This window comes from Sphaerisporangium sp. NPDC005289, assembly GCF_040607455.1.
Lineage (GTDB): Bacteria > Actinomycetota > Actinomycetes > Streptosporangiales > Streptosporangiaceae > Sphaerisporangium > Sphaerisporangium rhizosphaerae.
Genome location: NZ_JBEXGS010000005.1, coordinates 57449 through 115119 on the forward strand (window position 1 = coordinate 57449; position 57671 = coordinate 115119).

The following is a 57671-nucleotide window of genomic DNA, read 5'->3' on the forward strand; positions in this document are numbered from 1 at the left end:
GACACCGCACGCGGCGCCGGACGGATCGGGCAGGCCCGATCAACACTGTCCGGGGCACCATGTCCTTCGACATCCTGGTACCAGGCGGGTACACGGTAGTGCTGGCCCCACCATGGCCCCACGATTGCCCCACCACGGCCCCACCACGGCCCCACCACGGCCCCACCATGGCCCCGCCACGGCCGCATCACGGGCACGCGGGCCTGCCATGGCGGCGTACCCGGCGGCCGGAGATGGACGGCGGCATTCCCTCGCGCGAAGGCGATCCAGCGGATACACCGCGAGGCGCGCGGCGGTTTTCCGGATTCGCCGCGTGTCAGGGCCCGGTTCACGGCGCGTTCGTGGCGGAGTTGACGGCCCGGCCTGGCGGGGAAGCGGGCCGAGGGCGCGCGAGGCGGCTCACGCGCACTGCCGGCCGGCAGTGCGCCCGACGGCGCGGGCGCCGCTGTGACCTGGTGCGCGAGGCGACCCGTCATGACGCGCGGGCATGTCCGGGGTTTCCCGGAAAACGGCGGCGGAATGGCGGCCGACCCGGCCCTATAAGAGAACTCTCGGGTGACATTCCGGCCAATGCGATGACGGGCTCATCGCGGGGGCCACGGGTCGAAATGCTCGCACGGGAAAGTGCGTCGCCGGCAGGATTCCGCCGGTGGAGAACGGCGCCGGACGGGGGCCCGATACGGCGGTGGAATCCGCGGTCCCCCGCGTCCGAGGCCTCCTGCCCCCGGACCCTCATGCGCGCCCCCGCCTCGGGCGCCGCGGCGAACTCCGGCCGTCCGGCGCTGCCACGGGGCACCTCCCGGCGACGGCCACCCTGGTCGGTTCTCCGCGGGGCGCGCCCGCACTCTCATGAGCACGCTCACATCACCGGTGACGCCCGCCGTCCTCCGCCGTGTCCGCATACCCCCGCCGTGGCTTCCGAGTTCGCCCTGGCAGGGGCGGTTTCCCGGTCGGTCCGCACCACGCGGCCATGCCCTTTAGTGCGTGTCCGCAAGGCCGAAAAGGGTCTTGTGTGCGCAAACATTGTCAGTTACGTTAAGCGCCGGAAACGTGATCGAAAACGTTTGCAATGGAGAGGGCCGCATGGCCGATGTCGGTGCGCCGGTGACGATGAGCGATGTCGCGCGAGTGGCGGGCGTCTCCACCGCGACGGTATCGCGGGTCGTCAACGGGCGTTACGGCGTCAGCGCCAGCACCATCGCGCAGGTGCGTTCGGCCATCGAGCAGCTCGGCTACGAGTCGAGCCTGGTGGCGACGAGCCTGCGGCGCAGTCGCACCAACGTTCTGGGCCTGGTGGCCCACAGTTTCCAGTCCTACACGGCCGAGGTGCTCAAGGGCGTGATGCAGGCACTGAGCCGGTCGGGCTTCGACCTGATCATCTACGCCAACAGTGACCTCTATGGGACGTACGCGGAGGGCTGGGAGCAGCGGCATCTGACCCGCCTGTCGGGCACGCTCACGGACGGATGCATCGTGGTCACGCCCTGGGACGAGGTCCGCAGCGGCACTCCGGTCGTGGTCATCGACCCGGTACGGGGCTCTACGGTTCCCTCGGTGACGGCGGACAACCTCGCGGGCGCGACTTCGGTGGTCGAGCATCTCCTCGGCCTCGGGCATCGGCGCATCGGATTCATCGCGGGCCGTTCCAGCCTGGAGTCCGCGTGGTCGCGTGAGGAGGGATACCGCAAGGCGCTGGCCGCGGCCGGTGTCCCGTTCGACCCGGCCCTGATCGGCAGAGGGGATTTCAACCCCGAGTCCGCGACCCCGCTGGCACACGCGCTGCTGGCCGGCGCGGACCGTCCGACGGCGATCTTCGCGGCGAGCGACGGGATGGCGTTGAAGGTTCTGGAGGTCGCGAAGGGGCGTGGGCTCAGCGTCCCCGGCGACCTGTCGGTGGTCGGATTCGACAACATCCCGGAGTCGGCGCTGGCCGAGCCGGGGCTGACCACGGTGGACCAGTCGATGTACCGGCTCGGATATGAGGCCGCGCACCTGCTGAAGTCACTGGTCACCGGCGAGTGGGAGGGCCACCGCCGCATCGAGATTCCGACCCGCCTGGTGGTGCGCGGCTCCACCGCGCCACCGAAGAGCACGCCCGGCTTATGACCGGCACACCACGCAGACCATATCGAGACGCACCGAAGGGTCAGGAGGGCATGGCCTGCCCGTGACGGAGGTGACACAGGGAGACCACGGCGCACCCACTGAAGAGCTGATCGGCTGGCGGGTCGCATCCGCCGCCGACCATTTAAGGAAGGGTGAAACCAAGTGAAAGATTACCATGGGAGCGTGCGCCACGAGGGCGTACGCCGTTTCTGGGCGATGGTCGCCGCCGGAGTGCTGGCGATCACGACGATGCTGCTCGCACCGCGACCGGCCGCGGCGGCGGACACGCCGTGGCTGAGCGTCTCGGAGGACCGCTACGCGTCGTTCAGCGTCCCGGCGGCCTACATCCAGGCGAACCTGGGCCAGGTGTCGCAGGTCATGATCGTGGGGAACTTCGGCCCCTCCGCGGCCTTGACGGAGTACGGACTGACCCGCCGGGGAGACGTCTGGTCGGGGGTTCTCGGCCCGCTCAAGCCGGGGCTGTACTACTACCAGGTCACCGCCGATGACACCAAGAGCATCAAGGACCCGACCAACAGCGCCGGCGTGGCGTCCAAGCCGCTCCTGAGCACCTTCCTCGTGCCGGGCGACTCGGCGCGGCTGCTCGCGGACGCGCCCGACGGGCAGGGCGGCAAGATCGAGACCCTGACCTACCGCACCAAGGACCAGGAGCGGTCGGCCCTGGTGTGGACGCCGCCGGGGTACGCGGCAGCCAAGGGCGGCAAGCCGTACCCGGTGCTGTACCTGCGGTCCGGCGCGGACGGCGGCGCCACCGACTGGCTCGACCTCGGCCGCGCCAAGCAGATCCTCGACAACCTGTCGGCCGGTCACGCCATGGAGCCGATGGTGGTCGTGATCTCCGACGGCGCGGACGGCGACAAGGAGCTGAACGACCTCGGCAAGGCGGTCGGGGACGCCTACCGCGTCCACCGCGACCGGGAGCACCAGGCCATCGCCGGTGTGTCCGAGGGCGGGTCGCAGGCGCTGCGCGCGGCCCTGACCGGCCCCGGCCGGTTCGCCTACGCCGGCTCGTTCTCCAGTCCGCTGACGCAGCTCCCCGCCGGAGTGCCGGGACCGGGTCCCGGACCGGGTCCCAAGCCCGGCCCCGACCACGGCGCCAAGCTGGTGCGTCTGTACACCGGCAACGTGACCGACCCCGCCTACAACGCGACCGTCGCCCTGACCAGGGCGCTGGACCGTGCCCGGGTCAAGTACGAGTTCGACGGCGTGAACCCCGACGCGGGAGGCAACTGGAACGCCTGGCAGGAGAACCTGATCGACTTCCTGCCGCGGCTGTTCCGCAAGGTGGGCGACCACGGTCCGAGCGCCGGTCACGGGCCGCTGAAGGGCGAGTTCACCCCGCCGGCGCCCGGCACCACCCCGACGCCGTTCGTGACCAAGGACGGCTTCGTCACCTTCGAGACCACGACCGACTACAAGGACGCCAAGCACGTCACGGTGTGGGCGAACATCGCTCCCGGTGGAAGCTGGCTGCGCGTGCCGATGTCGCGTGAGGGCGACCGGTGGCGGGCGACCGTGGGACCGCTGGAGCCGTGGTTCTACTACTACCGGTGGATCGTGGACACGGTGGGGGTCAAGGACGCGTCGAACCCGACGAAGATCACCTCCGAGCCGGCCTGGAGCTCCTTCTTCATCCCCGGTGAGAGGTCGCGCCTGCTGTCCGACGTTCCCGCCGGCCAGGGCGGGAAGGTCGAGAGCCTGACCTACCAGAGCACCGTGGCGAACGCCGAGCGCACCGCGCTGGTGTGGACGCCGCCGGGGTACGACCCGAACCGCGCGGAGCCCTATCCCGTCCTCTACCTCCAGCACGGCAGCGGCCAGAACTACACCGACTGGACCGAGATGGGGCGCGCCAAGCAGATCCTCGACCACGAGTTCCTGGACGGGGACATCGTGCCCATGGTGGTCGTGATGGGCAACGGCAACTCCTCCAACTTCAATAAGGAACTGCTGGAGAACATCGTCCCGGCGGCCCGCGCCGCCTACCACATCTCCGGTGACCCCTCCCAGCAGGCCCTCGCCGGCCTGTCGATGGGCGGCGGCCAGGCGATCGGCGTGCTCAAGGCCTACCCGGGCCGGTTCGCCTACGTCGCGGCGTTCTCGGCCGGGTTCGGCAGTGGCACCGGCGTCGACGTGGCGGCGATCAACAACGGGACCAAGCTGTTCCGCGTGTACGTCGGCGACGTGACCGACTTCGTGTACCCGTCCTTCATGGCCGGACTGACCACGATGAACACCCTCGGCGTCCACTACGAGTTCGACGGGGTCACCCCTGGACCGCACGGCTGGGACGTGTGGCAGAAGAACCTCATCGACCTCGCGCCGCGCCTTTTCAAGCGCTAGGCGATCCCGTCCGAGGCGGCGCCGCCGGGGCATCGGGGGCCCCGGTGGTGGTCGCCGGGCACGGGAGCGTGCCGAGCGCTCACCGGAGGATCGGCAATGGGAACCGGGCACGGGGTGTGTCACCCGTGCCCGGTTCCGCCGATCATCCGGCCTCAGCGGTGGCGCATGGACCTTGTGCGCCACGACCCCCCCAAAGGGAGAACATCCAATGAAGAGAAAGTCCCTCATAACCGCGGCGGCCCTGCTCGCCGCCGCGGGCGCGCTCGCGGCCTGCTCCCCCGACCAGGGCAAGAGCACGGCCAATCCGGGCGGAAACAACGCGAGCAGCTGCACCAACACGATCACCAAGAAGGATCTGCCGGTCGTGACGATGTGGGGCTGGTACCCCAACACGCAGCTCATCGTCGACAACTTCAACAAGCAGAACAACGAGGTGCAGGTCTGCTGGACCAACGTCGGCCAGGGCGGCGACGAGTACCAGAAGTTCCAGACGGCCATCTCCGCGGGCACCGGCGCGCCCGACGTGATCATGGTCGAGATGGACCGCATCCCGACCTTCCAAATCCAGAACGCGCTCGTCGACATCAGGAAGTACGGCTTCGACGCGGTCAAGGCCAACTACAGCGAGGGCGCCTGGAAGGACGTCTCGGTCGGTGAGGCCGTCTACGGCGTGCCGGTCGACGGCGGCCCGCTGGCGATGATCTACCGCAAGGACGTCTTCGACAAGTACAAGATCACGCCGCCGAAGACCTGGGACGAGTACGAGAAGGCCGCGCAGAAGGTGAAGGACGCGGGGGGTCCGAACTTCGGCGACCTCGGCGCCAACGTGCCGGCGCTGCTGATGGCGCTGCAGATCCAGAAGGGCGCCGCTCCGTTCACCTACGACCCGGCGCAGCCGAAGTCGATCGGGGTCAAACTCAACGACCAGGCGTCCAAGGACGTGTTCGACTACTGGGGAGGCCTGGCGAAGAAGGGCCTGGTCGGGACCCAGGACCAGTTCACTCCCGAGTACATCTCAGGTGTGATCAACGGCAAGTACGCCACCTACATCTCGGCGGCCTGGGCGCCCGGCTACCTCACCGGCGCCGGCGTCGGCAAGGGCAAGGACACCGGCAAGTTCGCGGTGGCGCCGCTCCCGCAGTGGGACCCGGCCAACCCGGTGCAGGTGAACTGGGGCGGGTCGGCCTTCTCGGTGACCAGCCAGGCGAAGAACCCCGAACTCGCGGCGAAGGTGGCCTACGGCCTGTACGCCGACGACGACTCGCTCAAGGACGGCTGGACCAACCAGGTCATCTTCCCGCTGAACCTCAAGGCGCTGAAGTCCCCCGAGTTCGTGGACGCCAAGGTGGGCTTCTTCAACGGCCAGCAGGCGAACAAGGAGGTCTACGTCCCCGCGGCGGACGCCTACAAGGGCGTCACCTACAGCCCGTTCGGCCAGTACTACTTCGACGCCATGACCAAGCAGGTCAGCGCGATGATCGAAGGCTCGGCCACCGGCGCGCAGGCCGCCGACCGGCTGCAGGAGGACGTGGCGGCGTACGCCAAGGAACAAGGATTCACCGTCCAGTGACACCACGGGCGGGCCGTGCCGTCCTCTCGGCCGGCCGGCCCGCCCACGATCTCCCAGCGTCGACATTCCCGGAGCCCAAGATGACCCTCCTGATCGAGGAGAGCGCACCGCGCACTGAAGACAAGACATCCAAGATCCACGGCAAGGTGCGCCTGCGCGAGCATCTCATGGGGTGGCTCTTCGTCGGGCCGTTCGCGATCGTCTTCCTGGCGTTGCTCATCGCGCCGCTCGCCTACGCGCTGTACCTCAGCCTGTTCCAGAAGAAGCTGATCGGCGGCACCAGCTTCGTCCTGTTCGACAACTACGCCAAGGCGTTCACCGACCCGAGTTTCCTGTCCGGGGCGTGGTTCGTCATCCGCTTCTCGCTGGTGGCCATCCCGCTGCAGATCGTCATCGCGCTCGCCATGGCGCTCATCCTTGACGCCGTGACGACGTTGTTCACCCGGTTCTCCCGGCTGATGATCTTCCTGCCGTACGCGATCCCCACGGTCATCGGCGCCGTCATGTGGGGCTTTCTGTACAGCAAGAGCTTCGGGCCGCTCACCGACATCTTCGGGTTGTTCGGCGGCACCGCGCCCGACTTCTTCAGCAAGAATCTGATCTTCTACGCCCTGATCAACGTCGTCACCTGGCAGTGGGCCGGCTACTACATGATCATCCTGTACGCGGCGCTCCAGGGCATCGACCCGACGCTCTACGAGGCCGCCCGCATGGACGGCGCCGGCAGATGGCAGACCGCGCTGCGGATCAAGATCCCGCTGATCGCCCCCGCGATCTTCCTCATCCTGGTCTTCTCGCTCATCGGCACCCTGCAGTTCTTCAACGAGCCGCAGATCCTGCGCTACCTCGCGGCCGGCACGATCACACCGGACTTCACCCCCAACATGTACGCGTACGCGCAGGCGTTCAAGCTCGCCAACTTCAACTACGGATCGGCGATCTCCTTCGCCCTCGGCGGCATCGTGTTCGTCTGCGTCTACGCCTTCCTGTTCTTCACCCGCAAGCGGAGGAGCTTCCTCTGATGACCACCCTCTCCCGCGCCGCCGGACGCCGAAGGCCGCAACGCCACCTTCCCCTGCAGGTGCTCCTCGGCTTCCTGGTCGTGTACTTCCTCGTCCCGTTCTGGTGGGTCATCGTCAACAGCTCCAAGGACGCCCCCGGCCTGTTCAGCGGCGGCAACACGCTGTGGTTCACCGACAACGTCGACTACTTCGGCAACCTCGAGCGCCTGTTCACCTACGACGGCGGCATCTACGGCAGGTGGATACTCAACTCCACGCTGTACGCGCTGGCGGGCGGGATCGGGGCCACCATCCTCGCCGTCATGGCCGGCTACGGGTTCGCCAAATACCGGTTCGCCGGCCGGCGCTTCACCTTCTCGGTGCTGCTCGGCGCGTTGATGGTGCCCGGAACGGCGCTGGTGATCCCCACCTTCATCATGTTCTCCGGGCTCGGCCTGACCAACACGATCTGGGCGGTGATCCTGCCGTCGCTTCTCAACCCGTTCGGCGTCTACCTGATGCACGTGTACGCGCGCGACGCCGTCCCCGACGAGATCCTCGACGCGGCTCGGGTCGACGGCGCGGGGGAGATGCGGACGTTCTTCCGGGTCGCCTTCCCGCTGATGCGGCCGGCGGTGGTGACCGTGCTGCTGCTGTCCGCCGTGGCGTCCTGGAACAACTACTTCCTGCCCCTCGCCATGCTCTCCGACAACCGCCTGTTCCCGGTCACCGTCGGCCTCGGCGTCTGGCAGGGGATCGCCTCGGCGAACAACTCGGGCGGCACCTCCCTGTGGAGCCTCATCATCATGGGCGCCCTGGTGTCGGTGGTCCCCCTCATCATCGCCTTCTTCACCCTCCAGCGGCACTGGCGCGGCGGCCTGTCGGTCGGCGGCCTGAGGTAGCCGCGGCTCGGAAGACCTCCGGGCGTGGTGGAGATGTCGTATCCACCACACCCGGAGGTCTTCCTGTTCTCAACGTCGATTCGCACCCCACGAGAAGAAATAGCCATAATGCGCCGCATATGTAGTGGAGATTGTCGTGAAGTGGGACGGCGGGCCGCCCGGCGCTACCGTCCGTGAGCGGTCTGCCACGGGATTGTGCCGACAATGGGCTTTGCGCAGCGTATTGGCATCGGTCGGCCGGCTTCAGGACGAGGGATACCGCTCCCACAATCGTTGCACTGAACTTGCGGACGGTTGATAATTCTGGTCGCGACGGCGTTCGACGTGACCGTGTCGGTCGTCCTCTGCCGCCCATTCACCGGAGGTTCCGTGAAGGTCAGCGTCGTCATTCCAGCCTTCAACGCGCGGAGCAAGTTGCGCCTGTTGTTATACACGCTCGCGCACAGCGTGCTCGATCCGGAGGACTCCTTCGAGCTCGTCGTCGCCGACGACGGCTCCACCGACGGCACCGGCGAGATGGTCGCCGAGCTGTCCGGCCATGACGATCTGACCTACCTCTACCTTCCGCGCACCGAACGGTCGAGCCGGGCCGCCGCCCGTAACGCGGCCATCGCCAAGGCCACCGGCGAGCTCGTCGTCATGGTCGACGCCGATACGGTGGTCGGGCCGACCTTCCTCGCCGAACACGTCCGTTACCACCGGCTCAGGAATGACCTCGTCGTGATCGGCGCTCGCCCGGACCTCGGAGACGGGGACTTCGACGAGGAGCGCCTCAGCCGCGAATTCGCCTTCGACGCCATGCCCGCCGTCGCCTGGGGTGATCCGCGCGAGAAGGTGCTGGCCGAATTCTCGGGCAACATGAACCGGCTCGCCATCTGCTGGCATCTCCTGTTCTCCTGCAACGCCTCGGTGCGCGTCGAGCACCTGCGCCGCATCGGCGGTTTCGACGAGGCATTTCTCGGCTGGGGACTCGAGGACACCGACCTTGGATATCGGCTGCGGCAGGCGGGACTGGCCTTCGCTTTCAGCGCCTCGGCCGTGGCGTACCACCAGCGGCGCCGGGGGATAGACGCCGGAATGTACGACGACTGGGTCCGCAATCTCGCCTACATGACGGCCAAGCACCAAGCGCCCGAAGTGGCGATCCAGTCGATCGTCGGCCTCGCCATGAACCCCGCCGGCGGGCGGATCGGCTGGGTGGAGGCGATGCGCTGCTTCGAGGTCGCCGCGCGGGCCCTCGATGGCCGGCCGCCGGTGCCCCGCACCTACCGGCTCATGGTGGTCGAGGAGGACACGGTCGACGCCGCGATGGCGGAGTTGGCGGCCCGCGGTGCGACGAGCGATCTTCTGATCATCGACGAGACCCGCGGCGCCGAGCTGTCCGGCCCGGTCCAGTGTATGGACACCCCGGGCGAGCTGCTCTACTTCCACCGGCCGTCGGTGACGCGGCGAGCCGAGATCCTCAGCCGCTACCCGGTGGCCGGCCGATGAGCGCCGATCCCGGGCCCGCGCGGCTCCCTCCGCGAACGACCCCCTCCTGACCACCCGTACTTCTCAGGCGAACCTCACCCCGGCCCGTCCGATGATCGCGTCGAGGTCCGCGCCGGGCGGCAGGCCGCCGTACGCGAGACTGCGATCAGGGCTCAGGCGGGAGGCGCAGAAGGCGTCGGCGACGGCCGGCGGGCTGTGCCTGACCAGCAGGGACGCCTGGAAGACCAGGGCCACGCGCTCGACGATCCGGCGGCCGCGGTGTTCGAGGGCGGCGGGGTCGGCCAGGGAGTCCTTCGCCTCGCGCACGGCCGCGTCCAGGCGGGAGTCGGCGCCCTTCGCCAGGTCGACCTCGCCGAAGAAGGCGTCCAGGTTGTCCGGATCCTTCGCCATCGACCTGAGCACGTCCAGGGCGGCCACGTTGCCCGAGCCCTCCCAGATGCCGTTGAGCGGGGACTCGCGGAACAACCGCGGCATCTGCGACTCCTCGACGTACCCGTTGCCGCCCAGGCACTCCAGCGACTCCGCCGCGTGCGCCGGAGCCCGCTTGCACACCCAGTACTTGGCCGCCGCCAGGGCCGTGCGGCGCAACGCCCCCTCGCCGGTGTCGCCGCGGATCGCCCGGTCGGTCGCACCGGCCAGGCGCAGCATGACCGCGGTCGCCGCCTCCGACTCAAGGACCAGGTCGGCCAGCACGTTGCGCATCAACGGCTGATCGGCGAGCGCCTCGCCGAACGCCCTGCGGTGGGTGGCGTGGTGGACGGCCTGCGTCACCCCGTACCGCATGCCGGCGGCCGAGCCGATGACGCAGTCCAGGCGCGTCATGTTGACCATCTCGATGATCGTGCGCACGCCGCGGCCCTCCTCGCCGACCAGGCGGGCCACCGCCCCCTCGTACTCGACCTCGGCCGAGGCGTTGGACCTGTTGCCCAGCTTGTCCTTCAGGCGCATGATCCGCATCGCGTTGCGCGAGCCGTCCGGCAGCACCCGGGGGAGCAGGAAGCACGACAGCCCGCCGGGGGCCTGCGCGAGCACCAGGAAGACGTCGCACATCGGCGCCGAGTTGAACCACTTGTGGCCGGTGATCGCGTACGTGCCGTCGCCCAGCGGCTCGGCGCGGGTGGTGTTGGCGCGCACGTCGGAGCCGCCCTGCTTCTCGGTCATCGCCATCCCGGCCAGCACCCCGCGCTTCGCGGCGGCCGGGCGCAGCCCGAAGTCGTAGCCGCGGGAGGTCAGCAGGGGCTCCCACTCCGCCGCCAGGGCCGGGGTGTGCCGAAGCGCCGCCACGCTGGCGTAGGTCATCGAGATCGGGCAGCCGTGGCCCGCCTCCACCTGCGACCACACGTAGAACTTGGCCGCGCGCGCCACGTGGGCGCCCGGCCGGGGCGAGGCCCACGGCGTGGCGTGCAGGCCGTGCTCGACGGCCACGGCCATCAGCTCGTGCCAGGCCGGATGGAACTCCACCTCGTCGACGCGGTTGCCGTACCGGTCGTGGGTGCGCAGCACCGGCGGGTACTCGTTGGCCAGCCGCCCCCATTCCTGGGCCCTGGCCGACCCGGCGAGCGTTCCCAGGGTGCGCAGCTCCCCGAGGGCCCAGTCGGCGCCCTCCCGCCGCACGCCCTCCACCATGCCGGGGTCGGCGGACACGTCGTGGCCGGTGAGCGGGGGGACCTGGTTGGTGACGTCGTGCGTCAAGAGAGCCTCCGGGCGGTGTCGGTGCGTGGCGGTGCGGTGCGGTCCGGTGCCGAACGCCTCTTGCATGCGCGCTCAGGCATCCATCTCAACATTTCCCCGGAACAGTGGGATGCTCGGGTCGCTGACCAAGGAAGGGTGGGACCGGTGGAGGCCCCTGGAACGACCGACGACCGGCTGTTGCACCAGCGCGTCGTCGGCGGGGACGAGAGCGCGCTGAGCGAGGTGCACGACCGGCTGTATCCGCTGGTGCTGGGGCTCGCGCTGCGGGTCACGCGCGACCGGGTCGTCGCCGAGGACATCGTGCAGGAGGTCTTCGTCACCTTCTGGGAGCGCCCGCTGGCGTTCGACCCCGACCGGGGGTCGCTGCGCGGGTGGCTCGCCACCATCGCCCACCGGCGGGCCGTCGACCACGTCCGCACCGAGGAACGCCACCGCGTCTCGGCGCTCGGTCCCCGCCTGACCGATCCCGAGCCGAGCCCGCTGGAAGACTGGGTCCTGGCCGCCGACGAGGCCGCCCGCGTGCGGCTGGCCGTCAGCCGGCTCCCCGGCGAGGTCCGGGAGGCGATCGAACTCGCGTACTACCGTGGCCGTACCTATCGTCAGGCGGCCGCCGAGCTGGGGCTGCCCGAGGGCACCGTCAAGTCCCGCATCCGGCTGGGCCTGCGCAGGCTCGCCGACGAGCTCGCCGAGAAGGAGGTGTGACGGTGGACCACCACTCCGGCCCGTCCGGCGACCCCTCCGGCCCCTCCACGTCCCCCACGTCCCCCACGTCCCCCACGTCCCCCTCCACGTCGTCCACGTCCGCGACCTCCTCCACCCGCCACGGCCCGCCGGTGCCCGCCTTCCACGGCGTGGCCGCCGACGGCCACGAGCCCGCGCCGGGCGGCGAGTTCGGCGCGTACGGCGTGCCCGTCGCCTCCGACCCGGTGACCCGGCTGAGCCTGGACGCGCTGGTCGAGGCCGCCGCCGATGCCCCGGGCGGCGCGCTCTCCCGGCTGATGACGGCCGCCCGGTCGGCGCGCCGCCCCGCCGCCACCACGGGGGTCGCCGCGCCGTACGCCGCGCGGGTCGCCGCCATGGACGCCCTGCTCGCCTCGGCGACGCCCGCCGACTGGTCGGCGCGCATCGTCGAAGGCTGGACGCTGCAGCAGCTCATCGCCCACCTGGCCGCCACCGACAGCCTGGTCGCCGACGCCATCGGCGCGCCGGTCGCGGGCCCGGCGGTCGCCTCCCCGGAGGTCCTGGCCCGCACGGCCGACATGATCGCGTTCGCGGCCGGGCAGGACCCTGAGCGCACCCGGGCCGACTGGCGCCTCCAGGCCGAGGCGATCTGCGCGCACGCCGCCTCGATGGACCCGGCCACGGTCATCGCGCCGGGCGGCATCGGCTTCCCCGTCTCCGACCATCTGCTCGCCCGCATGCTGGAGACCTGGATCCACACCGACGACACCGCGGCGGTGCTGGGCCGCCCTCTTCCCCTGCCGCTGGACGGGCACATCCACCCGACGGCCGACTTCTGCGCCAGGCTGGTGCCGTGGACGATGCTGCTGTCGGGCATGCAGGGCGGCGACCGCGCGATCCGCCTCACGCTGACCGGTCCGGGGGGCGGCGCGTGGCACGTTCCGCTCGACGTGGCCCGCCCGGCCGTGCCCGACGACGGCTCGCCCGTCCAGGCCGCGATCACCTGCGAGGCCATGGCCTTCTGTTTCCTGCTCGGCGGACGCGGCGCCCCGGCCGAGTTCCCCGCGCAGGTGGAGGGGGACGCAGGCCTGGTCCGCGACGTCCTGCACGCCGCCCCCGCCCTCTCCGGACCCTGACGCGCGCTCGCCTCGCGCCGGTTCCCGCCGGTCCGCCGGTCGTCCGGCGGGTGGAGGCGCGCGGCGAGATCCTCCTTACGGAGGATCGTGACATGGCGTGATGCCGCGCTAGATTCGAGCCATGAATGATCCGGGTGGTATGCGCGCCTCGGACGCCGAGCGCGAGGCCGTCGTCGAACGGCTCAGAGAGGCCTCCGTCGAAGGACGCCTGACGCTCTCCGAGCTGACCGAGCGCACCGAGGCCGCCTACCTGGCCGCCACCCACGCCGAACTGGCCCAGATCACCGCCGACCTGCCGGATGGCGTGCCGCAGGCCGCCGCCTACCCGTCGTCCCCGCCCCCGTCCCCGCGTACGGGCAGGGCCCGGCGGTGGTACGTCGCCGTCATGGGCGACACCAAGCGGCGCGGCAAGTGGCGCGTCGACCAGGAGATCGGCGCGGTCGCCGTGATGGGCGATGTGACGATCGACCTGCGCGAGGCCGAGGTGCGCTCCAACGAGGTCGACATCGTCGCCACGGCGGTGATGGGCGATATCAAGATCATCGTGCCCGACGGCGTGGACGTGGACCTCACCGGCATCGCGGTCATGCGCGACAAGCGGGTGGACGTCCTGGAGGCCCCGCCGGGGCAGCACGTCCCCGTGGTGCGCGTCCGGGCGTACGCCGTGATGGGCGACGTCAGGGTCATCGGAGACTCCCAGGCCAAGCCGATCCAGCGAGCATGGTTCGCCTGGAGCGAGTGGTGGCAGGAAAGGCGCGGCGAGATGCACGCCGGACGCCGCGACCACCTGCTCGGGATGCGCGAGCAGCGCCATGAGCTGCACCGGGCCCACGAGGAGGTGCGGCGCGCCCACCACGAGGCGATGCGCGAGGTCCGCGACGGCCTGCGCCAGGCCCGCCGCGACTCCCGCCGTGACGGCCGCCGCGGCGGCCCCTTCCCTCCGCCCCCGCCGCCGCCCCCGTACGGCTGACCACCGCTTCCGCCGGGCCGACTCGCCGGCCTCGCAGGGGCGCGCCGAGCTTGTGGTCCCGGTCCGGTCGAGCCGAGCTTCGCGCGAGAGCCCGGCCCGGTCGCCGGGGAGCGCCGGGTCAGGAACCGGCGGCCGCGGCCTGGGCGGCCTGGATGGCCTTGTGCAGGGCCCGGGGCACCGGGGCCACGACGACGCCGAGTGCCTCGCCGCGTTCGCGCACGGCCCGCCACTGCCGCCACGGCATGACGGTTCTGAGCCTGATCACCGACGCCAGGGCGGTGAGCGCGGCGTCGCGGGGCTCGACCCGTGACAGGGGTTGCCCGCCGCGCATGGCCGAAGAGACCGTCGAGGTCAGCCGCCGCACCACCCGGGTGTCGCGGACCGTCACCTTGGCCAGCGGGATGACGCCGAGCAGGCGGGTGCGCCGCACGCGGATCCAGCCGCCGGCCTCCAACTGGTCGCGCACCTGGCGGACGGCGCGGTGCGAGCCCTTGTTCACCCAGTGCTGCCAGGTGCGCCGCCGGGACGCGGTGATCTGCTGGAGGGCGGCGTCGAGCACGGCGTCGTCCGGGACGGCGGGCCGGGAGGCGACCGGGCCGCCGGTCGCGTCGTCCAGGCAGCCGCGCAGCAGCAGCTCGGCCAGGATCCCGGCGCGCATCAGGTAGCCGAGCTTCCAGCGAGCGGTCGGCCGCCCGCGCTCGATGTCGTAGGCCAGCAGGTACAGCCGTTGGGGCAGGGAGCCGGGCAGGTCCACCGGTCGCTCCTCTCGGTCGTGTCGTGCGAGGGGTCCGGCCGGCGCGGCCCCGGCGAGGGGGCCGCGCGGCCGCGTGGCGTCTCAGGTCACTCGGAGCCGGGTTCGGCGGTTCCGGCGTCCGGGGCGGTCCCGCCGGTCTGATCTGCGGCGCCGGTCGGCGTCGAGTCGACGGGGTCCTTCGGGGGTCGGCCCCGTTTGGGCATGCCGCCCACGTCGCCGGGGAGCCGCCCCGCTCCGGCGAGCGCCCGCCGCAGCAGGAACTCGATCTGGGCGTTGGTGCTGCGCAGCTCATCCCCGGCCCAGCGGGTGATGGCGTCGTGGACCGCGGGGTCGAGCCGCAGGAGGATCTTCTTGCGTTCGTTCACTGGTACAGGGAGCCGGTGTTCACGACCGGCTGCACGTCCTTGTCGCCGCACAGCACGACCAGCAGGTTGCTGACCATGGTGGCCTTGCGCTCGTCGTCCAGGTCGACGACGTCGGCGGCGTCCAGGCGGTGCAGCGCGGCCTCCACCATGCCGACCGCGCCCTCCACGATCTGCCGCCGGGCGGCGACGATCGCGCCCGCCTGCTGGCGGCGCAGCATGGCCTGGGCGATCTCGGGGGCGTAGGACAGGCGGGTGATGCGCGACTCGATGACCCTGACCCCGGCCGAGGAGACGCGGGCGGCGATCTCGGCCGAGAGCTTGCCGGTGATCTCGTCGGCGTTGTCGCGCAGCGAGAGCTGGCCGTCGTCGTGGGAGTCGTAGGGGTAGTTGCCGGCGATGTGCCGGACGGCCGTCTCGGTCTGGATGGCCACGAACTCCACGAAGTCGTCCACCTCGAACACGGCCTTGGCGGTGTCCTCCACCTGCCACACCACGACCGCGGCCATCTCGATCGGGTTGCCGTCGGCGTCGTTGACCTTGGCCACGTCGGTCTCGTGGTTGCGGATGCGCGTCGAGACCGCGCGCCGCTGGGTGAAGGGAACGACCCACCGCAGGCCGTCGGCCCGCACCGTGCCGAGGTAGCGGCCGAGAAGCTGCACCACCCTGGCCTGGCCGGGCGCGATCGCCATCAGGCCGGTGAGCAGCAGGACGGCGACCACCAGGAGGGCCACCCCCGCGCCGATCACGCCGCCCGAGCCCTGCTCGCCCTGGGTCACCAGCACCGCCACGCCCGCCGCGGCGAGCAGCAGACACAGCCCGAGCACGGGCCAGCCCGAGACCTCGAGCGGCCGCCGCTCGCTCACGTGCGCCGCCGGCATCTCCACCGCGACCTCTTCCACCGTTCCCGCCTTGACCATGGTTTCCTCCGGGGGGTCTGTGCTTATGGCACAACCATAGCAAAGTGATATCACTTTGCAAGCCCGGAGCGATCGAAGGGGAATGACGAACGGTCGGCAGAGGCGGAGGAGGCCGACGATGTCCGCGTGATATTGCCAACGTCAACCCGGCTGCCGGAGACTGCGACGGACGATGTCGGTCATCTCGGACGGGAGCCCGCGCGTGAAGATCGTGGTCAACGGAGAGCCGATCGAGGTGGACGCCGGGGGCGACGAGGCGATGGTGGACGTCCTGCGCGACGGGCTCGGCCTCACCGGCGCCAAGGCGGCCTGCCGCACCGGGGTCTGCGGCGCGTGCACGATCATGGTGGACGGCGACCCGCACGTGAGCTGCCTGCTGCCCACCTCCGCCGTGGCCGAGCGCGAGGTCACCACCGTCGAGGGCCTGGACCACCCGGTCCAGCGGGCGTTCGCCGCGCACGACGGCCTGCAGTGCGGCTACTGCACTCCCGGCCTGGTGGTCCAGGCCGCCGCCTTCGTCGACGACTGGCGGGCCCGCAACGGCGACACCGCCCCGCCTCGCGCGCGCGTCGCCGCCGCCATGGCGGGGCACCTGTGCCGGTGCGGCGCCTACGAGGGCATCCACGCGGCGATCGCGGCGGCCTGCCGGGGTGAGCACGACGGCGCCGCCACCGCCCCGCCGGCCCGGGTGGAGGCGATGGACAAGGTCACCGGCCGGGCCCGGTACACCACCGACGTGCGGCCGCCCGGCCTGCTGGAAGGCGTGATCGTCCGCTCGGCCCGGGCGCACGCCCGCGTCACCTCGGTCGATTTGCCGGCCGCCCACGTGGTGGACCTGCTGCCCGCCGACCGCACCGTCCGCTACGCGGGGCAGCCGATCGCCGCGGTCGCCGCGGCCACCCGCGCCGAGGCGCTGGCGATCGCCGCACGCGCGGCGATCGGCTACGACCTCCTCCCGGCCGCCCTGGACGACGATCCCGCCGCGCCGCCCGTCTACGAGGACCAGGCCGCGCGGAAGCGCGCTCCCAGCCACAGCGAGGGCATGTCCCCGCCCGCCGGCTGGCAGGGCAACGTGCGCGGCCCCGTCGGCCTGCTGAGCAGGCGGGGCCGCGCCGCCGCCCGGCGCGTGGAGGCCGCGCGCGCCGCCGCCGACCCCCGGCTGGTCACCGGCGGGTTCACCACGGCCGTCCAGGCGCACACCCCGCTGGAGCCGCACGCCTGCGTGGCCCGCTGGGACGACTCGGGCGACCTGCACCTGCACGTCTCCACCCAGGCCGTCGGCGTCGTCGCCGAACAGGCCGCCAAGCGGTGGGGGCTGCCCGCCGGCCGGGTCCACGTCGTCGCCGAGCACGTCGGCGGCGGGTTCGGCGCCAAGGTCGGCGTGACCGTCGAGACCGTCGCGGCCGCCGAGCTCGCGCGGGCCTGCGGCGCGCCGGTGCGCGTGGTGCTCGGCCGCGACGAGGAGCTCGCCGACGCAGGCAACCGCCCCGGCACCCGCACCGAGATCGCCCTGCTCACCGACGACGCCGGCGACCTGGCGGCCCTGACCGTGGACGTGTACGGCCGCGGCGGCGTGGCCGTCGGCTCGGCCGTGGCCCTGCAGGCCCGGCTGATGTACGGGAAGGCGCCGCGGCGGCTGCGCGACTACGACGTGGTCACCAACGAGCCGCCCGGCGCGCCGTTCCGCGGCCCCGGGGCGCCGCCCCTGCTGTGGGCGCTGGAGCAGGTGGTGGACGAGGCCGCGCACCGCCGCGGCGAGGACCCGATCGCCCTGCGCCGCCGCTGGGACGGCAACCCCAAGCGGCGGGCGCTGTACGACCGGGCGGCGGCGCTGCCCCTGTGGACCGGACGGCCGGCCACCGGCGCCGGGTCGGGGCGTTTCCGCCGCGGCGTCGGCGTGGCCGCCGCCAACTGGATCTACGTCGTGGACCCGGGAACCGAGGTGGAACTGCGGGTCGAGGACGGCCTGGTCGTGGCCCGCACCGCCACCCAGGACATCGGGACCGGCGTCCGCGGCGTCATCGCGGCCGTGGTGGCCGAGGAGCTCGGCCTGCCCGCCGGGGCGGTGCGCGTCGAGATCGGCCGGACCGGGACCGTGCACGGGCCGGGCGCCATGAGCAGCCGCGGCACGGCCTCCGTCGGACCCGCGGCGCGCGACGCCGCCCGGCGGCTCCGCGAGTTCGGCCTGACCGAGGGAGCCCGCGTGGTCGGCGGGCGCCGCGGCGACCGGCGCGGCTACCTCACCCCGTTCGCCGTCGCCGGCATGGCGCTCGGTCGCGGGCTCAGCGGCGCCGTCCACGTCACCGAGGTCGAGGTGGACACCCGCCTCGGCGTGGTCCGGCCGCTGCGGGTGTGGGCCGGCATCGCGGCCGGGCACATCTACGCCGATCGCCTGGCGCGCAGCCAGTGCGAAGGCGGCGTCGTCCAGGGCGTCGGCTACGCCCTGTACGAGGAGCGCCACGTCGACCCGGCGACCGGCGTGGTGCTCACCACCGGCCTGGACGACTACCACCTGCCGGGCATCGGCGACTGCCCCGAGATCGAGGTGCACTTCCACCAGGAGGGGTGGGACCACGTCAACGGGCGGGGCGTCGGCATCGGCGAGGTCTCCACCATCGGCGTGGCCGCCTCGGTGGGCAACGCCGTCCACAACGCCACCGGCTGGCGCCCCCGCGACCTGCCCATCCGCCCCGACCGGCTCCTCGAAGGGATCACCGCCCGATGAACACCTCGCTCACCGGCATCGGCGAGGCCGCGCGGCGCGGCGGGGAACCCCGCGCGGGCGGCACCGACCTGATGTCCCGCCCCGCCGCCGGACCGCACATCGACCTGCACGGCCGGCCGGAACTGTCCGGCGTCGTCTGGCGGGAGGACGGCACGGTGCGCGTCGGCGCGCTGACCACGATCGCCGATCTGGCCGCCGACCCGCGTCTCGCCTCCGCCCACCCCTGCCTGGCGCTGACCGCGGCGGCCGTGGCGACGCCCGAGATCCGCGCGGTGGCCACGCTCGGCGGCAACCTGCTGCAGCGCAACCGGTGCCCGTACTTCCGCAGCCCGGCGTTCTCCTGCTTCCAGGACGGCGGCCACGACTGCCCGGCCCAGGACGGGCTCACCCTGCGCGCCGCGGTCGTGCGAACCGGTCCGTGCCTCGCCCCGCATCCCTCGTCCCTGGCCGTGGCGCTGCTCGCCTGCGAGGCGTCGGTGGAGGTGCACGGCGAGGCCCCGTTCCCCGTGGGCGAGCTGTACGGGGACGGCGCCGACCCCACGCGGGACCATCTGCTCCCGCCGGGCGCCATCCTCGCCGCCGTCGTGCTGCCGCCGCCGCGCGCGGGGGAGCGCGCCGCCTACCACCGGGCGACCGCCCGCGCGCACGCCGAATGGCCGCTGGCCGAGGCCGCGGCGCGGCTCGTGGTGGACGACGGCCGGGTGAGGTTCGCCCGGGTGGCGGTGGGCGGCGTCGCGCGCGTCCCCCTGCGCCTCACCGAGGTCGAGCACGCCCTGCTGGCCGGAGAACCCCTGGAACAGGCGGCCGCCCGCGCCGCCGCCCGGTGCACCCCCACGAGCCAGAACGCCTACAAAATCGCCCTGCTCACCGGCACCGTCCTGGAAACCCTGGAACAGGCAGCAGGTATGCGATGACCAGCCGGGGTGTCGCGCTGGTGTCGTAGAACCCTTCCAGCGCAGAGGCGCCGGTGGATTCTGTACGTCCCGGCAGAAGACGCGGCGGCCAGGAAGTTCCTTCTCCGGCACGACTACTCTGCCGGAGATCGCGGCAAATCCGGATGGCCTCACTTCGAACATATGTCCGGAAAATCATGGGGCGATGCTCTGGGTGCGTGTTCCGGTTGACCGGTAGCATCGGAGACATGGTTCCGGAACAGCGTGAACGTGCCGCTCTCGTGGCGTTGTTGCGGCGGCCCGGGGCCAAGTGGCAGGACATCGCGCTTGAGGTGCTGGAGACCGGCAGCGCGGTGGCGGTGCTCGAATCCAAGCTCAGACTGCAGGACGCGCTGTTCCCCGAGACCGATCCCGTCGTGTCTTGCATCGCCGACGCGGCTGAGTTGCTGCACGCATGGGAAGCGTCCGGCATCGGGGTTCATGCCTGCTTCGATCCTGATTATCCGAGCCAGCTCCGCAGCATCCATCAGGTACCACCGTTGCTATTCTCCCGGGGCGCTCTCACCCACGATCGGCGAGCGATCGCGGTGGTGGGCACTCGCAAGGCGAGTGAGCAGGGTTTGCGGGTCGCCTCCGCGGTGGCGACTGAGTTGGCTCTGAACGATGTGACGGTCGTCAGTGGCCTTGCCAAAGGCATCGACACTGCCGCGCACACGGCCGCACTCAAGGCGCGCGGTCGTACTGTGGCCGTCATCGGAACGGGCATCAACCGTTTCTATCCGAGCGAGAATCGCCCCTTGCAGGAACAGATCACGCGTGAAGGTGCGGTGATCAGCCAGTTCTGGCCTGACTCGCCGCCGAGCAAGCAAAGTTTCCCGATGCGCAATGCCGTGATGAGCGGTTACGCGGCGGCCACAGTGGTCGTGGAAGCACCTTGGAAGAGCGGAGCACGGATCCAGGCTCGACTGGCGCTCGAGCACGGCCGGCCTGTCGTAATGCCCGATCAGCTTCTGGAGCACGATTGGGCGCGAAAGTACGCGGAAAAGCCCGGCGTGCACGTGGTGTCCAGTCTCAGCGAGCTACTCTCGATCGTGGAGCAATTGATCTCGAATCTGCATACCGGCCCTGACACGCTTCCGGAGGCCCCGCACCTTGCCTGGAGCAGTTGATCCCTGGGCAGCCGTTCGCGCTCGCGTTGCTCAGCAAGCTCACTATCTCCGCAATCCGCTCAGGCCCACGCCTCAAGTCTGCTACGTGTGCTGCGGTCCCGCCAACCCCGGCTGGAGCCGCTGCTACATGTGTGACCAGCACTTAAGGTTCGGTCAGTCGTGGGTCGCCGACATCGTGGTTCCCATCTCCTACGCCGTCAAGCGAACTCAGCACGCTTATGGCCTGGCGGCCTACAAAGCGGCTGTTCCGTCGCCGGAGATTCAGACCAATCTACTCAACCTGCTGTTGTACTTCATGGTGGATCACATGGGGTGCGTAGCGGAGGCCGCGCGCGTCACCCAGTGGAGTCATGTGGCCGTCGTGCCGAGCACAAAAGGCCGGTCGGGTGAGCATCCGCTGAGGGCGCTGCTTGGTGATCGGGTGGGGCTGCCATGGGTTGATTTGACGGTCAACCCAGGCATCTCACCTGACGTGCGGCAATTCCGTAAGGACTGGTTCAAGGTCCCGGGTGAGGACGTCAAAGGCGCTCATGTACTTCTGCTCGACGACACCTGGACCACCGGGTCCCGCGTCCAGTCGGTGTCGTATGCGTTGAAGGCGGCGGGCGCCGCAAGGGTCGCGGCCATCGTGCTGGGCCGTCACGCGAATCCTGAATGGGATGGCTGGAAGCCGATTCTCGCAGAGATCAAGGATAGGCCCTTCCGCCTGGATGACTGTCTGATCCACGAGCGGTGAAGTACGGCGGGGACGCCGTCAGATGCCTGCTGATGTGGAAGTTCTGGCCTGGAAGGTTCGCATCACAGCATGCGCGTAGCGTTCGAGGAGGATGGTGAGCAGTTCCGGGGCGGCCCCCAGCGGGTCGGCCACCGTGTGGGCACCCGCTCGCAGGGTGGTCCTGCGCACCTTGTCCGCGAAATGGCCGGGGGCGAGCAGGTAGGGGGCCACCACGACGCGGCTCGCCGCTCGACGTAAGCCGGACGGTAGCCCCTGGCCGTTCAGGAGCTCACGCACTGCGTCCTCGGGCGTGGGGGAGGAGGCTGAGGCGTAAGCGGGGGTGACCGAGTGCCAATCGCGGTAGCGGGCCCATTCACGGGCCACTTGGGCGATCACGGCGTTGGCCCGTGGGTCGCTGGAGCCCGCGGAGACCAGCACCACGGCGGTGTCCGGGGAGCCGATCTCTACCCCGACCTCGGTCAGCCGCCGCTCCAGGGCCGCGATGAGCAGCGGATGCGGGCCGAGCGCCGCTCCTTGGCCGACGCGGATCCCCGGCCGGGTCACGACGATCTCTCGGAGTGCCGCGGGGATGTCGACGCGGGTGTGGTAGGCGTCGGTGAGCAGCAGGGGGAGGACGACGGCCTCGTCCAGAGAGGCCAGCACCTCGGGCAGGGACGGCCGCGCGTGGTCCAGGTAGGCGGCGTGGACGGCCAGGCCGGGGCGGGCAAGGCGCACACGCTCCAGCAGCGCCTCCACCGTGGCGGTGGCGCGCGGGTCGCGTGACCCGTGCGCCACCGCCACCAGCGGCGGGACACGCCCTTGGAGGACGATCGGCAGCCCGTGCCGGACCTGGATCCGGAAGGGGCCGGGAACGGTGTTCAGAACCGGGCCTCGTGTGCGGTCGGTCGCGGGTCGTGGCGGGCCCGCGCGTCGGATGGGCGGTCTGTCGGAAGGTGGACGAGCGGTCGGTCAGAGGTGGACGGGCGGTCTGTCAGAGGTGGATGCCGCACTCGGTCTTGCCGAGGCCGGCCCAGCGGCCGCTGCGGGGGTCCTCGCCGGGGGCGACGCGGCGGGTGCAGGGGCCGCAGCCGATCGACGGGTAGCCGTCGTAGTGCAGCGGGTTGATCAGCACGCCGTTGTCGGACATGTAGTTGTCGACGTCGTCCTGCGTCCAGCGGGCGATCGGGTTGACCTTGACCATCTGGCGCTTGGCGTCCCACTCCACGACCTTGGTGCCCGTCCGGCTGGGCGACTCGTCGCGGCGGATGCCGGAGATCCACGCGAGGTAGGGCTCGAGCGCGCGGTTCAGCGGCTCGACCTTGCGCAGGTAGCAGCACAGGTCGGGGTTGCGGCCGTGCAGGCGCGGGCCGAGGTCGCGGTCCTGCTCCTCGACCGTGCGGGACGGCTTGACGTTGATCACGTTGACGTCGTACACCTGCTGGACGGCGTCACGGGTGCCGATGGTCTCGGCGAAGTGGTACCCGGTGTCGATGAACAGCACGTCGACCCCGGGCTTCACCCGGCTCACCAGGTCGATCAGCAGGGCGTCGCTCATGGAGGAGGTGAGGCACAGCCGGTCGCCGAAGGTGGCCGCGGCCCAGCGGATGATCTCGCGGGCGGGGGCGTCCTCGAGGAACTGGGCGGCGGACTCGACGATGCCACGCAGGTCGAGCACGCCGCGCTGTCGTTCCAGTACGGCTTCGATCTCCACCAGTGTCATGACTCGCTCACTACTCCTCGATCTTCAGTGTGTGCGGCCGCCGGGCGCGGGGGCGCCCAGGACTCACCGCCGTTCATGAACGCACGCCGATGCCGAGGAACCTCAGCTTGAAGGCGCGGGCGCACGAGCGGCAGTACCAGCCGCCGTCGCCCTCATAGGGTTCGAGGTCCTCCTCGCCGCAGTACGGGCAGTGGAAGGGGACCGCGCGCTCGCTCACGCGTGCCTCCCCTCACCCGCGGCGGGGGCGCCGGGGGCCCTCACGTGAGGTCCGCCTCCTCGGCGCGCTGGACCCAGTCGGCGAAGGTCTCCTCGTCGTCCCGCTGGCTCTGGTAGTTCTTCAGGACGCGCTCGATGTAGTCCGGCAGCTCGTCCGCGGTCGCCTTGAGTCCTCGGACCTTGCGCCCGAACCCGGGCTTGACGCCGAGCGACCCGCCGAGGTGGATCTGGAAGCCCTCCACCTGGTTGCCGCCGGCGTCGACGACGAGCTGGCCCTTCAAGCCGATGTCGGCCGTCTGGATGCGGGCGCAGGAGTTCGGGCAGCCGTTGACGTTGATCGTGAGCGGCTCCCCGAAATCGGGCAGGCGGCGCTCGAGCTCGTCGATGAGGTCCGAGGCCAGCCCCTTGGTCTCCACGATGGCCAGCTTGCAGAACTCGATGCCGGTGCAGGCCATCGTCTGGCGGCGGAAGGTGCTCGGGTTGACCTGCAGGTCCGCGGCCTCCAGGTCGGCCACGATGCCCTCGACCTTGTCCGGCGCGATGTCCAGGATGACCATCTTCTGCTCGACGGTGGTGCGGACGCGGGCCGAGCCGTACCGCTCGGCGATGTCGGCGATCAGGTGCAGCTTGTCGCCGTCCAGCCGTCCCACCTTGGGCGCGAAGCCGACGTAGAAGTTGCCGTCCTTCTGCGGGTGCACGCCCACGTGGTCGCGCCGGCCGCCGCGCGGCGTCTCGGGGGCGGGCCCGTCCGGCAGCGGGTAGCCGAGGTACTCCTTCTCCAGCACCTCGCGGAACCGCTCGACTCCCCAGTCGTTGACCAGGAACTTGATGCGGGCGCGGTGACGGAGCCGGCGGTAGCCGTAGTCGCGGAAGATGCCGATCACCCCGGCCCACACCTCGTGGACCTGCTCGGGGCGGACGAAGGTGCCAAGGCGCTTGGCGAGCATCGGGTTGGTGGACAGGCCGCCGCCCACCCACAGGTCGAAGCCCCTTTCGCCCTGCTCGTTGACGACGCCCACGAAGGCGATGTCGTTGATCTCGTGCACCGTGCAGTGGGCCGGGCAGCCGCTCATCGCCGACTTGAACTTGCGGGGCAGGTTCGAGAACGCCTTGTCGCCGATGTAGCGGGCGACGGTGTCGTCGATCTGCGGCGTCGCGTCGATCACCTCGTCGGCGTCGATGCCGGCCAGCGGGCAGCCGAGCATGACGCGCGGGGTGTCGCCGCAGGCCTCGGTGGTCGACAACCCGACGGCCTCCAGGGCCTCCCAGATCGCCGGGACCGCCTCGACCTCGATCCAGTGGAGCTGGATGTTCTGCCGGTCGGTGACGTCGGCCGTGCCCCTGGCGTAGGTGTTGGCGATGTCGGCGATCGTGCGGAGCTGCTCGAGGCTCAGCTGGCCGCCGTCGATGCGGACGCGGAGCATGAAGTAGCGGTCGTCGAGCTCCTCGGGTTCGAGGATCGCCGTCTTGCCGCCGTCGATGCCCGGCTTGCGCTGGGTGTAGAGGCCGAACCAGCGGAACCGGCCGCGCAGGTCGGCGGGGTCGATGGAGTCGAAGCCCTGCTTGGAGTAGACGTCGATGATCCGCTGACGGACGTTCAGCCCGTCGTCGTTCTTCTTGTTCTCCTCGTTCTTGTTGAGCGGCTCGCGGTAACCGAGAGCCCATTGACCTTCACCACGCGGGCGCTTGTGGTGGCGGCTGGCAGGCCGGGGCGGGCTGGTCATGGGGCGTCCTTTGCCGAGAATGGTCGTCGGATCGCACGGACGCTCGTGAGCAGGCCGCCTGACGTCTCATGATCTGAGACGTGAGCGCATGAAAAAGGACGCCTGTCACGGGCCCGAGCTGGCGAGAGTCAACAGGGGGCGACGGTCAACAAGCGTCACAACAGATGGCACTGCGGACACGCAGGAAATCGACGTGACGTCGCACGACGAGAAGCGGGTCCGCTGGCATGTCCCAAACGATACCCGGCGTGTGGGCGATGTCCAATATCGGGTCCACACTTTGGGATATGGTGCCCCTTTTGGCTGGGGTCTCCGTCCCCAGGTAGGGGTTGCCGCCCACCCCAGAAGGGGTGCCGGCCGCGGTCACGCGGGGCCCCCATCGATCCCGGTCACGCGAGGGTCCCCCTCGGCCCCGGTCATGCGAGGGTCCCCCGTCATGCGAGGTCCCCGTCGGGCGCGGTCACGCGAGGGCCCGCGCCCGGCCGGGCGGGCGGCCGTCGCCGGGCGGGCCGGCGAACGCCTGGGCGACCGCCGTCCAGGCCCCGGCCGTGTCGCCGCGCACCTCCAGTGAGGTGTCGGCCAGGTCGCAGCGCTGGGTGACCAGCAGGCAGAAGTCCAGCACCGGGCCGCGCACCAGGTCGGCCGCATCCTCGGGACCGCTGGTCCACGGCGTGCCGTCCGGCAGGGTCAGCTCCACCCGCACCGGGTCCCGCGGCGGCGCGAGGCCGCGGACGGTGAAGCCGTACGGCATCGCGCGCACGCCGAGGGCGGCCACGTGCCGCAGCCGGGCCGTCGGCACCCGCGCGATGCCGAGCGCGTCGGCCACGTCCTGGCCGTGCGCCCAGGTCTCCATCAGCCGGGCGGTGACGAAGGACGCGGCGGACATGTCGGGCCCGTACCACGGCAGCCGCTCCTTGGCGTCGAGCTTCCCGAAGGCGTCGAGGCTGCGGGCGCGCGCCGCACGGAACCAGGCGAGCACCTGGCCGGGCGACAGGCTGCGTGCCGCGACGGCGATCTCGTCCACCGCGGTGTCCCCGCGGGCCGTCAGGGCCGGCAGCGCGGCGCGGAAGCACTCGGGATCGGTGGCGGCCGTGGTCGCCGCGTCGTCGAACCACGCGAGGTGGCTGATCTGGTCGCGGACCGCCCAACCCTCGGCGGGGGTCGGCAGCTCCCAGCCCGCCGGGTCCAGTGTCCGGATCATGGCCGTGAGCTCCGCGCCCTCCGCCCGGAGATCGGCCAGCAGCTCGGGCATGGAGACGGCCACGGGCACCTCCGCTTCGCATGTGCTGGCGTCAGCGTAACCGAGTGTTGTTCTGGGAGGAACAGGAGGAGAATGGGGCAGGTGATCTGCGAAGAGTGCAAAGATCACCGGCACGACGACTGCCGGGGCGGCTCCTGGTGCGATTGTCAGCACCGGCCCGCCGACGAGCCGCGCGAGAGCGTTCTCGTCTGGTCCCACACCAGCTAGCACGCAGCCCCGGTGCGCCTCCCGCGCATTCCGACCCGCCGGCCCCACCCCGCGTGCTCTAACGCGAGGCCCTCGCGTCCGGCGCGTTCGAGCCCGCGGCCTCCGCGTCCCGCGTGCCGGCATCGGCGCCCGGCGCCCGCCCGAGGAAGACGGCCAGCCCGTCGAGCAGCATGCGCAGCCCGAGCTCGAAGATCGCGTCGAGGTCGAGGTCGTAGCCGCCCTCAGCGAAGGCGGCCATGAGCCTGGCGAAGGCCGGATGCCCCCCGCCGGCGGCGATGGACCCCATGGCGGGGCCGTGCAGATCCATCCACTCGTCCTCCGACAGCCCGGTGGCGGCCAGGGCGTGGGCCTCCCGCTCCAGGTGCACGGCCAGGCCCTGGACGTACCCGTAGAGCAGCACCTGCAGGTCCAGCATGGTGGAGGCGGTCAGGCCGTGCTCTTCGAGCGCGCCGAGCATGTGCTCGCCGTGGGTGAGCAGGTTGGGCAGCGGCAGCGGCCTGGTGAGCGGGCTGAGCTGGGCCAGCCAGGGGTGGCGGCGGTGCAGGCCCCACAGGGCGCGGCCGCTCTCCTCCAGCCGGGCCCGCCATCCCGCCGGGCGCTCGGGCGGGTAGGAGTGCTCGCCGAAGGCCGCGTCGGCCATCAGGAGCGTGAGCTCGTCCTTGCCGGGGACGTGACGGTAGATCGACATGGTGGCAACGCCGAGCCGGGCGGCGACGCCCCGCATGGACAGCGCGTCCAGCCCTTCCGCGTCGGCGATCTCGATCGCCGCCCGCACGACGCGCTCGCGCGTCAGCTCCGGCTCACGGTGCCCGGCCTGTCCGGGCGCGGGGGACGACCGCCCCCCGCGGGGGATGCGGTCATGCCCTGGACGGGCCGCGCGAAGGGTGCGGTTGCGGTCATGCTCCGGACCGGCTTCGCGAAGGGTGCGGTCATGGGCCGGACCGGCTTCGATCAGGGCGTTTTCGTGTCCCTGGTGGGCACCCTCGGCCCCGTCCCCGCCGGAGCCGCGCGCCGCGGCCGGGCCGGGCGGGGAGTCCTCGCCGGCGTGGGGGGCCACGACCGTGCCGACGCGGGGGAGGGCGCTGACCACCCCCTCCTGCCTCAGCGTGGTCAGCGCCCTGGTGGCGGTGGCGAGCGCCACGCCCCACTGCCGGGCGATCTGCCGGGTCGACGGCACGCGGTCGCCGGGCGCGAGCCGGCCCTCGGCGATCTGCCGGCGGATGTCGGCGACGATGCGCCGGTACGGCGGCTCCACGGTCACGGCCCCTCCACCTCCCCATCTGTACTAGGACAGACGTTAGCAGACCGCGACTGGCATGTCCGCTGTACTAGTACATAATCCCAGGTGACGGGCTTGTATGTTCTCATGCGTACGTTGTACATTCACCTTCGCGTACAACGTGACGACATGACGAGGAGACATCAGATGACCACCGTGCTCATCTCCGGGGCGAGCGTCGCCGGGCCGGCGCTGGCGTACTGGCTGCACCGCCACGGCCTCACCCCGACCGTGGTCGAGCGCGCGCCCGCGCCGCGTCCCGGCGGCCAGGCGATCGACGTCCGCGGCGTGGCGCTCGACGTGGCCGAGCGCATGGACATGCTGGAGCCGCTGCGCCGCGTGCGCACCCGGATGCGCGGCATGTCCGTGCTCGACGGCGACGGCGCGGAGATCATGCGCACGACCGAGCACACCTACAGCAGCGGCCCGCTGGACGGCGACGACATCGAGGTGCTCAGGGAGGACCTCACCGGGCTGCTGTACGAGCGGACCGCCGCGAGCACCGAGTACCTGTTCGGCGACTCGATCGCCGCGCTGGAGCAGGACGAGCACGGCGTCCGCGTGGAGTTCGAGCGAGCCGCGCCGCGCACCTTCGACCTGGTGATCGGCGCGGACGGGCTGCACTCCACCGTGCGGCGGCTCGCGTTCGGCCCGGAGGCGGGCTTCACCCGCCACCTCGGGATGTACGTGGCCGTCTTCACCGCCGAGAACCTGCTGGACCTCGCGGACTGGCAGGTGTGGATCCGCGACGGCGACGCCGGCGGCGGGATCTACCCGGCCCGTGGCAACACCGAGCTGCGGGTCAACCTGGGGTTCGCCTCCGAGCCGCTCGCCTTCGACCACCGCGACCTCGACGCGCAGCGCCGGATCCTCGCCGAGCGGCTCGGCGGCATGCGCTGGGAGATCCCGCGGCTGCTCTCGGCCATGTGGAAGGCGCCCGACTTCTATTTCGACGCGATGGCCCAGATCCACCTGCCGTCCTGGTCGCGCGGGCGGATCACCTTGGCCGGCGATGCCGGCTACTGCGCCTCGCCGTTGTCGGGCCAGGGCACCAGCCTCGCCCTGGTGGGCGCGTACGTCCTGGCGGCCGAGCTCGCCGCGGCCGACGGCGACCACCGGCGGGCGTTCGCCCGGTACGAGCGGCGCATGCGCCCCTTCGCCGAGCGCAACCAGGCGCTGGCCACCGAGAACCCGGGCGGCCCCGCCTCCCAGGAGTCCGTCGACCTGGCCAAGAACGCCATCGCGCTGGACGGCTGATTCTTGTTGCGACCTCGCGAGACTTGAACGGCCGTTGACCTGCGCTTTCACCACCGTTTCCGGAAATGCGCCGGATACCATTGAAGGTCGCCCATGCCGGGACAGATAGGACGGCACTTCACGGGGTAGACGCCACGCAAGGAGATCGTTACACGGTGGGGTCGTGGTAGGGCCATGTTGCGAATACCTTTGGATGCCATGACGTCCACCGGCGCTCCTGCCAGGTCGCCCGGTCCCTCCGGCCGCACGCCCCGCTGGAGGTTGGTCAGGTCCCGGGCCAAGCGGAACGCCGCCGCCGGGCTCTCCGCCGTGCGCGGGTCCAAGACCTGGGGCAGCCTGCGCGAGACGCGGCTGTGGGCGCTGGTGCGCGCGACCACCGTGGCCGGGTTCAACTTCCGCGTCACCGGCCTGGCCGGGGAGGCGGCGTTCTTCGCCCTGCTGTCGCTGCCCCCGTTCGTCCTCGGGCTCATCGGCCTGCTCGGGCACATGAGCGGCATCCTCGGCCCCGGCACCGTGGCCGAGACCCGCGGGTGGGTGCTGCGGCAGTCGCAGCTGCTGTTCACCGGCAACACCATCGAGCGCGTGGTGCGGCCGCTGCTGGACGACGTGCTGCGCGGCGGCCAGGTGTCGCTCATCTCCGTGGGCTTCCTGCTCGCGCTGTGGTCGGGCTCGCGCGCCCTGTTCGTCTACGTCGACCTGATCTCCATCGCCTACGGGCTCGGGGAGACCCGCGGCATCATCCGCACGCGCATCCTGTCCTTCGGCCTGTACCTGGCGGCGCTGCTCATCGGCCTGATCGTCATCCCCGTGCTGGTGGTCGGGCCGACGATCCTGTCCAACGCGCTGCCGCAGTACAGCGGCCTGGTGAGCGTGCTGTACTGGCCGGTGGTCACCATCGGGTCGGTGCTGGTGCTCACGCTGCTGTACCACGTGAGCGTGCCGGTGCGCACCCGCTGGTGGCGCGAGGTGCCCGGGGCGGTGCTGGCGCTGGTGATCTGGATCGCCTGCGCGGCGGTCCTGCGCGAGGTGCTGGCCGCGTGGTTCACGCCGCTGTCGATCTACGGTTCGCTGGCCGCGCCCATCGCCGTGCTGCTGTGGCTCTACATCACGGCGCTGGCGGTGCTCATCGGGGCCACGCTCAACGCCGAGGTCGACCGGTCGTGGCCGGGTGGCGGGCTCGGCAGAAACGGCGAGTCCGCTATCGTCTAACCGTCGGAACGCGACGTGACCGGCGCGTCTGGGTGGGGGCTACCACCAGGGAGCGAAGAGGTCGGAGGCCGGGCGCCTGGGTCTCCGCCGGAGCCAACGAAGGGTAGGGCCATGAGTTCTCTTGCGGACGTCGACCCGGAGATCGCCGAGTTGATCAGAGCGGAGGAACGCCGTCAGGCCGACACCGTCAAGCTGATCCCCTCGGAGAACTACGTCTCCCGGGCCGTTCTCGAGGCCACCGGCACCGTTCTCACCAACAAGTACTCCGAGGGCTACGCCGGTAAGCGCTACTACGAGGGCCAGCAGGTGATCGACCAGATCGAGACCCTGGCCATCGAGCGCGCCAAGTCGTTGTTCGGCGTGAACCACGCCAATGTGCAGCCGTACTCCGGCTCCCCGGCGAACCTCGCCATCTACATGGCCTTCCTGAACCCGGGCGACACCGTCATGGGCATGGGCCTGCCCTTCGGCGGCCACCTCACCCACGGCTGGTCGGTCTCGGCCACCGGCAAGTGGTTCACCCCGGTCAGGTACGGCGTGCGGCAGGACACCGGCCGCATCGACATGGACGAGGTGCGCGCGCTCGCCCTCGAGCACCGTCCCAAGCTCATCTTCTGCGGCGGCACCGCCATCCCGCGCACCATCGACTTCCCGGCCTTCGCCGAGGTCGCCCGGGAGGTCGGCGCCGTCCTGGCCGCCGACATCGCCCACATCGCGGGCCTGGTCGCCGGCGGCGCCCACCCCTCGCCGGTGGGGCACGCCGACGTCATCTCCACCACCACGCACAAGACGCTGCGCGGCCCGCGCGGCGCCATGCTGATGGCCACCGACGACGAGCACGCCAAGGCGCTGAACAAGGCCGTGTTCCCGGGCCTGCAGGGCGGCCCGCACAACCACACCACCGCCGCCATCGCCGTCGCGCTGCGCGAGGCGTCGGGCGAGGACTTCAAGACCTACGCCCACCAGGTCGTCCGCAACGCCAAGGCGCTGGCGGAGGAGCTGGCGGGCCGCGGCTTCGAGCTGGTCTCGGGCGGCACCGACAACCACCTCATCCTGATCGACCTGACCTCCAAGGGCGTCGCGGGCAAGCCGGCCGCGCAGGCCCTCGACCGGGCCGGGCTGGAGACCAACTACAACACCGTGCCGTTCGACCCGCGCAAGCCCTTCGACCCCTCCGGCCTGCGCATCGGCACCCCGTCGATCACCAGCCGCGGCATGGGCGAGAGCGAGATGCGGCAGATCGGCGCGTGGATGGACGAGGTCGTCACCGCTCTGGCCAAGGGCGACGCCGAGGAGGTCATCGCCCGCGTCCACGGCGAGGTCAGCGAGCTCACCGCCAAGTTCCCGGCCCCCGGGCTGAGCTGAGCCGCCCTCCGGCGCCGCGCGGCGCCGGAGGTTAAATGTGTTGCCCTGGTGAGCCGGGCCCGCGATATGGTGGGCCCGGCTTCGCCGTTGTGGGACGGCGGCATCATTCGGCGGGAGGTGAGGATCATGCGGGTCTTTCTAGGCATGCCCGTGTCCGATTCCCTCCGGGTGGCCGTCGCGCGCTGAAGCCGCGAGGCGCCCGGTCTTCGAAAGGTGCCTCAGTTGACCGCCTCAGGTCATGATCTTTCCTCTCTGGGCTGGGACGAGTCCCTGGCCGCAGATCTTCCGGGCGGCGCCGTCCCCGCCCGCGTGGCCCGCGTCGACCGCGGGGCCGCCGACGTCATCACCGCCGACGGCCACCACCACGCCCAGTACGCCGCCCCGCTGCGCCGCGCGGCGGCGGCCGACCCCGTCGCCCTTCCCTGCGTGGGCGACTGGGCCGCGCTCACCCGGCTGCCCGAGGGCCGCCACGAGCTGCAGGCGGTCCTGCCCCGCAGGACCAGCCTGGTCCGCGGCGGGGTGGGCCGCGACTCGCGGGGCGGGCTGTCCGGCGACTCCCAGGGGCAGGTGCTGGCCGCCAACGTCGATGTGGTGTTCGTCGCCGAGCCGGCCCTGCACGCCACCGACTTCGCCGACCTCGGCCGGGTCGAGCGCCTGCTCGCGCTGGCCTGGGAGAGCGGGGCGCGGCCCGTCGTCCTGATCACCAAGGCCGACCTGGTCGGCGAGCACCTGGCCGGTCTGCTGGACGACGTGGCCGCCGCGGCGCCCGGGGTGGACCTGCACGCCGTCTGCTCGATCACCGGCGAGGGGGTGGAGGTCGTACGCGACCACCTCGCCGGTTCCCGCACCTCGGTGATCCTCGGGGCGTCGGGCGCGGGAAAGTCCACGCTGGTCAACGCGCTGGCGGGCGAGCAGGTCATGGAGACCCAGCAGGTCCGCGCGGGCGACGGCCGGGGCCGGCACACCACGGTGCACCGTGAGCTGATCCCGCTCGCCGGCGGCGGCCTGATCATCGACACGCCCGGCATCCGCCGGGTGGGTCTGTACGAGATGAGCCAGGGCGTCGACCTGGTGTTCTCCGACATCGAAGAACTGGCGGAGAGCTGCCGCTTCGGTGACTGCGGGCACCAGAGCGAGCCCGGCTGCGCGGTCCTGTCGGCGCTGGAGTCGGGCGAGCTGCCCGAGCGCCGCCTGGAGAGCTGGCGCAAGCTCCAGCGCGAGGCCGCGTGGATGGCCAGGCGCGGCGACGCCCGGCTCCGCGCGGAGGAGACGCGCAAGTGGAAGATCATCCACAAGTCGGTGCGCGGCCGGGGACGCCCCTGATCCCTGTGGCCGCCCTCGGCCCACGGCGGTCCGCCCCGCAGGACGGGGGCGGGCCGCCCTCCGCTGGGGTGGGCCCCTCGCATCCGGACCACTAACCCCGACGGGCCGCCCCTGGCCGGGGAGGGCCTCTCCTCGGGACGGCGGTCAGGCGTAGGTCGGTCCAGGCGTAGGTTGGAGGTATGGGCGCTGGCAGGGGGGTCTTCCTGCCCTTCGCCGACAGGGCGGAGGCGGGGGTCCTGCTCGCGGACGCGCTGGCCGAGGCCGGTCTGTCCGATCCGGTCGTGCTCGCCCTGCCGCGCGGAGGCGTGGCGGTGGCGGCGCCGGTCGCCGAACGCCTCGGTGTGCCGCTGGAGGTCCTGGTGACCCGCAAGATCGGCCACCCCTGGCAGCCGGAGCTGGGCATGGGGGCGATCGCCGAGGGCGGCGAGCCGGTGTTCGACGCCGATCTGCTGTCCCAGCTCACGACCACCGTCGAGGAGCTGGAGCCCATCGTCGCGCGCGAGCGGGCCGAGCTGGCCAGGAGGGTCAGGGCCTATCGCGGTGATCGGCCGCCGCCCGTCACCGCGGGGAGGGACGTCGTGGTCGTGGACGACGGGCTTGCCACGGGGGGAACCGCGCGGGCGGCTCTGCGCGCCGTGCGGGCGAGCGGGCCGCGCCGGCTGGTGCTCGCCGTGCCGGTGGGATCGTCGCGGACGGTGAAGGCGCTCGGCGAGGAGGCCGACCAGGTCGTCGCCCTCGCCACACCGGCGGGCTTCTACGCTGTCGGACAGTGGTACCAGCGCTTCGACCAGCTCACCGACGCCGACGTCCTGGCCCTGCTGAGACGTGAGCGGTGACGATCCGGGACTGGAGCGGGAGGCTCGTCGAGCGGTGTCGAGCGGTGAGGTCTGGACGCTCGTGGAAGTGCTCGCGTCGAGCGGTGGCGTCACGCTGGAGCGCAGGGAGCGAGGCTCGGCGGGGGCGGCGGCGCGGCGCCCCCGCCAGAGCGATGCTTCGCGAGGGGGTGCCCTTGTCAGGGGGCTGTGGAGCGGGAAATGCCTTCCGGGGGAAGGGCATCCGCACGATCATGCGGCAATTGCGGCCCTGGAGGCGTACAGGAGCGGAAAAGCCGCATGATCATGCTGGAGGGATCATGCCGGTGGAGGGTCAGGCAGCACTGATGCCCGCGCTGGCGGCACGCCGCATGCGCCGACGGCGCTCGGACGCCCGCTCGTCCTCGTTGAGCCCACCCCACGTGCCGTACTTCTCGGGACGTGAAAGGGCGTAGTCGAGGCACTCCGCACGGACGGGGCACTGGGCGCAGATGGCCTTGGCCTTGCGCTCACGGATGTCGCGCTCCGGCTGACGCTCGCCGTCAGGGCCGAAGAACAGCACAAGGTCCTCTCCCCGGCACGCGGCGTCATCCTGCCAACCCCAGCTGGGGCGCGGGCGGGCGATCTGCCGACGTACCTGAGACATGAGAAACCACCTTAGGTGAGTAGGTGAGAGGTATTTCGTGTTTGTGCCGCATTGGACGCATATGGCGTCCCTCGTTCCAACGCCGTGATAGGCCGCGGTGTTCCCGGCTCCGTCGGAGCCTCAGGTCAGAACGGGCGTGCCGCACCGGAAAAGCTCCAGCGCCGCCAGCCTGTAGGTCGCGATCGTGTCGGCGCACGCCGTACCGCACGGCGTGAACGCCGCGCGCTCGACCACAACCCGGAACCGGACGTCCCCGTGGCGCACAATCGCCTCGGTGACGTCACCGTCCGACCTGGTGGATTCCACGGCCACTCCGCCTACCGAGAGCTCGCCCGTTTGTACCCGGACGAAATGCTCGGCGGCCTGCGATGGCTCAGGGATGCCCGCGCGTCCCCGGAAACGGTCGAGAACGATCTCGCCGTGCCGGTACGCGTTTGCCGCCGCGATCGCGGCAGCCTGAGACATGCTGCCGTAGTAAAGCCCGTGTGGCAAGCACACGAGGTTGGCGGCGTAGCGATCGCCGCCCACATGAGTGGTTTCCCACACTCTTCCCGGCTGGCTCTCACCCAAAACCCGCGCGATGGGAAGGCCAATGCGGGCACAACACGCGTTGCGCCTGGCATGCGTGCAGACCAGGAACACCGGCTCCTTCACCAGTATGCAGGACTCCGGAACCACTCCGCGCACAAGAGATCCCAGGTCAAGATCGCTCGGGTCGTCGAAGTGGCCCTCGGCCAGCCACGGGACCTCGGCCGTGCTGTCGGCGACCATGACGTGGACCGGGCCCGGAGCGGCGCGGCGGTGCAGCGGACGGCGGATGAGCTGGGCGCGCACGCCCAGATCGGCCGCGCGCCGGATGAGCGCGTGGACCGCCTCGGGCAGCTCGCAGTCGGGAAGATGGGAGGCCCAAGGACCGGAATGCTCGACGAGCAGCCAGAACCGCGCGCCGGTGGTGGCGCTGGCGAGCACCGGCACCCCGCCCGTATGGCAGCCCGCGGGGTGGTCACACCCCCGTGCCCGCTCTGTCGTCACGCTTCCTCCCCGATCACTTAGGTAAGACTAACCTAACGGCGTTGAACCCTTCATGCGAGGGGTCAGGTACGCCCGGTGTCCGATTCGGGAGGACATATACGGCTTTGTCGGTGTGAGATTCATCACGGACCGATTTCTTCGGTCCGCTTGCGTCGTCGGACCGTGACGCGTTAACCGCCACCTCCGCGCGGCAACCTCGCCTGACACCCCGAGCCGGCATCCCGACAGGCCGCTCGGCCGGGACGCTCGGCTCGGCCGGGGGTCCGCCCCGGGGGCTCGCCGGTGGCCTCAGCCGGAGGCGGTCCGCTCCGCGTGGTCGCGCAGGACGCGTTCGGCGGCGGGGAGGGCGGCGGCGCGGTCGTCCGCCACCAGCCCGATGCGGGTGCGCCGGTCGAGCAGGTCGCCGGCGTCGAGCGCCCCCTCGTGCCGCACCGCCCACACCAGCTCGGCGACGGTCACGCCGAGCGGCAGCGTCTCGGCCCACGCCGGGTCCCGCCCGGCCAGGGCGTGCACCGCCTCCGCCTCCGCCCCGTAGCGCTCCACCAGCCGCCGCGGCGGCCCGCCCGCGGCGTCGAAGCCGGGCGTGCCGCCGCCCGGCAAGGGCGCACCGACGAGGGGCAGCCGCGCCGTGGGGCTCGGCGGGGCGTCGGGGAACGCGGCGTCGACGGCGTCCTGCGCCATGCGCCGGTAGGTGGTCAGCTTGCCTCCGACGACGGTCAGAACGCCGTCAGGAGCCGCGACGACCGCGTGCCTTCGAGAGAGGTCGGCCGTGCGCCCATCGCCGCCCAGCAGCGGCCTCAGGCCCGCGTAGGCGCCCGCCACGTCCCCGCGGGACACGGGCGTCGCCAGGACGGAGTTCAGCACGTCCAGCAGGAAGGCGATGTCGGCCTCGGGCGCCTCGGCGACGTCCGGGACCGGCCCGTCCAGCGGCTCGTCGGTCAGCCCCACGTACACCCGGCCGTCGGCCTGGGGCAGCACGAGCGCGAACCGCGCGCCCCGTCCCGGGATCGGCACGTGCAGGCTCGCCCGCGGCGCGCCGAGGACGCCCGGGCGCAGCACCAGGTGCGTCCCCCGGGAGGGCCGCAACCGCACCGACGGGGAAAGCTCTCCGGCCCACACGCCCGCCGCGTTGACGACCTTTCGCGCGCGGATCGCGAAGACCTCGCCGGACAGCTCGTCGCGCACCTCGGCGCCGTCGCCGCGCAGCGACAGGGCGCGGCACCGGGTGAGCACGAGCGCGCCGTGGGCGGCGGCCGTGCGCGCGATGGCGACCACCAGCCGGGCGTCATCGATCACCCGGCCGTCGAACGAGGCGAGCCCGCCGCGCAGGCCCCCGGGGCGCAGCGCCGGGAACAGGGCGCGGGCGCGGGCCGGGGTCACCGTGGAGGGGCCGGGCAGCAGCGCGCGCGGGGTTCCGGCCGAGGCCCGCAGCAGGTCGCCGAGACGGTACCCGGTCATCAGGGTCGCGGCCTGGGCGGGGGAGACCTCCGGCGTCAGCGGCAGCAGGTACGGCTGGGCGCGCACCAGGTGCGGGGCCGTGCGCGCGAGCAGCGCCCCCCGTTCGACCGCGCTCTCCCACGCCACGCCCACCTGCCCCTTGGCCAGGTAGCGGAGCCCTCCGTGGATCATCTTGGAGCTCCACCGGGAGGTGCCGAACGCCAGATCATGGGCGTCGATGGCCACGACCGACAGCCCCCGGGACGCCGCGTCGAGAGCCACCCCGGCGCCGGTCGCGCCGAGCCCCACGACCAGCAGGTCGACGACCCTCTCGCGCGCCTCCGCCAGCTCGCGCGCCCGCCGCGCCGCGTTCAGCGACGAACCGGGCACCACACCCGCGGACGGAGACCAGGGCCGGGAGCCCCGAGAGCCGGAGGAGCCGGAGCCGGAGCGGGGGGAGCCGGAGCCGGGGGAGCCGGGGGAGCCGGAGCCGGAGCGGGGGGAGCCGGAGCCGGGGGAGCCGGGGGAGCCGGGGGAGATCGTCACGGTGCGGCACCTCCGAGAGGGGCGCCCGCCGGGATGCCACGGCCGGGCGTGTCACAGTGTAGGGCGTGGAAACTCCCAAGACCGCAGCCGAACCGATGCTCTGGTCCGGCTGGGGCGACCCCGCCAAGGCCGCCGAGCTGCCGCAGTCCGTCCGCAAGCTCCTGCGCGAGCTGCTCGGCGTCCGCGAGCCCGTCGCGCCCCCGGCGAGCTTCGGCGAGGTCAGGCTGGGGCCGGTGGCCCTGTCGCCGCTGGTGCTGGCCGACCTGCGCAAGGCCGTCGGGGCCGACCACGTGCGCTTCGACGACGACACGCGCATCCGCCACACGCGGGGCAAGTCCACCCCCGACCTGCTGCGCATGCGCGCCGGCGACGGGTCGCAGGCCCCGGACGCCGTGCTGCTGCCCGGCTCGCACGAGGAGGTGCTGGAGGTGCTGCGCGTCTGCGAGCGCCACCAGGTCGCCGTGGTGCCGTTCGGCGGGGGAACCTCGGTCGTCGGCGGGCTCGCCGCCGACCGCCGGGGCTTCGCCGGCGTGGTGGCCCTGGACCTCGCCCGGCTCGACCGCCTGGTGTCGGTGGACACCGAGTCCATGATCGCCGAGCTGGAGCCGGGCCTGCGCGCCCCGCAGGCCGAGCAGCTCCTGGCCGGTCACGGGCTCACCCTCGGGCACTTCCCGCAGTCCTACGAGTACGCCACCCTCGGCGGCTTCGCGGCGGCCAGGTCCAGCGGCCAGGCCTCCGCCGGGTACGGCCGGTTCGACGACATGGTGGTCGGCGTGACCGTCGCCACCCCGCGCGGCACGCTGGAGTTCGGCCGCGCCCCGAAGTCGGCCGCCGGGCCCGACCTGCGCCAGCTCGTCCTCGGCTCCGAGGGCGCCTTCGGGGTCATCACCTCGCTGCGGCTGCGGGTGCGGCGGGCGCCGGTCGCGAAGGTGTACGAGGGCTGGCGGTTCGCCTCGTTCAAGGCCGGCACGGCGGCGCTGCGGCGCCTGGCGCAGGACGGGCCGACGCCGACCGTGCTGCGCCTGTCGGACGAGACCGAGACCATGGTGGGCCTGGCCAAGCCCGGCGAGATCGGCGGGGTCCAGGCCGACGCCGGCTGCCTGGCCATCCTGGGGTACGAGGGGGAGGACGACGACGTCGCCCACCGCCGCGAGCGCACTGCCGGCACGCTGTCGTCGCTCGGCGGCGTCTACCTCGGTCCCGAGCCGGGCGAGGCGTGGGCGCACGGCCGTTTCGCCGCCCCGTACCTGCGCGACGCCTTGCTGTCGGCCGGTGCGACGGTGGAGACGCTGGAGACGGCGTGCTTCTGGTCGGGCATCCCGCGGCTGTACGACGCCGTGCGGCTGGTGCTCAGCGTGGCCCTCGGCCCGGCCGACCCCGTCGGCGAGGCCGCCGCCCCGCTGGTGATGTGCCACCTGTCCCACGTGTACGCGACCGGCGCCTCGCTGTACTTCACCGTGGTCGCCGCGCAGAGCGACGACCCGGTGGGGCAGTGGGCCACCGCCAAGCGGGCGGTCAACGAGGCCATCGTGCTGGCCGGCGGCACCATCTCCCACCACCACGGGGTCGGCACCGACCACCGCGCCGCCTACGCGGAGGAGATCGGCGAGCTCGGGGTGGAGATCCTGCGCGCCGTCAAGCAACGCCTGGACCCGGCCGGCATCCTCAACCCCGGCATCCTCATCCCCTGACCCCGCCACCCCTCCTCCCGGGTCCTGGGTCCTGATCCGGGGAAGCCGCTCGGGTCCTGGGTCCCGCTCGGTCCGGGGGTGCCGCTCGGTTCGCGGGTCCCGCTCGGTCCGGGGGTGCCGCTCGGTTCGCGGGTCCCGGCCGGTCCCCGGGTTCCGTGCGGTACGAGGTCCTGCCCGATCCCGATTCCTGCACGATCCCGGCATCCCGTCCGGTCCCGGGGACCGCTGGGTCCCGCGTCGCACTCGGTCCCGCGTCGTGCTCGGTCCCGGGTCGCCGCGGTCCGGGGCGGCCCGGCCTCCGGTTCGCCGGGGGCGGATCGGTCCGGTCGTGGGCGCCTCTCGTTTTGCGGCGGCCCGTTGTGTCCCGGTCCATTCCGGTCGGCGATTCCGCCGCGCCGTCCAGCATGATCCGGAAAGATGGGGGACATGGTGGATGTCGATCGGGCGGCCGAGCGCGGCAGGCGGGCGTCGTCCCGGGTCTCCGAAGAGGGCGCCGGATGGTCCTGCCAGGAGGTCGGCACGTTCCAGGAGTTGCGTCCCGACACCAGGTCGTTCTCGTGGCTCAAGATCGCGACGCTGATCCGCTCGCGCAACGAGGTCCTGGCCCAGCTGTTCGGCGACCCGTCCAACGAGGTGCGCCGGCGGTGGATGGCCTCCCGCGCCGGCCAGGGCGCCGACCCTGACCGCCGCATCGCGATCGACCCCGGGCCCGACTACAGCTTCCTGCTGCTCGGCGACACCGGCGAGGGCGACGCCTCGCAGTACGCCGTCGTCCCCGGCATGCTCAACGTCGGCGCGGGCACGTCGTTCGCCGTCATCGCCAGCGACGTGATCTACCCCACCGGATCGGGCAACGAGTACGACGACAAGTTCTTCCGCGCGTACAAGGACTATCCCGGCCCCATCTACGCGATTCCCGGCAACCACGACTGGTACGACGGGCTGGGCGGGTTCATGCGGGTGTTCTGCGACGCCCCGGCGCTCCAGGCCGAGCGCCGCGGGTTCTCCTTCTCACCCTCCGGCCTGCGCGGACTGCTGTGGAAGCGGCCGCAGGCCATCGACGAGCCGCGTCTGGCCGAAGCGCGCCGCCGTCGCTCCCTGCCCGGCCAGCGGGCGACGCAGCCCGGTCCGTACTGGGTGATCGACCTGCCGGGCCTGCTGCTGGTGGGCATCGACACCGGCATCCGCGGCACCATCGACCGCGACCAGGGCGCCTGGCTGCGGCGGGTCTCCGCCGACCCCCGCCCCAAGGTGCTGATCACCGGCAAGCCGATCTACGACCGCAACGACCACCACCCCTGCCCGATCGAGGGCGGCGGCACGGTGGACGAGATCGTCCGCGACCCGGCCTTCAACTACGTGGCCGCGATCGGCGGGGACACCCACAACTACCAGCGCTACCCGGTGCGCGTCGGTGACCGTGTCATCCAGTACATCGTGGCCGGCGGCGGAGGGGCGTTCATGCACGCCACCCACACCATCCCGCGCGTCGACGTCGGCGGTGTGCACGAGGACGACTTCAAGTGCTACCCGCTGCGCGGTGATTCGCTGTCGTTCTACAGCAAGCTCTACAGCGAGCGGTACGGCATGCGCTGGCTGTACCTCACGCCCGACGAGGGCCTGGTGCTGATGTCCGACCAGATCGGCAACCTGCCCCCGCGCCCGGTCGGCACCGGCGACGGCACGGCCGGCGACCCCGTCCCCCCGGCGACCGGCGCGAGCACGGTCGTGGACGCGGGAATGGCGAGCGGCGCGGGCATGACCGGCGGCGCGGTCACGGCGGCTGACGGCGGCACGGCGGGGCGCGCGGCGGACGCCGCGAGCACGGCCGGCGGGGCCGGCGGGGCGGGCGGTGGCGTGGGTGTGGCCGAACCCGTGCCGCCCATCACGGCGCGGATGAAGTGGGCCGCAAGGCTGCTCGGCGGCCGTTCGATGCCGTTCCGCCTGCCGGTGGGACGCACCTTCCACCGGTGGTTCTCCGAGCTGTCCGACTGGGACACCCCGCCGTTCTTCAAGAGCTTCCTGCACGTGTCCGTCGAGGCCGGCGTGCTGAAGATCCGCTGCTTCGCGGCGACCGGCTGCCGCCCTCAGGAGATCCAGCCGCCGCTGGAGGACGAGATCACCATCCCGCTCACCCCGCTCCCGCCGGCCGGTGGCGCCTGACCGTCCGCCCCGTCGGCAGGGTCACGGGTCGTGCGGGCGGTGCTTGACGTGGGGCCGCCGTTGGTGGGCTCCCGGGTCGTGCCGCCGGGAGCCCGGGAGTCCCGGGTCAGCCGGCCGGCTTGAAGCTGCTCCACAGGACGGACATGGCCTGCCTGTTGTCCGGTTCGTCCCACTCGGCGTCCGGGGCGGTGAAGGTCACCTCGTAGGCCGACTTGTCGTCCAGCGCCACGTACCGCGTCACCGCGTGCGTGGTGACGTTGGTGAGCGCCGTGTAGGTGTACTCCCAGACGCTGCCCTGCCACTTGCCGTCGCCGAGCGCGGAGGACTCCAGCCGGGTCTGGGCGTAGTCGGTGAGCGTGGCCTCGTCCTTGGCCTTGGTGAGCAGGTCCAGGCCGTCGTCGCCGGTCGGGGCGACCCGCTTGATCTGGATGCGCCGCCCGGTGTTCTTCGGCCCGGTGTAGGTCACCGCCGCGTCGGAGGCGGACGTCGTCCAGTCCTTGGGGATCGACACCGACACCCCGGCGGCGGTCTGCGTGCGGTACCCGTCGGGGATCGCCGGGGCGTCGAGGGTGTCGGCGCTCTCGACGGGCGCCGGCGAGGCCGCGGCGGTGTCGCCGCCTGAAGTCACCAGCGGGGCCGCGACGTTGTCATCGGAGGGGGACCCGGCGGGCCACAGCACGAACAGCAGCGCCGCCACCACGCCGATGACCCCGATGCCCGCGAGCACGAGCAGCACGGGGGAGCGGCCCTCGCGGGCGTCGTCGTCCTGGTCGTTCTCGGGCCTGCTCCGGCGACCGCGCCCGTACGAGCCGCCCTCCGGTCGCTCGTCCGAGGGCCTGCCGCCGGGACCGGGGAACGGGTCGCCGCCGGCGAGGTCCTTGGCCAGCTCGGCGGCGAGGTTCGGCGAGGCGCTGGGCGGCCAGACCCGCGACCCCGGCGTCCCCGCGACCAGGGACTCCTTGCCCGGGTCGGCGCCGGACAGCTCGCTCAGCGCGGCGTAGGGCCCCGACGGGTGATCGGGGGGACGCAGCGCGTCGTACCCGTCGCCCGTCTGCGGCCCCGAAGGGCCTCTCAGCGCGTCGTAGGGGTCGGGCCTGGGGCCGCCGGGACGCGCCCCCGTCTGGGGGCCGGACGGGCTGCGCAGCGCGTCGTACGAGCCGCCGGGCTGCGCGCCCGACGGGCTCCTGAGCGCGTCGTAGGGGTCGGCCGGCTGCGGCCCCGAGGCGCCGCGCAGGACGTCGTACCGATCGGCGGGCTGCGCCCCCGAGCCACTCTCGAGTGCGTCGTAGGGCCCCGCCGGTTGCGACCCGGAGCCGCTCCTGAGCGCGTCGTACGGGCCGGCGGGCTGTGGCCCGGAGCCGCTTCTCAGCGCGTCGTAGGGCCCCGCCGGTTGCGACCCGGAGCCGCTTCTCAAGGCGTCGTACGGGCCCGCGGGCTGCGCGCCCGAGCCGCTTCTGAGCGCGTCGTACGGGCCCGCCGGCTGCGCGCCCGAGCCGCTTCTCAGGGCGTCATAAGGGTCGGGCTGCGGGCCCGAAGGGCTGCGCAGCGCGTCGTACGGGTTGGGCCGGGGGCCGGTCGCGTCCCTGCCCGGGTCGAACGGGTGCGCGCCGGAGGGGCTGCGCAGCGCGTCGTAGGGGTTGGGCCGCCCGCCCGACGGGCTCGCGAACGCGTCGTACCCGGGCCGGGCGGGAGAGGGCGCGCTGTGCGGGCCGGTGCCGCCGGGCTGGATCAGGTCGGGACGGTCGCCCGCCTGGGCCGCGGCGTTGCGGTCGACGGGCACGCGCACCGGGCCTGACGGAGTCTCGATGATGCGCGAGGGCATCGGCCCGGAGGGGGTGTCCAGCGGGGGCAACATGTGCACCGGCGTGGTCTCGTTCTGCGCCGGCAGGACGGCGCTCGGCCGCTCGCCGCCCCGCAGCGGCAGCCCGGAGCCGTGGGTGCGCAGCACCCTTTCGAGCAGGTCGGCGGCCTGCGCGGCGGGCATGCGGTCGGCGGGGTTCTTGCGCAGCAACCCCTCGATGACCGGCAGCAGCGCGCCGGCGCGCTGCGGGCGGTTGGGCTCCTGGGTCAGCACGGCGCCGAGCACCGCCACCGCGTCGGGCCCCTCGTACGGCGGGCGGCCCTCCACGGCGGCGTACAGCGTGGCGCCGAACGACCACAGGTCGGCCGCGTGGGTGATCGGGCGGCCCTGAAGCCGCTCCGGCGGGATGTAGGCGGGCGAGCCCATGAGCAGGCCGGTCTGCGTGATCGTGACGTCGCCCTCGATGGCGGCGATGCCGAAGTCGGTCAGCACGACGCGGTCGGCGGTCAGCAGCACGTTGCCCGGCTTGACGTCACGGTGCAGGATGCCGGCGGCGTGCGCGTGGCGCAGCGCGTCGAGCACACGGATGCCGATCTCGGCGGCCTGGACGACCGGCAGCGGCCCGCTCTGGCGCACGGCCTGCTCCAGCGACCAGGCGCGCACCAGCTCCATGACGATCCAGGGACGGCCGTCCTCCTCGACGACGTCGTGGACGGTGACGATGCCGGGATGGCTCAGCCGGGCGGCCGAGCGCGCCTCGCGCAGCATGCGCCGGTGGGCGACCTGCTTGCCCGCGCTGTCCAGCCCGAAGGGCAGGATCAGCTCCTTCACCGCGACGTCGCGGTCGAGCAGCACGTCATGGGCATGCCACACCATGCCCATGCCGCCGCGGCCGACCGGCGAGAGCAGGCGGTATCGCCGGCCCACCAGTCGCCCCTGCCCCTCCGGCGCGACGCCGGCATCCCCCAGGGGGCTCCTACCCTCGGCCATGGAGGGCGCCCTCCCGACCGCGCCATCGGTCGTCATACCGCGGTCCCCAATTCACGCTCGTCCGCGTCATATCCCCAGTTATGGATCATGTAAAGATCATCGGCATCATCTGGACTGTGAGACTGGCCACTGATATTAGGGTCAAAGAAGGGTCAATGGGAATTCGGTCTTCCTTTAAAGTTCAACAAGGGCCGCCAGCGCCTTGGTGAACGCCTCGGCCGGCGGAGTGACCAGACCCGCTCCGACCTGCCCCGTCCCCGCCACCCGGCCCGCGATGCCGGTGTTGACCACAGGAAGCCGCCCGGTGCGGGCCACCAGAGCCACGTCGATGCCCGTGGGCGTGCCCCGGAAGCCGAGCCCGGGAATCTGGTAGGCGGGATGCTCGGCCAGCGTGATCTCGTACATCGAGCGGGTCGCCGCGACGGCGTCCGACACGTCCCCGCCGACGAAGCGGACGATCGCCGGAGCGGCGGCCATCGCGAACCCGCCGAGGCCCGAGGTCTCGGTGATCGTGGAGTCGCCGATGTCGGGGTTGGCGTCATCGGGCCCGTAGGCGCCCAGGTAGAGGCCGTCCGGCACCCCCGCGGGGCCGGTGAACCACCGGTCGCCCAGCCCGGACACCTGGATGCCGAAGTCGGTGCCGTTGCGCGCCATGGCCACCACCAGCGACGACCCCGGGACGCCGCGCGCCGCGTCCGCGCTGACCTTGCCGGCGGCCATGCCGGCGTTGAGGAAGAAGTGGTCGTTGCCGTTGATGAAGCGCAGCACCGAGGCGGCGTGCGCGGGTGAGGCGTCCACGACCGACGGCGCGAGCTCGCGGGCGAACAGGGAGGTGGCGGCGCGGTTGCGGTTGTGCAGTTCGTCGCCCATCTGCAGCGCCTGGGCGATGAGCGAGCGCAGGTCGACCGGGCCGGTGAGCGCCAGGGCCGCCGCGAGCACCGGGCCGAGGACCTCGCCCATCCAGCGCAGCCGCTCGACCACCTCGGGCCCGTAGGCGCCGTAGCGCAGCACCTTGCCCAGGCCCTCGTTCAGCGAGCAGTAGGCCGTGCCGCCGTGCTCCTCGTCGACGACCTCGAACATCCACATCGACGGGCTCACCACGCCCGCCATGGGGCCCACGGTGCGGTGGTGGTGACAGGGGTCGAGCCGGACGCCGCCCGAGACCAGCAGGCGCTCGGCCTCCTCGGCGTCCGCGGCCAGGCCCTCGAAGACGGCGGCCCCGATGAGCGCGCCGCGCATCGGCCCCGAGGCACGTTCCCACTCGATGGGCGGCCCGGCGTGCAGGAACGTGCGGGGCGGCAGGTCGAGCACCTCGCGGGCCGGGCGCACCCCGACCAGCCGGGGCCGGGCCGACAGCAGCCGGCCGACGGCGACCTCGTTCGCCCGCTCGCGGCGGGGGTCGGCCAGGACCTTCGCCAGGGCCTGCGACGTGCCCGGCAGCGGCGGCCGCCAGTCGACGCCGAGGCGCGGGACGGCCTGCTGGTCGAGCGACTCGGCCAGCACCGCGGCGCCCACGGTGATCACCCGGGGCTCGCCGTCGAGCATGGACAGCCTCACAGTGCCCTCCTGACCAGGCTCGCGGCGTGCCGGGCGGCCGCCGCGTTGGAGGTGAAGACCGACGCCCCGGCCTCGACCAGGGCGCCGGCCTGCCGGTGCAGCCCCTGCGGGTCGGAGCCGGTGCCGACCAGGGCCACGACCACGGCAGCGCCCCGCCCGGCCGCCCGGGCGATCGCGGGGGCCAGCCGGGCCGAGGGGTCGGGGTCGGCGGCGTGGCCGAGGACCACGTCGAGCAGAACGACGCCGGAGGCCCGTTCGAGCGCCTCCAGGCGCACCGTGGGGTCGATCATCGGGTGCGGGCGGCCCAGGGTGTACTCGTCGTCGCCGAAGTCGGTGAACGCCCCGTCGCCCGCGATGATGCCCGCCTCGGCGCACAGGGTGCCGCCGGAGTACAGCCCGCGCAGCCCGGCGTCGCGGGCCTGCTGCGGCGTGGTCCAGCAGGGCCATTCGGGGACCGGCACGCCGAGGGCGCGCAGGGCCTTCTCGGTGGCGGCGGTCAGATCGTCCTGGCCGGGGCCGAGCAGGGCGGTGACGACCGGGGTGGACAGCCCGTCGACGGCCCGGCGCACGACCTCGGCCACCTCGGGGGCCGGGGGCTTGGAGATCAGCACGATGAGCTCGGTGGCAGGGTCGGCGTCCAGGGCGGACAGCGCCGCCAGGGTGGAGGCCCCGGCGACCGCCGAGGACAGGTCTCTGCCGCCGACCCCCAGGACGTGGCTCACGCCCGTGCCCGCGTGGTCGAGCAGGCACGTCACCTGCTGGGCGCCGGTGCCGGACGCGGCCACCACGCCGACCGGCCCGGGACGCAGCACGTTGGCGAAGCCGAGCCCGGCGCCGCCGACGACGGCGGTGCCGCAGTCGGGGCCCATGACCAGCACGCCGCGCTCCCGCGCCCGGCGTTTGAGCAGGACCTCCTGCTCCACGGGCACGTTGTCGCTGAAGATCATGACCGACAGGCCGGCCTCGACGGCGTCCATGGCCTCGGCGAAGGCGTGCTCGCCGGGGACCGACACCAGCACGAGCGAGGCGTCCCACGCCCGGGCCGCGGCGCGTGTGGTGCGTGGCGGGCTCTCACCGGGCGCGTCCGCCGCCCGCCCGCCCCTGGCGAGCGCGGCGAACTGCCGGTCGAGCTCCTCGGCGGCGTCCTCCAGCGCGTCCGCGCTCTCGGCGCGGACGGCCACCAGCAGGTCGGTGGGACCGGCCGCGGGGACCGCGAAGCCGGCGTCCCTGGCCAGTTCGACGTTCAGGCCGGTGGCCATGGCCACCACGGCGACGGTGACGCCCGGGCGCGAGCTCAGCGCCTGGCTGACACGCATCAGGCTCACCGAGTCGTGATAGAGCCCGGCGCGCACTTCGACCCGATCGGTGCTCGTCGTCAACGGTCGCTCACCGCCCCTCGCATGACGTCCGCTCTACTCTCAATGCTCGCTCACCGCATCTCAGGCGTTTTCTCACACGGTTTCTGACAGGCTCTGTGGCACGTGGTCGTCCGGTCGTCCCGACCCCGCGCCGATGACGCCGCCGGCTGACCGCCGACCGGCCGACCGCCGGCCGACTGAACGACCGCCGACCGGCTGACCGCCGACCGACTGACCGCCGACCGGCCGACCGACCGCCGACCGGCCGACCGGTTGCCGGTTCCGGCGCTCGGGGCCGTGCCCGCCGCCGGCCGGTGCTCGTCTATCGCTGTGGTGAATCGTCCGCGTACGGAGCCGCGCCGCCGAGGCGCAGCACCGCCGCCATGCCGGCCCGCAGCCCCCAGGCCAGATCGGCCCCGGAGGTGTGGCCGAGCCGCAGCAGCCCGCGCACCGCCGGCTCCAGCGACTGGTGGCCCGCCACCGCGCGCAGCACGGCGAGCGCCTCCGCGCACGCCTGGCCCTGCGCGGCGCAGTGCAGCAGGGTCGCCGAGATCGGCGTGGTGCGCGTGCGCGCGTCGAAGGCCACCGTCGCCGCCAGCCAGTCGGCCAGCCACACCGCCCGCTCCACGCCCGCCGCCCCACCGAGGCGCCGCAGCGCGACCAGCATGCCCGCGAGCATGTCGTCGCCGCTGGGCGTCAGGCCGGGGCCGAGTCCCATCAGGCGCTCGGCGGCCGTGATGGCGCTCAGCAGCGAGCCCGAGGCGCAGCCTTCGGCCAGCAGGGCGCCCGCGCCCTCCGGATCGAGGCCGGGCTGCCTGCCCGCGGCCCGGCACACCTCGCCGAACGCGGGCAGCGCCGCCGCCACCCGGTCCAGGCCCACGGGCCCGAGCGCGGGAGCCGGATCCCACCAGCGGCGTACGTGCACGGTGACGCGGCCGATCTCGACGCAGCCGTCGCCCACGGCGGCCTCGTCGCCGCCGGAGACCACGGGTAAGGGATCGCCCACCACCACGGCGTTCGGCAGCCGGGTGGCGTCGCCGGCGACGACGGCAACCACCAGCGGCTCGATGTCGGTGCGGATCTCCAGGTAGAGGCCGAGCGGGAAGGCCGCCAGCACCCTGGCCGGCCGCCGCGGCGACTCCAGCGCAGGGCGCAACGCCGTGCTCGCCGCCCCGAACACCGTGGACGGCGCCGACGGGCGGTGTCGGATCGATGTGCGTGTCCCCACTGTCACTACTCGGCCTCCCCGCGAGTCTGGGGAGAACGTAGAACGGTCCCGAAGCCCGACGTACGGAGAAAGCTGACAACACTTCTGCTTGTAGTTGGCTCTTGTTGACAGGAGAAGTGTTCCGTCAGAATCACTGAAAAGGCGTTTCACCCTGGAGCATGACCATGACTGCTGACCCATCACCCCCGGCGATGCGTTCGGCCTCCACGGGCACCATCATTCACGGCATCTCCGTGGGAGAGGTGCTCGGCGTCTCCACCCTGGCCGGAGCCCGCCTGATCGGCGGCGAGAAGGGCCTGGACCGCATCGTCCAGCGGCTCAACGTCATGGAGGTCCCCGACATCCTTGCCTGGGTCAAACCCCATGAGCTGCTGCTCACCACCGGATACCCGCTGCGCAACACCCCCCAGTCGCTCGGCAGGCTCGTGGCCGACCTCGACGAGCGCGGCCTGGCGGCGCTCGGCATCAAGCTCGGCCGGTACGTCGACGAACTGCCCGCCGAGATGGTCGAGCAGGCCGACCGGCTCGGCTTCCCGCTCATCCTGCTGCCCAACGACGTCGGCTTCGACGACATCCTCAACCAGGTCCTCACCGACATCCTCAACCGCCAGGCCGCGCTGCTCGCCCGCACCGAGGAGGCGCACAAGGCCCTCGTGCAGATCGTGCTCGCCGGCGGCGGGCTGAGCGAGGTCGTCGCCGAGGTCGCCGGGCTGCTCGACGTGGCCGTGGCCGTGGTCGATCCCTCCGGGCACATCCTTTCGGCGGCGGGGGACGAGGCCGCGCTGCGCGCCGCGCCCGCGGTGTCCGGCGGCGACCACACCGTCGTCCCCGTCGTCGCGGGCGGCCACCACCACGGGCGCATCGTCGCCCACAGCCCCACCGGGGTCCTGCGCGACGGCGACATCGGCATCCTCGAGCGCGCGGCCACGGTCGCCGCCCTGGTCATCACCCGGCAGGAGGCCGTCACCGCCGTCGAGAGCAAGTACCGGGCCGACTTCCTGCGCGACGTCCTCACCGGCCGCGGCGGGCCGCGCATCGCCGCCCGCGCCCGGGCGTTCGGATGGGACCTCGAACGGCCCGTCGGCGTGCTCGTCGCCGAGATCGACCCCGAGTGGGACATCCCGCCCGACCGGCTGCTCGCCGCCTGGGTCACCGCGCTGCGCCGCCACGACGCGAACGGGGCCGTGGCCGGTTTCTCCCACGAGGTCGTCGCCGTCGTCGGCTCGGGCGTCGACATGGCGCGCCTGGCGAAGGACGCCGTGGCGTCCTTCGCCGACTGCCGGCCCGCGACCTTCGCCACCGGCATGAGCAGGGTCGCCCAGGGCGCCGACTCGCTGCCCGACGCCTACGGCCAGGCGCTCAAGGCGGCGCGCGTCGGCCGCCAGCTCCACGGGCCGGGCGCGGTCGCCCACTTCGACCAGCTCGGCGTCTACCGGCTGCTCTCACTGGTCAACGACACCGCCGAGCTGCACGCCTTCGTCAAGGAGACCCTCGGCCCGCTCGCCTCCGACGACGACGCCGAGAACGCCGACCTGCGCCGCACGCTGCAGGTGCTCCTGGAGACCAACCTGAACGTCGCCGAGACCGCCCGCCGCCTGCACTTCCACTACAACACCCTGCGCTACCGCATCGGCAAACTCGAACGCATGCTGGGCAACTTCACCGAAGACGCCCATCTTCGCCTCAACCTCACCCTCGCCCTCCACGTCCTCCGCATGCGCGGCATCTGACCGCTTCGCGCCCTGGGCGGAAAGCGAGGTGGACCGTCGCACGGCGGCAGACGATGTCCCGTCCAGCGGGAGATCACGAGCCGCCCTGTTCCGGCCCTCACGTGGCCTCTTCCGGCTCTCCTCCCGTCGCCGACCTGAACGCGCGAGCCGTCTCCAGGCACGTGCGGAACGCCAGCGGCCGCTCAAGGCAGGCGTCCAACAGGCGTTCCAAACCCAGCATGCGATGGCCACGGCCGATCACCTGTGGGTGGAAGGTGAGCACGCACACCCCGCCGGGCTCCTCGCGCAGCATGTAGTCGATGTCGTCGAGGAAGTTCGCGAAGACGTCGTCCGGCCTGCGCAACCCGGGAAGAATCCCGCTGTCGGTCGACCGGAACTCGAAGTAGGGGTAGTCGTCCAGGGACCACGCCACCGGCAGTTCGACCAGCGAGGTGGGCGGGCCGAACCGGTAGGGGCCGTCGGTGGCGGCCACGTCCCCGCGCCGCGCGTAGTACGGGGTGTGATCGGCCGCCATGAGGCTGGAGTCGTACTCGCAGCCCACCTCCAGCAGCACGTCGACGGTCGAGGTGGTGAAGTCCCAGCTCGGAGTGCGGTTCCCCACGGCCTCATAGCCGGTCACCTCGCGGATCGCGTCACGGGCCCGGCGCGCCGTCGCGAGCTCCGTCTCCGGGTCCAGCTTCGAGACCGGTTCGTGGAGGTAGCCGTGCAGACCGATCTCGTGCCCCGCCTCGGCGATCGCGGCGCACTGCTCGGGATAGGTCTCGACGGTGTGCCCCGGTATGAAGAACGTGGCGGTGATCGCGCGTTCGCGCAGCATCTTGAGGATGCGGGGCACTGCGTGCGCCCCGAACTCCCCGCGCGAGACCGGCCCAGGCGACGCCTGCCCACGCGCCAACCATGAGGAGATCGCATCGAAGTCGAACGTGAGACACACCGTGGATTCCGCCCCGTCAGACATGCCGTCACTTTCTCACCCCTCCGCGAGCCGGTCACCCAGGCGGGGCGGTCGCCGGTGAACCGGTATGCACTAACAGCAGGCGGACTTCCTGCGTAGGGTGAACTCGCCGGTGATGGACAGGAGCCGCGGTGACCGACACGACGCTGAGTGAGACGAGGGTGGCCGAGGTGTTGGCCGAGTTGGCCGAGCTCGAGGACCCGAAGATACGCGAGGTGAACGAGAGACGCGGTGACGATCACGGGGTGAACCTCGGCAAGCTGCGCGCGCTCGCGAAGCGGCTGAAGGTGCAGCACGAACTCGCGTGCCGGCTCTGGGAGACCGACGACACCGCGGCGAGACTGCTCGCGATCCTGATCTGCCGCCCGAAGGCGTTCGGGCGTGACGAGTTGGACGTCATGGTGCGCGAGGCGCACGCGCCCAAGGTGCGCGACTGGCTCGTGAACTATGTGGTGAAGAAGAACCCGCACTCCGAGGAACTGCGCCTGGCGTGGTTCGCCGATCCGGACGCGGTGGTCGCGAGTGCCGGCTGGGCGCTGACCGCCGAACGCGTGACGAGGAAGCCCGAGGACCTCGACCTCGGAGGGCTACTCGACATCATCGAGGCGGAGATGAAAGACGCCCCGTATCGCCTGCAGTGGGAGATGAACCACTGCCTGGCTCAGATCGGGATCGAGCACGCCGAGCACCGCGCCCGTGCGATCGACATCGGTGAGCGCCTGGAGGTGCTCAAGGACTATCCGACCCCTCCGGGCTGTACGTCTCCGTTCGCGCCCATCTGGATCACCGAGATGGTGCGCCGACAGCACGCTTGAGTGGCGGTGACGGTGACGGTGGCGGTTCGCGGAGCGCGAAGCTCGCGGCCGGTAGCATCGGCCTGCCTTCGATCTTCGACGCTGATGGAGGCTTCCGTTCATGTCCCGTGAAGCTCTGCCCGAGCACCTCGTCGCGGCGCTCGCCCTCCCGCATCCGTGTGTGATCAGCACGGTCCGGACGGACGGCGCGCCTGTCTCCGTGGCCACCTGGTACCTGTGGGAGGACGGGAGGGTGCTGGTCAACATGGACGCCCAGCGCAAGCGCCTGGACTACCTGCGTGTTGACCCGCGCGTCTCGCTGACCGTGTTGGATTCCGACAGTTGGTACAACCACATCAGCCTGCAGGGGCGGGTGGTGTCGCTGGAGGATGATCCGAACCTGGAGGACATCGACCGTCTCTCCCGTCATTACACGGGTGAGCCGTATCCGAACCGCGAACGACCGCGGGTCAGCGCCTGGATCGAGATCGACAACTGGCATGCGTGGGGTCCTGCCTTCAAGTCCTGATCGCCTGCCGGACGACGACAGGAACGGCCGGCGGTGGCGCCACCGCCGACCGTGACCGGGGTCCGTGCCGTCGACGGACGTGCCCCGGGTCAGCGGCCGGGGAGGGGGCGTGACCAAGGGGTGCGGCCGAACGGTTTGTACACGCTGAGCAGGGTGATCACGACCAGCACGCAGGTCGCGCCGCCGGAGTTCTCGACGAGGCCGAACGTGTCGGCGGGAGCATGCCCGGCGAGTGCCGTCGCGGCGGCGGCGTCCAGGGTGGGCACGAGGACGAACACCGCCAGCACGGCGCCGGCGGTGTTGAGGACCAGCTTGCCGAGCACCCACCAGTGCCGCAGGACTCCCCACGGGGTGAGCAGCCCCAAGGCGAGGCCGAGGACGAGAGAGAGCAACGCCAGCGGCAGGATGACCGCCGAGCCGATCAGGTGCGCGGCCGGATAGATCGTCATCGGAGCGGCCCCCCACCACCCGGCGATGGCGAGGGTGAGGGCGGCGGCGTCGGCGCCGAGCAACCCCACCGACGTGATCACATGTATCGCCCGCAGGGCTTTGCGCCACGGCGGGGTCCGCAGCGCCGCCCGCAGGGTGCGGGGCTTACCTCCGGCGACCATGAGGCGCACGCGCGGTGGCCGCTTCTTGTTGTGGGGGACACGTCCCGGGTCCACGGGGAATCTCCTTCTTCGGTGATTCAGCGGCCGTTCCAGAAGGCGCAGTCATGGGCTGCGGCGAGGTCCACCGGCCGGATGCCGTTCGGGCCGGAAGCGAGCGAGAGCGCGGTCCCGCCGGAGTGATAGGCGGGCCAACGCGGTAGCCCGGGTCGGTTGGGGTCGCCGGTCGCGGCGAAGCGCGTCCAGTAGGCGATCATGTCGCGGGACAGCTCCTGCTTCGCCGGGTTCGTGGGATTCGCGCCGGCCGGTCCGTCCAGGAGGTAGGGCACGTCGCTGCCGTGCGAGGCGCCGAGCGGGAAGCCGAGGATCTCCTGTGCCGAGTCTTCGGCGAATTCGAACTCGTAGACGGGCGTACGGCGGGCCGCCGCGTCGGCCGCCGGAAGCTGGGAGCAGGCGCCGAGCTTGCGACCCCAGTCGCCGAGGACGGTGGCCAGTGCCAGGCTGGGTGTGCGGAAACGGGTGAGCGGATAGCGATCGAGTACGGCCTTCGCGTCCTCGCCGAAGAGGTCGGCGGTTATCCGCGGGTACTGCTGCGCCGTCACGGGCCGGCCCTGCGCGTCGAACTGCACCGCGACGAAGGGACGCATCTCGTCACGGGTGCCCCCCTGGATCAGAGGGACCTGCGCGGCGCGTCCCCGGCGCAGCGCGTCCAGCGGTTGCAGCGGGAGCGCGGACGTGCCCGCGGTGAAGATCCACGGCATGTCGCCGATGCGGGCGGTCGCGGTGAAGATCTCGTCGGAGCCGATGGGCGCCAGATCCGCCGCGGGCTTGGCTCGCAGGCAGGCGAGAACGTCGGTCGTACAGCCGAGGTCGGCGGCGAGTCTCTGGGCGCGCGCCTGGGCCCGCGGAAGGGTGACGAAGTCGTTGCCGCATGGGCCGCTCTGCACGATCGCCTTGTCGAACAGACCGCGCGATCCGCGGGCCGCGAGATGGGCGCACACGCTGAAACCGCCGGCCGACTCGCCGAAGATCGTGACGTTGGCGGGGTCGCCGCCGAAGGCGCCGATGTTGCGTCTCACCCAGCGCAGCGCGGCCTGCTGGTCGGCGAGCGCGTAGTTGCCCGCATAGGGATCTCGCAGGTCCCGGTGGGCGAGATGGCCCAGGGCCCCCAGCCGGTAGTTGAGGGTCACCGTGATGACCTTCCCCTGGCCGGTCAGCCGGGTCGCGTCGTATGCACTGCCCGCGCCCTGAACGAACCCGCCGCCGTGGAACCAGACCATGACGGGAAGCGACCTGGAGGGGCGAGTGGCGGGCGTGGTCACGTTGAGGAAGAGGCAGTCCTCGCCGCCGACCAACTTGGGCGGCGCGCCGGGAGCCTCGCCGTTCAGCTGGGGGCAGGGGCTGCCGGGCTTCGTGGCGTCGCGCACTCCTGTCCACACCGGCGCGGGACCCGGCGGACGCCACCGCCGCGTACCGGTCGGCGGCGCCGCGTACGGGATGCCGGAGAAGGTCCGCACGTCGGAGCCGATGGCCCCGCGCAAGGTGCCCTGGGCGGTGTGCACGGTGGGCCGCTGGATATCTCGCGCCGCTTGCGCCTGCGCCGGGCCGCCCTGCAGGAGGGCGATGACGACGGTACACAGCGGGAACGCCGACCTCATTCGCATGACCCCAGCGTTTCGATCTCCGCCGGGCCTCGCGTCCCCTCGCGGATGTCGCTCCGACTACACCCCCGGTCGTAGTACCCGACCCTCGCCGTACGGCGGCGCCGGATTCGCCGGACCACGTCCCACCGACCCGGCGCCACTCAAAACGACCAGACCAGGCGAGCAATCCGACACCACACCCGCGCCGTACGACGACGCCGGCTTCGCCGTCCCACCGTCCCGCCGCGTCGGCGCCGATGGGGAGGCCCGTAGTGAGCCGGGGGAGGGACCGCGCGCCGTTCGCCGTGCCGCTGGGGAGCCCGCCCGTCCTTGAACAAGATCTTCCGTGTCGGTGGGGCCGGGGGTCGTCGGGCGCGGATGCGTGGTCGGCGAACTCGGCGGCCGTGTACAGCGCCCCGCGCTCCTTCCCGGGAGGGTGGGTGGTCAGGGGATCTTGGAGAGGTCTATTACGTAGTAGGTGTTTCCAAGGCGGTAGGTCATCAGGCGGCCGGTGCGGTCGGGGACGGGGATCTCGCCGCGGGTGGCCACCTCATCGCGGATGCCCGTGTCGGCGAGCTTGCCTCTGGTGAGGTCGTAGAGGCCGAGTCCGCCGCCGTTGTCGGCCAGATTGCGGACGTAGAAGCGGCTCTGTACCGGTGGTTCCGGGATGAGGTAGCCGACCGGGATCTCCTTCTGGCGCGAGCCGTCGCGGCCCCTGGTGAAGCCCTTGCCGTCGGCGGTGGTGCCCATGCAGGACCGCACGCCGCAGGCGTACACCCGCTCGCCCTTGTGGGAGACGGCCGTGCTGGTCTGCCCGGTCTCCAGGTTGACCAGCCGGGTGAACGGCGGCCCGGCCATCGGGTCGCTCCTGTCGGGTGTTCCCGCCCATGGCCAGGAAAGCAGGTGCAGTCCGGCACCGCGCGGGACCGCCGTCACCGGCGCCCCGGTCAGCGGAACGGTGAACACCCCGCCGGTAGACAGGGAGAACACGGCGTTGCCGCCGGTCGCGCCGAAGCCGTCCACGCCGGAGGCGTCGGCGTCCTTGATCTTGTGGACGGCCACCGTCCGCGCCGGGCCGTCGTCCGGCGGCGCGGTCCAGATGCGCACGGCGTGCTTCGTCGCCGTCCACCAGGCCACCTGCCCGCCGTCCAGGCTGAAGTCGGAGGCGTACCGCGTCGTCCCCTTCGGCGTGGGCACGTCCACGATCTTCCGCGGCTCGCCACCCGCCTTGGTGTACGCGTACAGAGCCTCGGTCCTGCCGAACTCGCGCCATCCCTCCATCAGCAGCGTCCGGTCGTCGATCAACCCGACCGGCCGCAGCTCCCGGCCGTCCGGCGCCTTGGCGGGTACCTTCCACACGGCCTGTGGCCATACCTTCTCCACCGGTTCGGCGGTGATGGCCGAGGCGGAGGGGGTGGAGGAGGAGTGGACGGCGGGCGGTGTCGTCCCGTCGTCGCCCGGACGCAGGCCCACGGCGACCCCCACGGTCACCACGACCACGCCCGCCGCCGCGAGCAATGCCTGGGAGCGCTGCCTGCGCCGCCGGTAGCGGATGTCCAACTCTCCCGCCAGCGTGCCCGGCAACTCGGGCGCCTTCTCCGCGGCGCTCTCCAAGGTCCTGCGCAATGTGTCCTCGACGTGGTGGTTCATCGGCGCTCCTCGTACTCCCGCCTGGTGCTTTCAGGAATGCCGGGACCGCCCGTCGGTATGGCCGAGCGCAGCTTGTCGAGCCCTCGCGAGGCCTGGCTGCGTACGGTCCCCCGGGAGATCCCCAGGGTCTTCGCGATCTCGGCGTCGCTCAGCCCTTCGTAGTGCCGGAGCACCAGCACCGCCCGCTGCCTGCGCGGCAGCCCCGCCAACGCCTGCCACATCGCCTGCTCGTCGCCGTCGGGCAGCACGTCGTGGTGGCCCTGCTCCGGCAGGTCCCAGGCGAGCAGCTCGCGCCGCCGCAGCCGCCAGGTGGCCGTGTGCAACCTGGCCATGGTCGTGCGCACGTAACTCTCGGGATTGTCCTTGGCCCTCAACCTCGGCCAGGAGGCGCGCAACCTGAGTAGCGCCTCCTGCACCAGGTCGGCCGCGTCGTGGTGGTTCCCGGCCAGCACGTAGCCATAGCGCAACAGCGCCTCACCACGCTCGGCGACGAATCCCGCGAACCGCGGATCTGCTTCCACCTGCGTTCGCCCTTCGTCGTGTCCGTCACCTCCCAGATGCGACTCGGCGGCGAACTGTTGCACCGGAGGGCGGAGCGGCCGTGGCCTTCCGCGGGCGGCTGCCGGAAGGGCCGGCTGCGGTGGGGTGTCAGGACGGGTCTGACGGGTTCCCTTCGATGGTGGTGAGTTCGGCGAGGCCGGAGATGGTGAGGACGGGGGTGATGACGGGGTTGGCGACCAGGCGGATGTTGGAGGCGTGGGTGAACAGGACGGTCAGGCCGGCGCTGTCGAGGTAGTCCACCTGGCTGAGGTCCACGAGCAGCGGGCCGTCGGAGGCCGAGCGGGTCAGCGCCTCGTCCAGGTCGCCGGCGTTGCTCATGTCGATCTCCCCGGTGACGGCGAGGACCGGGGTGCCGTCGGACCGCTCTGAGGCGACCAGTGTCAGGGGGGTGGCCATCAGGGAATCCTCGCATGCATGTCGACGGTGGTCCCGGCGGCGCCGGGATGGATGGAGACCTCGTTCATCAGGGCGCGCATGAGCGCGACGCCACGGCCGCGATGGGCGTTGGCCTCGGGCTGCGGGGTCTTCCAGCGGCCGGTGTCGGCGATGGTCAGCCGCAGGCCGCTGACGGTGGCGACCGCCCGCAGGCGGATCATGTGGCCGGGGGCGTGGCGGTGCCCGTGCTCGATCGCGTTGGCGCAGGCCTCCCCGGCCGCGACCAGCACGTTCTGGATCATCGAGGGCGCGAGCTGGCAGCGGGTCAGCCAGTCGCGTAGCGCGTTGCGCACGGGGGCGAGCTGGCTGGACTCGGCGGGGAAGGCCACCTCCAGGGGGGCGGGCTGGCGGTACAGCAGCAGGGCGACGTCGTCGGTGTAGCCGCCGTCCGGCGCGAGCAGGGACATGACGTCCTCGGCCAGGTCCTCGAGCGGGGTGGAGCGGCCCGCCTGGAGGGCTCCGCCGGCCTCGCCGATGCCGGCGGTCAGCGGAC

General features: G+C 72.1%; 47 protein-coding genes (1 of these 47 cut by a window edge). 23 read left to right on the forward strand and 24 right to left on the reverse strand.

Annotated features, from left to right (window positions below; all coding sequences use genetic code 11):
- Positions 1 to 1083 precede the first annotated feature (1083 nt).
- The 6 genes from ABZT47_RS11065 to ABZT47_RS11090 all read left to right on the forward strand — a co-directional run bounded on the left by ABZT47_RS11065 (position 1084) and on the right by ABZT47_RS11090 (position 9434).
- A complete protein-coding gene (locus ABZT47_RS11065; protein ID WP_354838908.1) occupies positions 1084 to 2106 on the forward strand; it encodes a LacI family DNA-binding transcriptional regulator in 1023 nt (340 codons plus the stop codon).
- A 183-nt stretch (positions 2107 to 2289) separates the two neighbouring features.
- Complete coding sequence (locus tag ABZT47_RS11070; protein ID WP_354838911.1) at positions 2290 to 4470, forward strand: alpha/beta hydrolase-fold protein; 2181 nt, start codon at positions 2290 to 2292, stop codon at positions 4468 to 4470.
- A 208-nt stretch (positions 4471 to 4678) separates the two neighbouring features.
- The gene (locus tag ABZT47_RS11075) at positions 4679 to 6040 is read left to right on the forward strand and encodes an extracellular solute-binding protein (protein ID WP_354838914.1); all 1362 of its coding nucleotides are present in this window, start codon (positions 4679 to 4681) and stop codon (positions 6038 to 6040) included.
- 80 nt (positions 6041 to 6120) lie between these two features.
- Positions 6121 to 7062, forward strand: coding sequence for a sugar ABC transporter permease (locus tag ABZT47_RS11080; protein ID WP_354838917.1), 942 nt, complete (start codon positions 6121 to 6123; stop codon positions 7060 to 7062).
- Positions 7062 to 7943 (forward strand): carbohydrate ABC transporter permease, encoded by an 882-nt coding sequence (locus tag ABZT47_RS11085; RefSeq protein WP_354838920.1) that lies wholly within the window; start codon positions 7062 to 7064, stop codon positions 7941 to 7943. The genes ABZT47_RS11080 and ABZT47_RS11085 overlap by 1 nt, the downstream gene beginning before the upstream one ends.
- A gap of 369 nt (positions 7944 to 8312) precedes the next feature.
- The gene (locus tag ABZT47_RS11090) at positions 8313 to 9434 is read left to right on the forward strand and encodes a glycosyltransferase (RefSeq protein WP_354838923.1); all 1122 of its coding nucleotides are present in this window, start codon (positions 8313 to 8315) and stop codon (positions 9432 to 9434) included.
- Between the two features lie 63 nt (positions 9435 to 9497).
- Here ABZT47_RS11090 and ABZT47_RS11095 read toward each other — a convergent pair whose 3' ends face one another.
- A complete protein-coding gene (locus tag ABZT47_RS11095) occupies positions 9498 to 11126 on the reverse strand; it encodes an isovaleryl-CoA dehydrogenase (RefSeq protein ID WP_354838926.1) in 1629 nt (542 codons plus the stop codon).
- A gap of 144 nt (positions 11127 to 11270) precedes the next feature.
- On the opposite strand from ABZT47_RS11095, the gene ABZT47_RS11100 reads away from it, so the two are divergent.
- The 3 genes from ABZT47_RS11100 to ABZT47_RS11110 all read left to right on the forward strand — a co-directional run bounded on the left by ABZT47_RS11100 (position 11271) and on the right by ABZT47_RS11110 (position 13913).
- Entirely contained in the window at positions 11271 to 11828 is a 558-nt protein-coding gene (locus ABZT47_RS11100) for a sigma-70 family RNA polymerase sigma factor (RefSeq protein WP_354838929.1), read from the forward strand.
- 2 nt (positions 11829 to 11830) lie between these two features.
- Positions 11831 to 12943, forward strand: coding sequence for a maleylpyruvate isomerase family mycothiol-dependent enzyme (locus ABZT47_RS11105; protein WP_354838932.1), 1113 nt, complete (start codon positions 11831 to 11833; stop codon positions 12941 to 12943).
- A 121-nt stretch (positions 12944 to 13064) separates the two neighbouring features.
- Complete coding sequence (locus tag ABZT47_RS11110; protein WP_354838935.1) at positions 13065 to 13913, forward strand: DUF1707 domain-containing protein; 849 nt, start codon at positions 13065 to 13067, stop codon at positions 13911 to 13913.
- Between the two features lie 118 nt (positions 13914 to 14031).
- Here the strand turns inward: ABZT47_RS11110 and ABZT47_RS11115 are convergent, their stop codons facing one another.
- From ABZT47_RS11115 to ABZT47_RS11125, 3 genes are all read right to left on the reverse strand, one after another.
- Complete coding sequence (locus ABZT47_RS11115) at positions 14032 to 14667, reverse strand: GPP34 family phosphoprotein (RefSeq protein ID WP_354838938.1); 636 nt, start codon at positions 14665 to 14667, stop codon at positions 14032 to 14034.
- Positions 14668 to 14753: 86 nt separating this feature from the next.
- A complete protein-coding gene (locus tag ABZT47_RS11120; protein WP_354838941.1) occupies positions 14754 to 15032 on the reverse strand; it encodes a hypothetical protein in 279 nt (92 codons plus the stop codon).
- Entirely contained in the window at positions 15029 to 15910 is an 882-nt protein-coding gene (locus ABZT47_RS11125) for an SPFH domain-containing protein (protein WP_354839709.1), read from the reverse strand. Before ABZT47_RS11125 ends, ABZT47_RS11120 begins: the two co-directional genes overlap by 4 nt.
- Before the next feature lie 250 nt (positions 15911 to 16160).
- Between ABZT47_RS11125 and ABZT47_RS11130 the strand changes: the two genes are divergently transcribed.
- From ABZT47_RS11130 to ABZT47_RS11145, 4 genes are all read left to right on the forward strand, one after another.
- Positions 16161 to 18674 carry a molybdopterin cofactor-binding domain-containing protein gene (locus ABZT47_RS11130; protein ID WP_354839712.1) on the forward strand — a complete coding sequence of 838 codons (2514 nt, stop codon included), beginning with the start codon at positions 16161 to 16163 and terminating at the stop codon, positions 18672 to 18674.
- The gene (locus ABZT47_RS11135) at positions 18671 to 19588 is read left to right on the forward strand and encodes an FAD binding domain-containing protein (protein WP_354838944.1); all 918 of its coding nucleotides are present in this window, start codon (positions 18671 to 18673) and stop codon (positions 19586 to 19588) included. The genes ABZT47_RS11130 and ABZT47_RS11135 overlap by 4 nt, the downstream gene beginning before the upstream one ends.
- 227 nt (positions 19589 to 19815) lie before the next feature.
- Positions 19816 to 20736: a DNA-processing protein DprA gene (locus tag ABZT47_RS11140; RefSeq protein WP_354838947.1), complete on the forward strand. Its 921-nt coding sequence runs from the start codon at positions 19816 to 19818 to the stop codon at positions 20734 to 20736.
- A gap of 127 nt (positions 20737 to 20863) precedes the next feature.
- Positions 20864 to 21472, forward strand: coding sequence for a phosphoribosyltransferase (locus ABZT47_RS11145; protein ID WP_354838950.1), 609 nt, complete (start codon positions 20864 to 20866; stop codon positions 21470 to 21472).
- Positions 21473 to 21490: 18 nt separating this feature from the next.
- On the opposite strand, the gene ABZT47_RS11150 is transcribed toward ABZT47_RS11145, so the two are convergent.
- The 6 genes from ABZT47_RS11150 to ABZT47_RS11175 all read right to left on the reverse strand — a co-directional run bounded on the left by ABZT47_RS11150 (position 21491) and on the right by ABZT47_RS11175 (position 27840).
- Positions 21491 to 22252, reverse strand: coding sequence for a sirohydrochlorin chelatase (locus ABZT47_RS11150; RefSeq protein WP_354838953.1), 762 nt, complete (start codon positions 22250 to 22252; stop codon positions 21491 to 21493).
- 190 nt (positions 22253 to 22442) lie between these two features.
- Positions 22443 to 23171 (reverse strand): phosphoadenylyl-sulfate reductase, encoded by a 729-nt coding sequence (locus ABZT47_RS11155; protein ID WP_354838956.1) that lies wholly within the window; start codon positions 23169 to 23171, stop codon positions 22443 to 22445.
- Positions 23172 to 23244: 73 nt separating this feature from the next.
- A complete protein-coding gene (locus ABZT47_RS11160) occupies positions 23245 to 23388 on the reverse strand; it encodes an Insertion element protein (RefSeq protein WP_354838959.1) in 144 nt (47 codons plus the stop codon).
- Between the two features lie 40 nt (positions 23389 to 23428).
- The gene (locus ABZT47_RS11165; protein ID WP_354838962.1) at positions 23429 to 25111 is read right to left on the reverse strand and encodes a nitrite/sulfite reductase; all 1683 of its coding nucleotides are present in this window, start codon (positions 25109 to 25111) and stop codon (positions 23429 to 23431) included.
- 460 nt (positions 25112 to 25571) lie between these two features.
- On the reverse strand, positions 25572 to 26375 hold the full coding sequence (locus ABZT47_RS11170; RefSeq protein WP_354838965.1) for a TIGR03084 family metal-binding protein: 804 nt from the start codon (positions 26373 to 26375) through the stop codon (positions 25572 to 25574).
- A gap of 262 nt (positions 26376 to 26637) precedes the next feature.
- The gene (locus ABZT47_RS11175) at positions 26638 to 27840 is read right to left on the reverse strand and encodes a GntR family transcriptional regulator (RefSeq protein ID WP_354838968.1); all 1203 of its coding nucleotides are present in this window, start codon (positions 27838 to 27840) and stop codon (positions 26638 to 26640) included.
- Between the two features lie 165 nt (positions 27841 to 28005).
- On the opposite strand from ABZT47_RS11175, the gene ABZT47_RS11180 reads away from it, so the two are divergent.
- The 5 genes from ABZT47_RS11180 to ABZT47_RS11200 all read left to right on the forward strand — a co-directional run bounded on the left by ABZT47_RS11180 (position 28006) and on the right by ABZT47_RS11200 (position 33848).
- Entirely contained in the window at positions 28006 to 29115 is a 1110-nt protein-coding gene (locus ABZT47_RS11180; RefSeq protein WP_354838971.1) for an FAD-dependent monooxygenase, read from the forward strand.
- Positions 29116 to 29313: 198 nt separating this feature from the next.
- Positions 29314 to 30324, forward strand: coding sequence for a YihY/virulence factor BrkB family protein (locus tag ABZT47_RS11185; protein ID WP_354838974.1), 1011 nt, complete (start codon positions 29314 to 29316; stop codon positions 30322 to 30324).
- A 111-nt stretch (positions 30325 to 30435) separates the two neighbouring features.
- Positions 30436 to 31689, forward strand: coding sequence for a serine hydroxymethyltransferase (gene glyA, locus ABZT47_RS11190; RefSeq protein WP_354838977.1), 1254 nt, complete (start codon positions 30436 to 30438; stop codon positions 31687 to 31689).
- 222 nt (positions 31690 to 31911) lie between these two features.
- A complete protein-coding gene (rsgA, locus tag ABZT47_RS11195; protein ID WP_354838980.1) occupies positions 31912 to 33012 on the forward strand; it encodes a ribosome small subunit-dependent GTPase A in 1101 nt (366 codons plus the stop codon).
- Positions 33013 to 33191: 179 nt separating this feature from the next.
- On the forward strand, positions 33192 to 33848 hold the full coding sequence (locus ABZT47_RS11200) for a phosphoribosyltransferase family protein (RefSeq protein WP_354838983.1): 657 nt from the start codon (positions 33192 to 33194) through the stop codon (positions 33846 to 33848).
- Positions 33849 to 34158: 310 nt separating this feature from the next.
- Here ABZT47_RS11200 and ABZT47_RS11205 read toward each other — a convergent pair whose 3' ends face one another.
- From ABZT47_RS11205 to ABZT47_RS11215, 3 genes are all read right to left on the reverse strand, one after another.
- A complete protein-coding gene (locus ABZT47_RS11205) occupies positions 34159 to 34470 on the reverse strand; it encodes a WhiB family transcriptional regulator (protein WP_093171423.1) in 312 nt (103 codons plus the stop codon).
- Positions 34471 to 34590: 120 nt separating this feature from the next.
- Positions 34591 to 35445 carry a sucrase ferredoxin gene (locus ABZT47_RS11210; protein ID WP_354838988.1) on the reverse strand — a complete coding sequence of 285 codons (855 nt, stop codon included), beginning with the start codon at positions 35443 to 35445 and terminating at the stop codon, positions 34591 to 34593.
- 345 nt (positions 35446 to 35790) lie between these two features.
- Positions 35791 to 37332, reverse strand: a complete 1542-nt coding sequence (locus ABZT47_RS11215; RefSeq protein WP_354839714.1) for a glycerol-3-phosphate dehydrogenase/oxidase — start codon at positions 37330 to 37332, stop codon at positions 35791 to 35793.
- 248 nt (positions 37333 to 37580) lie between these two features.
- On the opposite strand from ABZT47_RS11215, the gene ABZT47_RS11220 reads away from it, so the two are divergent.
- Together ABZT47_RS11220 and ABZT47_RS11225 are read left to right on the forward strand one after the other, a co-directional pair.
- Complete coding sequence (locus ABZT47_RS11220) at positions 37581 to 39176, forward strand: FAD-binding oxidoreductase (protein WP_354839717.1); 1596 nt, start codon at positions 37581 to 37583, stop codon at positions 39174 to 39176.
- 426 nt (positions 39177 to 39602) lie between these two features.
- The gene (locus tag ABZT47_RS11225; RefSeq protein ID WP_354838991.1) at positions 39603 to 41339 is read left to right on the forward strand and encodes a metallophosphoesterase; all 1737 of its coding nucleotides are present in this window, start codon (positions 39603 to 39605) and stop codon (positions 41337 to 41339) included.
- A gap of 106 nt (positions 41340 to 41445) precedes the next feature.
- Here ABZT47_RS11225 and ABZT47_RS11230 read toward each other — a convergent pair whose 3' ends face one another.
- The 4 genes from ABZT47_RS11230 to ABZT47_RS11245 form a co-directional block, all read right to left on the reverse strand.
- On the reverse strand, positions 41446 to 44130 hold the full coding sequence (locus ABZT47_RS11230; RefSeq protein ID WP_354838994.1) for a protein kinase: 2685 nt from the start codon (positions 44128 to 44130) through the stop codon (positions 41446 to 41448).
- Positions 44131 to 44304: 174 nt separating this feature from the next.
- Positions 44305 to 45687 (reverse strand): DUF1116 domain-containing protein, encoded by a 1383-nt coding sequence (locus tag ABZT47_RS11235; protein ID WP_354838997.1) that lies wholly within the window; start codon positions 45685 to 45687, stop codon positions 44305 to 44307.
- The gene (locus ABZT47_RS11240; protein ID WP_354839720.1) at positions 45684 to 47003 is read right to left on the reverse strand and encodes an FdrA family protein; all 1320 of its coding nucleotides are present in this window, start codon (positions 47001 to 47003) and stop codon (positions 45684 to 45686) included. Before ABZT47_RS11240 ends, ABZT47_RS11235 begins: the two co-directional genes overlap by 4 nt.
- A gap of 364 nt (positions 47004 to 47367) precedes the next feature.
- Positions 47368 to 48273 carry a DUF2877 domain-containing protein gene (locus ABZT47_RS11245; RefSeq protein WP_354839000.1) on the reverse strand — a complete coding sequence of 302 codons (906 nt, stop codon included), beginning with the start codon at positions 48271 to 48273 and terminating at the stop codon, positions 47368 to 47370.
- A 164-nt stretch (positions 48274 to 48437) separates the two neighbouring features.
- On the opposite strand from ABZT47_RS11245, the gene ABZT47_RS11250 reads away from it, so the two are divergent.
- On the forward strand, positions 48438 to 50003 hold the full coding sequence (locus ABZT47_RS11250; RefSeq protein ID WP_354839003.1) for a PucR family transcriptional regulator ligand-binding domain-containing protein: 1566 nt from the start codon (positions 48438 to 48440) through the stop codon (positions 50001 to 50003).
- Between the two features lie 97 nt (positions 50004 to 50100).
- On the opposite strand, the gene ABZT47_RS11255 is transcribed toward ABZT47_RS11250, so the two are convergent.
- Positions 50101 to 50961, reverse strand: a complete 861-nt coding sequence (locus ABZT47_RS11255; RefSeq protein ID WP_354839006.1) for a polysaccharide deacetylase — start codon at positions 50959 to 50961, stop codon at positions 50101 to 50103.
- Positions 50962 to 51104: 143 nt separating this feature from the next.
- Here ABZT47_RS11255 and ABZT47_RS11260 point away from each other — a divergent pair, with 143 nt between their 5' ends.
- Complete coding sequence (locus ABZT47_RS11260; protein ID WP_354839723.1) at positions 51105 to 51773, forward strand: DNA alkylation repair protein; 669 nt, start codon at positions 51105 to 51107, stop codon at positions 51771 to 51773.
- A 100-nt stretch (positions 51774 to 51873) separates the two neighbouring features.
- Positions 51874 to 52281 carry a PPOX class F420-dependent oxidoreductase gene (locus ABZT47_RS11265; RefSeq protein WP_354839009.1) on the forward strand — a complete coding sequence of 136 codons (408 nt, stop codon included), beginning with the start codon at positions 51874 to 51876 and terminating at the stop codon, positions 52279 to 52281.
- An 89-nt stretch (positions 52282 to 52370) separates the two neighbouring features.
- Here the strand turns inward: ABZT47_RS11265 and ABZT47_RS11270 are convergent, their stop codons facing one another.
- From ABZT47_RS11270 to ABZT47_RS11295, 6 genes are all read right to left on the reverse strand, one after another.
- The gene (locus ABZT47_RS11270) at positions 52371 to 52946 is read right to left on the reverse strand and encodes a hypothetical protein (RefSeq protein WP_354839012.1); all 576 of its coding nucleotides are present in this window, start codon (positions 52944 to 52946) and stop codon (positions 52371 to 52373) included.
- A gap of 23 nt (positions 52947 to 52969) precedes the next feature.
- Complete coding sequence (locus tag ABZT47_RS11275; RefSeq protein ID WP_354839015.1) at positions 52970 to 54553, reverse strand: carboxylesterase family protein; 1584 nt, start codon at positions 54551 to 54553, stop codon at positions 52970 to 52972.
- A 423-nt stretch (positions 54554 to 54976) separates the two neighbouring features.
- Positions 54977 to 56182, reverse strand: coding sequence for a hypothetical protein (locus tag ABZT47_RS11280; RefSeq protein WP_354839018.1), 1206 nt, complete (start codon positions 56180 to 56182; stop codon positions 54977 to 54979).
- Entirely contained in the window at positions 56179 to 56703 is a 525-nt protein-coding gene (locus tag ABZT47_RS11285) for a SigE family RNA polymerase sigma factor (RefSeq protein ID WP_354839021.1), read from the reverse strand. The genes ABZT47_RS11280 and ABZT47_RS11285 overlap by 4 nt, the downstream gene beginning before the upstream one ends.
- A 127-nt stretch (positions 56704 to 56830) precedes the next feature.
- Positions 56831 to 57139 (reverse strand): STAS domain-containing protein, encoded by a 309-nt coding sequence (locus ABZT47_RS11290; RefSeq protein ID WP_354839024.1) that lies wholly within the window; start codon positions 57137 to 57139, stop codon positions 56831 to 56833.
- A protein-coding gene (locus tag ABZT47_RS11295; protein WP_354839027.1) for a SpoIIE family protein phosphatase crosses the window boundary here: on the reverse strand, positions 57139 to 57671 show its final stretch. Its footprint extends 3604 nt past the window's final position; 533 of the gene's 4137 nt are visible here — the last part of the coding sequence; its start codon lies beyond the right edge, outside the window — the gene reads right to left on this strand; the stop codon is at positions 57139 to 57141. The genes ABZT47_RS11290 and ABZT47_RS11295 overlap by 1 nt, the downstream gene beginning before the upstream one ends.

Excerpts from the sequence above, each read along its gene's own strand:
- ABZT47_RS11065 (WP_354838908.1), top strand. The coding sequence starts at position 1,084 with ATGGCCGATGTCGGTGCGCCGGTGACGATGAGCGATGTCGCGCGAGTG.
- ABZT47_RS11075 (WP_354838914.1), top strand. The coding sequence starts at position 4,679 with ATGAAGAGAAAGTCCCTCATAACCGCGGCGGCCCTGCTCGCCGCCGCG.
- ABZT47_RS11080 (WP_354838917.1), top strand. The coding sequence starts at position 6,121 with ATGACCCTCCTGATCGAGGAGAGCGCACCGCGCACTGAAGACAAGACA.
- ABZT47_RS11085 (WP_354838920.1), top strand. The coding sequence starts at position 7,062 with ATGACCACCCTCTCCCGCGCCGCCGGACGCCGAAGGCCGCAACGCCAC.
- ABZT47_RS11110 (WP_354838935.1), top strand. The coding sequence starts at position 13,065 with ATGAATGATCCGGGTGGTATGCGCGCCTCGGACGCCGAGCGCGAGGCC.
- ABZT47_RS11125 (WP_354839709.1), bottom strand. The coding sequence starts at position 15,910 with ATGCCGGCGGCGCACGTGAGCGAGCGGCGGCCGCTCGAGGTCTCGGGC.
- ABZT47_RS11135 (WP_354838944.1), top strand. The coding sequence starts at position 18,671 with ATGAACACCTCGCTCACCGGCATCGGCGAGGCCGCGCGGCGCGGCGGG.
- ABZT47_RS11140 (WP_354838947.1), top strand. The coding sequence starts at position 19,816 with ATGGTTCCGGAACAGCGTGAACGTGCCGCTCTCGTGGCGTTGTTGCGG.
- ABZT47_RS11145 (WP_354838950.1), top strand. The coding sequence starts at position 20,864 with ATGTGTGACCAGCACTTAAGGTTCGGTCAGTCGTGGGTCGCCGACATC.
- ABZT47_RS11155 (WP_354838956.1), bottom strand. The coding sequence starts at position 23,171 with ATGACACTGGTGGAGATCGAAGCCGTACTGGAACGACAGCGCGGCGTG.
- ABZT47_RS11165 (WP_354838962.1), bottom strand. The coding sequence starts at position 25,111 with ATGACCAGCCCGCCCCGGCCTGCCAGCCGCCACCACAAGCGCCCGCGT.
- ABZT47_RS11180 (WP_354838971.1), top strand. The coding sequence starts at position 28,006 with ATGACCACCGTGCTCATCTCCGGGGCGAGCGTCGCCGGGCCGGCGCTG.
- ABZT47_RS11185 (WP_354838974.1), top strand. The coding sequence starts at position 29,314 with ATGACGTCCACCGGCGCTCCTGCCAGGTCGCCCGGTCCCTCCGGCCGC.
- glyA (WP_354838977.1), top strand. The coding sequence starts at position 30,436 with ATGAGTTCTCTTGCGGACGTCGACCCGGAGATCGCCGAGTTGATCAGA.
- ABZT47_RS11200 (WP_354838983.1), top strand. The coding sequence starts at position 33,192 with ATGGGCGCTGGCAGGGGGGTCTTCCTGCCCTTCGCCGACAGGGCGGAG.
- ABZT47_RS11205 (WP_093171423.1), bottom strand. The coding sequence starts at position 34,470 with ATGTCTCAGGTACGTCGGCAGATCGCCCGCCCGCGCCCCAGCTGGGGT.
- ABZT47_RS11220 (WP_354839717.1), top strand. The coding sequence starts at position 37,581 with ATGCTCTGGTCCGGCTGGGGCGACCCCGCCAAGGCCGCCGAGCTGCCG.
- ABZT47_RS11225 (WP_354838991.1), top strand. The coding sequence starts at position 39,603 with ATGGTGGATGTCGATCGGGCGGCCGAGCGCGGCAGGCGGGCGTCGTCC.
- ABZT47_RS11230 (WP_354838994.1), bottom strand. The coding sequence starts at position 44,130 with ATGGCCGAGGGTAGGAGCCCCCTGGGGGATGCCGGCGTCGCGCCGGAG.
- ABZT47_RS11240 (WP_354839720.1), bottom strand. The coding sequence starts at position 47,003 with ATGCGTGTCAGCCAGGCGCTGAGCTCGCGCCCGGGCGTCACCGTCGCC.
- ABZT47_RS11250 (WP_354839003.1), top strand. The coding sequence starts at position 48,438 with ATGACTGCTGACCCATCACCCCCGGCGATGCGTTCGGCCTCCACGGGC.
- ABZT47_RS11255 (WP_354839006.1), bottom strand. The coding sequence starts at position 50,961 with ATGTCTGACGGGGCGGAATCCACGGTGTGTCTCACGTTCGACTTCGAT.
- ABZT47_RS11265 (WP_354839009.1), top strand. The coding sequence starts at position 51,874 with ATGTCCCGTGAAGCTCTGCCCGAGCACCTCGTCGCGGCGCTCGCCCTC.
- ABZT47_RS11275 (WP_354839015.1), bottom strand. The coding sequence starts at position 54,553 with ATGCGAATGAGGTCGGCGTTCCCGCTGTGTACCGTCGTCATCGCCCTC.
- ABZT47_RS11280 (WP_354839018.1), bottom strand. The coding sequence starts at position 56,182 with ATGAACCACCACGTCGAGGACACATTGCGCAGGACCTTGGAGAGCGCC.
- ABZT47_RS11290 (WP_354839024.1), bottom strand. The coding sequence starts at position 57,139 with ATGGCCACCCCCCTGACACTGGTCGCCTCAGAGCGGTCCGACGGCACC.